Source organism: Streptomyces griseochromogenes, from assembly GCF_001542625.1.
Lineage (GTDB): Bacteria > Actinomycetota > Actinomycetes > Streptomycetales > Streptomycetaceae > Streptomyces > Streptomyces griseochromogenes.
Map to the genome: position 1 here is coordinate 10,049,223 of NZ_CP016279.1, position 54,735 is coordinate 10,103,957.

The 54,735-nt window shown below is 70.9% G+C and carries 55 protein-coding genes, 1 tRNA gene and 2 pseudogenes (2 of these 58 running past the window's edge); 32 read left to right on the plus strand and 26 right to left on the minus strand.

Features of this window, described 5'->3' with window-relative positions; translation table 11 throughout:
• The 6 genes from sepX to galU form a co-directional block, all read right to left on the minus strand.
• Positions 1-425, minus strand: the start of a protein-coding gene (gene sepX / locus AVL59_RS43750; RefSeq protein WP_208870547.1) for a divisome protein SepX/GlpR. It extends 889 nt beyond the left edge of the window; the window shows 425 of its 1,314 coding nt (coding positions 1-425); the start codon lies at positions 423-425; its stop codon lies beyond the left edge, outside the window.
• Positions 426-610: 185 nt separating this feature from the next.
• The gene (locus tag AVL59_RS43755) at positions 611-1,306 is read right to left on the minus strand and encodes a GNAT family N-acetyltransferase (RefSeq protein WP_208870548.1); all 696 of its coding nucleotides are present in this window, start codon (positions 1,304-1,306) and stop codon (positions 611-613) included.
• Positions 1,307-1,326: 20 nt separating this feature from the next.
• A complete protein-coding gene (locus tag AVL59_RS43760; RefSeq protein ID WP_067315486.1) occupies positions 1,327-1,827 on the minus strand; it encodes a MogA/MoaB family molybdenum cofactor biosynthesis protein in 501 nt (166 codons plus the stop codon).
• On the minus strand, positions 1,824-2,336 hold the full coding sequence (moaC, locus tag AVL59_RS43765) for a cyclic pyranopterin monophosphate synthase MoaC (protein ID WP_067315489.1): 513 nt from the start codon (positions 2,334-2,336) through the stop codon (positions 1,824-1,826). Before moaC ends, AVL59_RS43760 begins: the two co-directional genes overlap by 4 nt.
• A gap of 137 nt (positions 2,337-2,473) precedes the next feature.
• A complete protein-coding gene (gene glp, locus AVL59_RS43770) occupies positions 2,474-3,796 on the minus strand; it encodes a molybdotransferase-like divisome protein Glp (protein WP_067315492.1) in 1,323 nt (440 codons plus the stop codon).
• 5 nt (positions 3,797-3,801) lie between these two features.
• The gene (gene galU / locus AVL59_RS43775; RefSeq protein WP_067315494.1) at positions 3,802-4,704 is read right to left on the minus strand and encodes a UTP--glucose-1-phosphate uridylyltransferase GalU; all 903 of its coding nucleotides are present in this window, start codon (positions 4,702-4,704) and stop codon (positions 3,802-3,804) included.
• Positions 4,705-4,783: 79 nt separating this feature from the next.
• On the opposite strand from galU, the gene AVL59_RS43780 reads away from it, so the two are divergent.
• Entirely contained in the window at positions 4,784-5,419 is a 636-nt protein-coding gene (locus tag AVL59_RS43780) for a 5-formyltetrahydrofolate cyclo-ligase (RefSeq protein ID WP_079147275.1), read from the plus strand.
• A 78-nt stretch (positions 5,420-5,497) separates the two neighbouring features.
• On the opposite strand, the gene AVL59_RS43785 is transcribed toward AVL59_RS43780, so the two are convergent.
• A complete protein-coding gene (locus tag AVL59_RS43785) occupies positions 5,498-8,329 on the minus strand; it encodes a penicillin acylase family protein (RefSeq protein ID WP_067315497.1) in 2,832 nt (943 codons plus the stop codon).
• A gap of 190 nt (positions 8,330-8,519) precedes the next feature.
• Here AVL59_RS43785 and AVL59_RS43790 point away from each other — a divergent pair, with 190 nt between their 5' ends.
• The 6 genes from AVL59_RS43790 to mscL all read left to right on the plus strand — a co-directional run bounded on the left by AVL59_RS43790 (position 8,520) and on the right by mscL (position 14,449).
• Positions 8,520-10,103 carry a potassium/proton antiporter gene (locus AVL59_RS43790; protein ID WP_067315499.1) on the plus strand — a complete coding sequence of 528 codons (1,584 nt, stop codon included), beginning with the start codon at positions 8,520-8,522 and terminating at the stop codon, positions 10,101-10,103.
• A gap of 329 nt (positions 10,104-10,432) precedes the next feature.
• Positions 10,433-11,728, plus strand: a complete 1,296-nt coding sequence (locus AVL59_RS43795; protein WP_067315501.1) for an MFS transporter — start codon at positions 10,433-10,435, stop codon at positions 11,726-11,728.
• Between the two features lie 67 nt (positions 11,729-11,795).
• Complete coding sequence (locus AVL59_RS50100) at positions 11,796-12,116, plus strand: FmdB family zinc ribbon protein (protein ID WP_079147276.1); 321 nt, start codon at positions 11,796-11,798, stop codon at positions 12,114-12,116.
• A gap of 99 nt (positions 12,117-12,215) precedes the next feature.
• Positions 12,216-13,049: an S-methyl-5'-thioadenosine phosphorylase gene (locus AVL59_RS43805; protein ID WP_067315506.1), complete on the plus strand. Its 834-nt coding sequence runs from the start codon at positions 12,216-12,218 to the stop codon at positions 13,047-13,049.
• Positions 13,050-13,180: 131 nt separating this feature from the next.
• Entirely contained in the window at positions 13,181-13,813 is a 633-nt protein-coding gene (locus AVL59_RS43810; protein WP_079147277.1) for a CpaB family protein, read from the plus strand.
• A 177-nt stretch (positions 13,814-13,990) separates the two neighbouring features.
• Positions 13,991-14,449 (plus strand): large conductance mechanosensitive channel protein MscL, encoded by a 459-nt coding sequence (mscL, locus tag AVL59_RS43815; RefSeq protein ID WP_067315512.1) that lies wholly within the window; start codon positions 13,991-13,993, stop codon positions 14,447-14,449.
• 19 nt (positions 14,450-14,468) lie between these two features.
• On the opposite strand, the gene AVL59_RS43820 is transcribed toward mscL, so the two are convergent.
• Complete coding sequence (locus AVL59_RS43820) at positions 14,469-14,648, minus strand: hypothetical protein (protein ID WP_067315514.1); 180 nt, start codon at positions 14,646-14,648, stop codon at positions 14,469-14,471.
• A 122-nt stretch (positions 14,649-14,770) separates the two neighbouring features.
• Between AVL59_RS43820 and AVL59_RS43825 the strand changes: the two genes are divergently transcribed.
• The 4 genes from AVL59_RS43825 (at position 14,771) to AVL59_RS43840 (ending at position 19,375) form a co-directional block, all read left to right on the plus strand.
• Positions 14,771-16,009 carry a low temperature requirement protein A gene (locus AVL59_RS43825; protein WP_067315516.1) on the plus strand — a complete coding sequence of 413 codons (1,239 nt, stop codon included), beginning with the start codon at positions 14,771-14,773 and terminating at the stop codon, positions 16,007-16,009.
• A gap of 40 nt (positions 16,010-16,049) precedes the next feature.
• A complete protein-coding gene (locus AVL59_RS43830; protein WP_067318478.1) occupies positions 16,050-17,078 on the plus strand; it encodes a P1 family peptidase in 1,029 nt (342 codons plus the stop codon).
• 172 nt (positions 17,079-17,250) lie between these two features.
• Complete coding sequence (locus AVL59_RS43835) at positions 17,251-18,471, plus strand: L,D-transpeptidase (RefSeq protein WP_237281816.1); 1,221 nt, start codon at positions 17,251-17,253, stop codon at positions 18,469-18,471.
• 157 nt (positions 18,472-18,628) lie between these two features.
• On the plus strand, positions 18,629-19,375 hold the full coding sequence (locus AVL59_RS43840) for a DUF6227 family protein (RefSeq protein WP_067315520.1): 747 nt from the start codon (positions 18,629-18,631) through the stop codon (positions 19,373-19,375).
• A 34-nt stretch (positions 19,376-19,409) separates the two neighbouring features.
• Here the strand turns inward: AVL59_RS43840 and AVL59_RS43845 are convergent, their stop codons facing one another.
• The 5 genes from AVL59_RS43845 to AVL59_RS43865 all read right to left on the minus strand — a co-directional run bounded on the left by AVL59_RS43845 (position 19,410) and on the right by AVL59_RS43865 (position 25,525).
• Positions 19,410-19,661, minus strand: a complete 252-nt coding sequence (locus AVL59_RS43845; protein WP_067315523.1) for a hypothetical protein — start codon at positions 19,659-19,661, stop codon at positions 19,410-19,412.
• A gap of 112 nt (positions 19,662-19,773) precedes the next feature.
• On the minus strand, positions 19,774-21,879 hold the full coding sequence (locus AVL59_RS43850; RefSeq protein ID WP_067315525.1) for a PTS fructose transporter subunit IIABC: 2,106 nt from the start codon (positions 21,877-21,879) through the stop codon (positions 19,774-19,776).
• 253 nt (positions 21,880-22,132) lie between these two features.
• On the minus strand, positions 22,133-23,080 hold the full coding sequence (gene pfkB, locus AVL59_RS43855) for a 1-phosphofructokinase (RefSeq protein ID WP_067315531.1): 948 nt from the start codon (positions 23,078-23,080) through the stop codon (positions 22,133-22,135).
• The gene (locus tag AVL59_RS43860; protein ID WP_067315540.1) at positions 23,077-23,838 is read right to left on the minus strand and encodes a DeoR/GlpR family DNA-binding transcription regulator; all 762 of its coding nucleotides are present in this window, start codon (positions 23,836-23,838) and stop codon (positions 23,077-23,079) included. The genes pfkB and AVL59_RS43860 overlap by 4 nt, the downstream gene beginning before the upstream one ends.
• A 175-nt stretch (positions 23,839-24,013) precedes the next feature.
• A complete protein-coding gene (locus tag AVL59_RS43865) occupies positions 24,014-25,525 on the minus strand; it encodes an MFS transporter (RefSeq protein WP_067315543.1) in 1,512 nt (503 codons plus the stop codon).
• Positions 25,526-25,587: 62 nt separating this feature from the next.
• On the opposite strand from AVL59_RS43865, the gene AVL59_RS43870 reads away from it, so the two are divergent.
• Positions 25,588-26,559, plus strand: coding sequence for a helix-turn-helix transcriptional regulator (locus tag AVL59_RS43870; RefSeq protein WP_208870549.1), 972 nt, complete (start codon positions 25,588-25,590; stop codon positions 26,557-26,559).
• A 93-nt stretch (positions 26,560-26,652) separates the two neighbouring features.
• On the opposite strand, the gene AVL59_RS43875 is transcribed toward AVL59_RS43870, so the two are convergent.
• Both AVL59_RS43875 and AVL59_RS43880 read right to left on the minus strand, forming a co-directional pair.
• Positions 26,653-27,237 (minus strand): TetR/AcrR family transcriptional regulator, encoded by a 585-nt coding sequence (locus AVL59_RS43875; protein ID WP_067318480.1) that lies wholly within the window; start codon positions 27,235-27,237, stop codon positions 26,653-26,655.
• 610 nt (positions 27,238-27,847) lie between these two features.
• A complete protein-coding gene (locus AVL59_RS43880) occupies positions 27,848-28,846 on the minus strand; it encodes a sigma-70 family RNA polymerase sigma factor (protein ID WP_067315549.1) in 999 nt (332 codons plus the stop codon).
• Positions 28,847-29,037: 191 nt separating this feature from the next.
• Between AVL59_RS43880 and AVL59_RS43885 the strand changes: the two genes are divergently transcribed.
• The gene (locus AVL59_RS43885) at positions 29,038-29,556 is read left to right on the plus strand and encodes a GNAT family N-acetyltransferase (protein WP_067315551.1); all 519 of its coding nucleotides are present in this window, start codon (positions 29,038-29,040) and stop codon (positions 29,554-29,556) included.
• A 13-nt stretch (positions 29,557-29,569) separates the two neighbouring features.
• Here the strand turns inward: AVL59_RS43885 and AVL59_RS43890 are convergent, their stop codons facing one another.
• The gene (locus AVL59_RS43890) at positions 29,570-30,361 is read right to left on the minus strand and encodes a dioxygenase family protein (RefSeq protein WP_067315553.1); all 792 of its coding nucleotides are present in this window, start codon (positions 30,359-30,361) and stop codon (positions 29,570-29,572) included.
• Positions 30,362-30,464: 103 nt separating this feature from the next.
• Between AVL59_RS43890 and AVL59_RS43895 the strand changes: the two genes are divergently transcribed.
• Positions 30,465-30,974 (plus strand): MarR family winged helix-turn-helix transcriptional regulator, encoded by a 510-nt coding sequence (locus tag AVL59_RS43895; protein WP_067315556.1) that lies wholly within the window; start codon positions 30,465-30,467, stop codon positions 30,972-30,974.
• Between the two features lie 39 nt (positions 30,975-31,013).
• On the opposite strand, the gene AVL59_RS43900 is transcribed toward AVL59_RS43895, so the two are convergent.
• Together AVL59_RS43900 and AVL59_RS43905 are read right to left on the minus strand one after the other, a co-directional pair.
• Complete coding sequence (locus tag AVL59_RS43900) at positions 31,014-32,552, minus strand: MFS transporter (RefSeq protein ID WP_067318481.1); 1,539 nt, start codon at positions 32,550-32,552, stop codon at positions 31,014-31,016.
• Between the two features lie 192 nt (positions 32,553-32,744).
• Complete coding sequence (locus AVL59_RS43905) at positions 32,745-33,386, minus strand: TetR/AcrR family transcriptional regulator (RefSeq protein WP_067315559.1); 642 nt, start codon at positions 33,384-33,386, stop codon at positions 32,745-32,747.
• Between the two features lie 327 nt (positions 33,387-33,713).
• On the opposite strand from AVL59_RS43905, the gene AVL59_RS43910 reads away from it, so the two are divergent.
• From AVL59_RS43910 to AVL59_RS43920, 3 genes are all read left to right on the plus strand, one after another.
• A complete protein-coding gene (locus AVL59_RS43910) occupies positions 33,714-35,030 on the plus strand; it encodes a M6 family metalloprotease domain-containing protein (RefSeq protein ID WP_067315562.1) in 1,317 nt (438 codons plus the stop codon).
• A 139-nt stretch (positions 35,031-35,169) separates the two neighbouring features.
• The gene (locus tag AVL59_RS43915) at positions 35,170-36,795 is read left to right on the plus strand and encodes an IclR family transcriptional regulator domain-containing protein (RefSeq protein ID WP_067315565.1); all 1,626 of its coding nucleotides are present in this window, start codon (positions 35,170-35,172) and stop codon (positions 36,793-36,795) included.
• Between the two features lie 214 nt (positions 36,796-37,009).
• Positions 37,010-37,082 (plus strand) — tRNA-Arg (locus AVL59_RS43920).
• Positions 37,083-37,405: 323 nt separating this feature from the next.
• Here the strand turns inward: AVL59_RS43920 and AVL59_RS43925 are convergent.
• Both AVL59_RS43925 and AVL59_RS50105 read right to left on the minus strand, forming a co-directional pair.
• Entirely contained in the window at positions 37,406-37,936 is a 531-nt protein-coding gene (locus AVL59_RS43925; protein WP_067315568.1) for a hypothetical protein, read from the minus strand.
• A gap of 57 nt (positions 37,937-37,993) precedes the next feature.
• Positions 37,994-38,605 (minus strand): MmpS family transport accessory protein, encoded by a 612-nt coding sequence (locus AVL59_RS50105; RefSeq protein WP_079147279.1) that lies wholly within the window; start codon positions 38,603-38,605, stop codon positions 37,994-37,996.
• A 696-nt stretch (positions 38,606-39,301) separates the two neighbouring features.
• On the opposite strand from AVL59_RS50105, the pseudogene AVL59_RS55365 reads away from it, so the two are divergent.
• A pseudogene (locus AVL59_RS55365) lies at positions 39,302-39,527 on the plus strand (hypothetical protein); the annotation flags it as partial.
• Positions 39,528-39,620: 93 nt separating this feature from the next.
• Here the strand turns inward: AVL59_RS55365 and AVL59_RS43940 are convergent.
• Complete coding sequence (locus tag AVL59_RS43940) at positions 39,621-40,148, minus strand: hypothetical protein (protein ID WP_159400212.1); 528 nt, start codon at positions 40,146-40,148, stop codon at positions 39,621-39,623.
• A gap of 57 nt (positions 40,149-40,205) precedes the next feature.
• On the opposite strand from AVL59_RS43940, the gene AVL59_RS43945 reads away from it, so the two are divergent.
• The gene (locus tag AVL59_RS43945) at positions 40,206-40,928 is read left to right on the plus strand and encodes a hypothetical protein (protein ID WP_159400213.1); all 723 of its coding nucleotides are present in this window, start codon (positions 40,206-40,208) and stop codon (positions 40,926-40,928) included.
• Between the two features lie 115 nt (positions 40,929-41,043).
• Here AVL59_RS43945 and AVL59_RS43950 read toward each other — a convergent pair whose 3' ends face one another.
• Complete coding sequence (locus AVL59_RS43950; RefSeq protein WP_067315579.1) at positions 41,044-42,033, minus strand: helix-turn-helix transcriptional regulator; 990 nt, start codon at positions 42,031-42,033, stop codon at positions 41,044-41,046.
• Between the two features lie 93 nt (positions 42,034-42,126).
• On the opposite strand from AVL59_RS43950, the gene AVL59_RS43955 reads away from it, so the two are divergent.
• The 9 genes from AVL59_RS43955 (at position 42,127) to AVL59_RS43995 (ending at position 48,570) form a co-directional block, all read left to right on the plus strand.
• Positions 42,127-42,525 carry a VOC family protein gene (locus tag AVL59_RS43955; protein ID WP_067315580.1) on the plus strand — a complete coding sequence of 133 codons (399 nt, stop codon included), beginning with the start codon at positions 42,127-42,129 and terminating at the stop codon, positions 42,523-42,525.
• 292 nt (positions 42,526-42,817) lie between these two features.
• Positions 42,818-43,384 (plus strand): Uma2 family endonuclease, encoded by a 567-nt coding sequence (locus tag AVL59_RS43960; RefSeq protein ID WP_067315582.1) that lies wholly within the window; start codon positions 42,818-42,820, stop codon positions 43,382-43,384.
• Positions 43,385-43,703: 319 nt separating this feature from the next.
• A complete protein-coding gene (locus tag AVL59_RS50120) occupies positions 43,704-44,678 on the plus strand; it encodes an STAS domain-containing protein (RefSeq protein WP_079147280.1) in 975 nt (324 codons plus the stop codon).
• A gap of 230 nt (positions 44,679-44,908) precedes the next feature.
• Positions 44,909-45,421: a DUF5994 family protein gene (locus AVL59_RS43970; RefSeq protein ID WP_237281817.1), complete on the plus strand. Its 513-nt coding sequence runs from the start codon at positions 44,909-44,911 to the stop codon at positions 45,419-45,421.
• 135 nt (positions 45,422-45,556) lie between these two features.
• Positions 45,557-46,750: a PP2C family protein-serine/threonine phosphatase gene (locus tag AVL59_RS43975; RefSeq protein ID WP_067315585.1), complete on the plus strand. Its 1,194-nt coding sequence runs from the start codon at positions 45,557-45,559 to the stop codon at positions 46,748-46,750.
• Positions 46,751-46,955: 205 nt separating this feature from the next.
• Positions 46,956-47,309, plus strand: a complete 354-nt coding sequence (locus AVL59_RS43980; RefSeq protein ID WP_067315588.1) for a PadR family transcriptional regulator — start codon at positions 46,956-46,958, stop codon at positions 47,307-47,309.
• An 11-nt stretch (positions 47,310-47,320) separates the two neighbouring features.
• The gene (locus tag AVL59_RS43985; protein WP_067315591.1) at positions 47,321-47,887 is read left to right on the plus strand and encodes a DUF1700 domain-containing protein; all 567 of its coding nucleotides are present in this window, start codon (positions 47,321-47,323) and stop codon (positions 47,885-47,887) included.
• A 130-nt stretch (positions 47,888-48,017) separates the two neighbouring features.
• Positions 48,018-48,269 (plus strand): PLD nuclease N-terminal domain-containing protein, encoded by a 252-nt coding sequence (locus tag AVL59_RS43990; protein WP_067315594.1) that lies wholly within the window; start codon positions 48,018-48,020, stop codon positions 48,267-48,269.
• Positions 48,270-48,342: 73 nt separating this feature from the next.
• Complete coding sequence (locus AVL59_RS43995) at positions 48,343-48,570, plus strand: hypothetical protein (protein ID WP_067315597.1); 228 nt, start codon at positions 48,343-48,345, stop codon at positions 48,568-48,570.
• A gap of 463 nt (positions 48,571-49,033) precedes the next feature.
• On the opposite strand, the gene AVL59_RS44000 is transcribed toward AVL59_RS43995, so the two are convergent.
• Positions 49,034-49,465: a MerR family transcriptional regulator gene (locus AVL59_RS44000; protein WP_067315599.1), complete on the minus strand. Its 432-nt coding sequence runs from the start codon at positions 49,463-49,465 to the stop codon at positions 49,034-49,036.
• 98 nt (positions 49,466-49,563) lie between these two features.
• On the opposite strand from AVL59_RS44000, the gene AVL59_RS44005 reads away from it, so the two are divergent.
• The 3 genes and pseudogenes from AVL59_RS44005 to AVL59_RS55370 form a co-directional block, all read left to right on the plus strand.
• A complete protein-coding gene (locus AVL59_RS44005) occupies positions 49,564-50,352 on the plus strand; it encodes an amidohydrolase family protein (RefSeq protein WP_067315601.1) in 789 nt (262 codons plus the stop codon).
• Between the two features lie 45 nt (positions 50,353-50,397).
• The gene (locus AVL59_RS44010; protein WP_067315604.1) at positions 50,398-50,976 is read left to right on the plus strand and encodes a hypothetical protein; all 579 of its coding nucleotides are present in this window, start codon (positions 50,398-50,400) and stop codon (positions 50,974-50,976) included.
• Between the two features lie 9 nt (positions 50,977-50,985).
• Positions 50,986-51,141: pseudogene (locus tag AVL59_RS55370) on the plus strand (D-2-hydroxyacid dehydrogenase family protein); the annotation flags it as partial.
• Between the two features lie 32 nt (positions 51,142-51,173).
• Here the strand turns inward: AVL59_RS55370 and AVL59_RS52890 are convergent.
• Together AVL59_RS52890 and AVL59_RS55375 are read right to left on the minus strand one after the other, a co-directional pair.
• Positions 51,174-51,695, minus strand: a complete 522-nt coding sequence (locus AVL59_RS52890; protein ID WP_067315606.1) for an SMI1/KNR4 family protein — start codon at positions 51,693-51,695, stop codon at positions 51,174-51,176.
• A 39-nt stretch (positions 51,696-51,734) separates the two neighbouring features.
• A complete protein-coding gene (locus AVL59_RS55375; protein ID WP_067315609.1) occupies positions 51,735-52,964 on the minus strand; it encodes a M23 family metallopeptidase in 1,230 nt (409 codons plus the stop codon).
• Between the two features lie 236 nt (positions 52,965-53,200).
• On the opposite strand from AVL59_RS55375, the gene AVL59_RS44025 reads away from it, so the two are divergent.
• Entirely contained in the window at positions 53,201-54,127 is a 927-nt protein-coding gene (locus AVL59_RS44025) for a slipin family protein (RefSeq protein ID WP_079147282.1), read from the plus strand.
• Here AVL59_RS44025 and AVL59_RS44030 read toward each other — a convergent pair.
• Positions 54,072-54,735, minus strand: partial view of an MFS transporter gene (locus tag AVL59_RS44030; protein ID WP_067315612.1) — the 3' portion only. The gene runs 545 nt beyond the window's last position; the window shows 664 of its 1,209 coding nt (coding positions 546-1,209); its start codon lies beyond the right edge, outside the window; the stop codon is at positions 54,072-54,074. The two genes, AVL59_RS44025 and AVL59_RS44030, sit on opposite strands and share 56 nt — an antisense overlap.

Below are 54,735 nucleotides of genomic sequence, written 5' to 3' on the forward strand. Positions count from 1 at the left end.
GCCTGCGCGGGCGCGGTGCGCGCGGACACCCCGGTGGAGTGACGCGCGGGCGCGGAGGGGGACTTGGGCGCCGGAATGACGGCCTGGTCGCGGGCCGGCTCCGACTGGCGGGGCACCTCCGGTTCCGCCTTCGCGCGCACCTGACGGCGCGTCGGAGGCATGGCGAAGGCCCGGACGTCCACCGAGTCGGTGGCGGCGTCCGGATCACTGGCGTCCGGCTCCCCCTCCTGGGCGGAGCGCGCCCGCAGGTCCCTGGCGTACCGGCGCTCCATCCCCGCCCGTCCGGACAGCAGCCGGATGGCGGTGCTGAAGCGTTCCGTCGGACGGGCCTCGTTCAGCTCGTCCTGCCTACGGAGCCACATCGGCACCAAGTAGGCGGCCCAGGCCCCGACAATGACTGCGTAGATGAGGCCGCTGCTGCTCACGTCTCACACGGTAGAGGGGTTTGCGTGAGGCCATCCGCCAATTGGGCCGGTGTGTCGCACGATCTGGCTGATATTTCCAGCTTTTTTTGCGACCGATGCGATCAGCACACCGTCGAAGTCGCGAATTGAATGCCCCGAGACGGTCGTCGGCCGATCAATTTCGAACACATATTCAATTTCCGAGGCTAGGCGGGATTCCGCGGAAGGTTCTGCGGCCTCCGCGGCGCATCCGGCGCCCGCGGCGCACCGGACGGGTCCTCGGCGTCGGACCCGCGCGCAGTGCGCGCCGCCCTCTGGGAGCGTGCCCGCTGCCAGCGTCCGAGCAACCCGTCGGGCACTTCTTCCGCCGTGAGCGCGAAGACGAGGTGGTCGCGCCAGGCCCCGTCGATGTGCAGATAACGCGGGCGCAGCCCCTCCTCGCGGAATCCGAGTTTCTCCACGACCCGGCGGCTGGGCCGGTTCTCGGGGCGAATGCAGACCTCGATGCGGTGCAGCCCGACGGTGCGGAAACAGTGGTCCACCACGAGCGCGACGGCCGTCGGCATCACCCCGTGCCCGGCCACCGCCTCGTCCACCCAGTAGCCGATGTGCCCCGAGCACATCGATCCCCAGGTGATCCCGGCGACCGTCAACTGGCCGACGAGCCGCCCCTGGTACTCGATGACGAACGGCAGCATCCGGCCCGCGTGGGCCTCGGACCGCAGATGCCGGACCATCTGGCGGTAGGTCGGCCGGTGCGCGATCGGCCCGCTCGGTGTGGGCGGCGGAATGGTCGCCTCCCAGGGACGCAGCCAGTCCCGGTTACGCCGGTTCACCTCACGCCAGGCCCGTTGGTCGCGCAGCCTTATCGGCCGGAGGACGACGTCTTCGTCCACCAGCACGACGGGCCAGGAAGGGCTGTTCAGCTCGCACCCCCGCTGCTCGGTCTGGGGTGGTCCCCGCCGCGGATCTGGTCGACGGCGTGGACCAGCAGGGGCTCCAGCACGGCGAGGCCGTCCTTCACGCCGCCCGTGGAGCCCGGCAGATTGACGATCAGGGTCCGCCCCGCCACCCCGGCCAGGCCCCGGGAGAGCGCGGCGGTCGCGACCTTCGCCCTTCCGAACGCCCGGACGGCCTCGGCGATGCCCGGCACCTCGTAATCGATCACCGCGCGGGTCGCCTCGGGCGTGCGGTCGGTGGGCGAGACGCCGGTGCCGCCGGTGGTGACGATGACGTCGTACCCGGCGTCGACGCCCGCGCGCAGGGCCGCCTCCACGGGATCCCCGTCGGGGACGACCCGGGGGCCGTCGACCTCGAAACCGAAGCCCGTCAGGCCGTCGAAGATCAAGGGGCCGCCCTTGTCCTCGTAGACGCCCGCGGCGGCCCTGTTGGAGGCGGTGACCACCAGAGCGCGGTAGATCATGCCCGGCTCCAGTCGCCCGACTTGCCGCCCGTCTTCTCCTCGACCCGTACGTCCGTGATGACCGCTCCCTTGTCGACCGCCTTGACCATGTCGATCACGGTGAGCGCGGCGACCGTCACGGCGGTGAGGGCCTCCATCTCGACACCCGTGCGGTCCGTCGTCTTCACGGTGGCCCGGATCTCCACGGCGTCGTCCGCGACCGACAGATCCAGTTTCACACCGGACACCGACAACGGGTGACACAACGGGATCAGGTCCGGGGTGCGCTTGGCGCCCATGATGCCCGCGATGCGTGCGGTGGCCAGGGCGTCTCCCTTGGGCATCCCCTCACCGCGCAGCAGCTCGACCACGCGCGGCGAGACGAGGACACGGCCGCTGGCGCGAGCGGTGCGCGCGGTCACGTCCTTGTCGGACACGTCGACCATGCGGGCGGCGCCCGCCTCGTCGATGTGCGTCAGTCGGTCCTGCGCGGAGGGTCCGGGGGTCTGCCCCCGGAAAGGCTCAGTCATGCTGTGTGGCGCTCCCGGTCCGGGCCCGTCGCGGTGCGGTGCACGGGCCTGCTGTGCGCGACACGGTACCGCCATGTCGGCGCGCGCACCGGGGCAGCACCCCCTGGAGCCCCGGCGCGCGGGCACGCGCGCGTGCGTCAGCCGAGGAGCACGACCTCGACCTCCGTGCCGGGCTCGGCGGATGCCACGTCCTCGGGAAGCACGATCAGCGCGTCGGCGTGCGCGAGCGCCGCGATCAGATGGGAGCCGGAGCCGCCCACGGGGGTCACCTCGCCGTCGGCGTACACCCCGCGCAGGAACTGGCGGCGCCCCTTGGGCGAGCCGAGCGCCTCGTCCGCCCTCAGGATGGCGCGGACGCGGGGCCGGTGGACGTCCTCCAGGCCCATCAGGGTACGGATGGCGGGGCGGACGAACAGCTCGAAGGAGACGTACGACGACACGGGGTTGCCGGGCAGGGCCAGCAGGGGCGTGTGGTCGGGGCCGATGGAGCCGAAGCCCTGGGGCTTGCCGGGCTGCATGGCGAGCTTGCGGAAGTCGATGCCGCCGCCCGCCTCGTCCTCGTCGCCGGCGTACGACAGCGCCTCCTTGACGACGTCGTACGCCCCGACGCTCACGCCGCCGGTGGTCACCATCAGGTCGGCGCGGACGAGCTGGTCCTCGACGGTGGAGCGGAGGGTGTCGGCGTCGTCGGCGACGGCGCCCACCCGGTAGGCGATGGCGCCCGCGTCCCGCGCCGCGGCGGTGAGCGCGAAGCTGTTGGAGTCGTAGATCTGGCCGTGGCCCAGTTCCTCGCCGGGCTGGACGAGTTCGCTGCCCGTGGACAGGACGACCACGCGCGGGCGCGGGCGCACGCGTACCGTCCCGCGGCCGATCGCGGCGAGCAGCGCGATCTGCGGGGGGCCGAGGATCGTCCCCGCCTCCAGGGCACGGTCGCCGGCCTTCACGTCGCTGCCCTGGGCGCGCACGTGTGCGCGTGCCTCGGCGGGGCGGTGCACGCGTACGTTCCCCTCCGCGCCCTCGGGGGCCAGGCCGCGCGCCCGCATCCCGCTCACGGGTCCCTCGCCGAGTCCGCCGTCGGTCCACTCGACGGGGACGACGGCCTCGGCACCCGGCGGCAGCGGCGCGCCGGTCATGATGCGGGCCGCCTGGCCGGGTCCGACCCGGACCGGGTCGGCCGAGCCCGCCGCCACGTCCCCGACGACCTCCAGGACGGCCGGGAACTCCTCGCTGGCACCCGCGACGTCCGTGACCCGCACCGCGTACCCGTCCATGGAGCTGTTGTCGAACGGCGGCAGGGAGATCGGCACCGTGACGTCGTCGACCAGGACGCAGCCCTGGGCGTCGAGCAGCTGCAGCTCGATGGGTTCGAGGGGACGGACGGTGGTGAGGATGTCCTCCAGGTGCTCGTCCACCGACCACAGGCGGTCCGGGCCGGCGGGGCGGGTCGCGGCGCTGCTCAACGTTGCTACATCTCCTCGGCTACGTAACTGCGAAGCCAGGTCCGGAAGTCCGGGCCCAGGTCTTCACGTTCGCACGCGAGTCTGACAATGGCACGCAGATAGTCACCGCGGTCGCCGGTGTCATAGCGGCGGCCCTTGAAGACGACGCCGTGCACGGGGCCGCCGACCTTCTCGTCCTGGGCGAGCTGCTGGAGGGCGTCGGTGAGCTGGATCTCGCCGCCCCGGCCCGGCTCGGTCTTGCGCAGTATGTCGAAGATGTGCGGGTCGAGGACGTACCGGCCGATGACCGCGTAGTTCGACGGGGCGTCCGCCGGGTCCGGCTTCTCGACCAGACCGGTCACCTTGACCACGTCGCCGTCGGCGGTGGCCTCCACCGCCGCGCAGCCGTAGAGGTGGACCTGCTCGGGCGCGACCTCCATGAGCGCGATCACGCTGCCGCCGTGCCGCTCCTGGACCTCGATCATGCGCTGGAGCAGCGGGTCGCGGGGGTCGATCAGGTCGTCGCCGAGAAGGACGGCGAAGGGCTCGTGGCCGACGTGCGGGGCGGCGCACAGCACGGCGTGGCCGAGGCCCCTGGGGTCGCCCTGGCGCACATAGTGCATGGTGGCCAGGTCACTGGACTCCTGCACCTTCGCGAGCCGGCCGGCATCGCCCTTCTTCTGCAGGGCCGATTCGAGCTCGTAGTTGCGGTCGAAGTGATCCTCCAGGGGACGCTTGTTGCGTCCGGTGATCATGAGAACGTCGTCGAGACCCGCCGACACGGCCTCCTCGACCACGTACTGGATCGCGGGCTTGTCCACGACCGGCAGCATCTCCTTGGGAGTGGCCTTGGTGGCCGGCAGGAACCGGGTACCGAGGCCTGCTGCGGGAATGACAGCCTTGCTGATCCTGGGGTGCGACTGAGTCATGCCCGCAACCTTATCCGGTGCCTTCATGGGGATTCTGTGGCTCCGATTACTTGGCCCTCATATGAGCACATTGAGCAGGATGCGAGAACGACCTGTGGAACACGACGGACGCGCGGACGAGCGTGACAAGCGAAAGTTGCGGCGGGAGTTCCTCACGGTGAGGAGCAGGTTGCCGGAGGGTGTCGTACGGGAGGCGGGCGACGCGCTGGCCGAGCGCGCCCTCGAGCTGCCCGAACTGGCCCGTGCGGACGCGGTGGCGGCGTACGTCTCCGTCGGGAGCGAGCCCGGCACGCTTGCGCTGCTGGACGCACTGCGCGCGCGGGGCGTGCGCGTCCTGCTCCCCGCGCTCCTGCCCGACAACGACCTCGACTGGGGCGAGTACGCCGGCCCGGACTCCCTCGCACGAGTCCAACATGGCGGAAAAATGGCCCTGTTCGAGCCCTCCGGCGCACGCCTCGGCCCGGACGCCGTGACCGACGCGGATGTCGTCCTGCTGCCCGGGCTGGCGGTGGACACGCGGGGAATGCGCCTGGGGCGCGGCGGGGGGTCGTACGACCGCGTGCTCGCGCGTCTGGAGCGCGCGGGCGCGCACCCCGCGCTCGTGGTGCTCCTCTACGACGCGGAAGTCGTCGCACAGGTCCCGGCGGAGGCGCACGACCGTCCCGTGCACGCGGTGGTGACACCGTCGGGCGTGCGCCGCTTCACGAGCGCCTGAGCCGGACCGGGAGCCCAGGCTCCCGGTCCCCATGTGAAAGGGCCCTCCGCGCGCGCGGAGGGCCCTTTCAGGGGCGTGTCACGGCTTGAGGACGAGCGTGTCGCTCGTACTCGCGTCGACCGCCTTGCCCGAGAACGACCAGGGCAGCAGTTCGCCCTTGGCCCACTTGCCCGTCTGGTCGGTGTAGTGGGCGCTGTAGGCGTGCCCGGAGGCTCCGGACAGGTTGATCCACTTGGACTTGTCGAGGTCCTTGAGGTTGACCACCATCCGCATGGACGGCACCCAGACGACGTTGTAGCCGCCGGCCGCGTTCCAGCCGGTCGCGTTCACGGTGGCCTCGCCGCCGCTGAGCTTCCAGGGCCCGCGGTTGAGGATGTACTGGAGGAACTCGGGGCCCTCGGTGCCGAGGGTCTGGTTCTTCAGGAACAGGCGGTGCAGCCGGCCCCAGCTCCAGGTGTCGATGTCCTTGCCGAGCTTGGCGGTCAGCTCCCAGCGGGCGTCGATCATGGCGCGGGCGAAGAGCTGGTCCCGGTTGTTCGCCTCGGGGCGGGTGCCCGACTTCGGCGTCTTCCACCAGTCGTTGTCCGGCTTGTCCATGAGCGTGCGCACGACCTCGAACCAGCGGTCGCCGCCGTCCGGCTGCGCCTGGTCGGCGTCGCGCTTGCCGCACTCGCGCACCTTGGCGTCGTCGTCCACCGGACCGGTGTTGTCGATCTTGTCGACCCACACGCACTGGCCGTTGACGCGCAGCTCCTTGGGGAGCTTGTTGCCGAAGGCGAGCTTGAGGATGTTGCGCCACACGGCGTTGAAGTAGGCGGCCGCGGCCGAGTCGGCCTCCTGGGTGTAGTCCCAGCCCTCCAGGAGCTTCTGGGCGTCGCGGACGTTCTTGTCCTTGAGGTTGATCTTCAGCAGCTTGGGCACCAGGAGCTTGGCGATCTCGCTGCTGTTGTCCAGCTGCATCTGGCGCATGTCGTCCGGGGAGATCTTGCCGCCGTCCTTGGTCTTGGACTCGATCAGGTCGGCGATGCGCTGGCTGCGGGTGCCGTAGCCCCAGTCGGTGGTGAGCGTGTACGGGTACTTGGCCTTGTCGACCACGGCCTGGTTGGCGGTGACGATGTAGCCCCGGTCGGGGTTGTACTCGTAGGGCAGCTCGTTCTGCTTGATGAAGCCGGTCCACCGGTACTTCGCGTCCCAGCCCGGCACCGGGATGGAGCCGTCGGTGGCCGAGGAGCGGGTGGGGATCCTGCCCGGCAGGGTGTAGCCGATGTTGTTGTCGGTGTCGGCGTAGATCAGGTTCTGCGAGGGCACGTCGAACAGGGCCGCCGCGGAGCGGAAGTCGTTCCAGTTCGCCGCCCTGTCGATGGCGAACACGGCGTCCATGGAGGTGCCCGGGTCCAGCGCCGTCCACCGCAGGGCGATGCCGTAGCCGTCACCGCGGTCGGGCGCCGCGGTGTTCACGGCGGCCTTCTTGCCGACCTGGACGAGTTCGTCGTCGCGGTCGGACAGCAGCGGCATCCCGTCGGCGGTCTGGCGGACGACGATCGGCTTGGACTTGCCGCCGGCGACCTTGATGGTCTCCTCGCGGGTCTTGAAGGGCCGGACCTTGCCGTCGTACAGGTAGCCGTTGCCGCTGAGCTTCTCCAGGTACAGGTCGGTGACGTCGGCTCCGGAGTTGGTCATTCCCCAGGCGATGTTCCCGTTGTGGCCGATGACCACGCCGGGCATGCCGGCGAACGTGTAGCCGGTGACGTCGTACTGGCACTTGCTGGAGACGGAGCGGCAGTGCAGGCCCATCTGGTACCAGACGGACGGCAGCGACGCGGACAGGTGCGGGTCGTTGGCGAGCAGCGGCTTGCCGTTGATGGTGTACTTCCCGGCGACGACCCAGGAGTTGGAGCCGATGCCCTGGCCGTTCACGCCGACGGCGGTGGGCACGTCGTCCAGGACCTTGTAGAGACCCGCCAGCTGGCTCGTGAGGGCCGAACCGCCCGAGGACGAGGCGGAGGAGCCGGTCGTGCCCGCCGTACCGCTCGCGCCCCTCGTACCGCCCGCGCCAGTGGTACCGCCCGCGCCCGTCGTACCGCCCGTGCCCGTCGTGCCCTGAGAGGCACCCGTGGCGCCACCCTGCTTGAAGGCCTTGGCCACGGCGTCGTACTGGCCGTTCTGCACGATCGGCTTGTTGCGGCCGTAGGGGTACTCCGGGTACAGGTCCTGGATCTGCTGCGGGCCGAGGCGGCTGGTCATCAGCGCGCGGTCGATCTCGTCCTGCATGTTGCCGCGCAGGTCCCAGGCCATCGCCTTGAGCCACGACACCGAGTCGACCGGGGTCCACTTCTCGGGCTTGTAGTCGTTGGTGAAGCCCAGGGCCGCGTACTCCAGGGAGATCTCCTTGCCGTCCTTGCCCTGGAGGTAGGCGTTGACTCCCTTGGCGTACGCCTGGAGGTACTTCTTCGTGGAGGCCGAGAGCTTGGTGTCGTACTCCCGCTCGGCGATCTTGTCCCAGCCGAGGGTGCGCAGGAACTCGTCGTTCTCGACCTGGCCCTTGCCGAACATCTCCGACAGGCGCCCGGAGGTCATGTGCCGGCGCACGTCCATCTCGTAGAACCGGTCCTGCGCCTGGACGAAGCCCTGCGCCATGAACAGGTCCTCGTCGGAGGAGGCGTAGATCTGCGGGATGCCGTAGCCGTCCCGCTTCACGTCGACGGGCCCCGACAGCCCTTCGAGCGTGATCGAACCCGTGGTCTGCGGGAAGGAGGCGCGGACGGTGCTGATCGACCAGTACGCCCCGTAGGCAACGCCCCCGATGAGGGCCAGGACCAGCACCAGCACGATCAGCCGGGCTTTGCGGCCCTTCTTCCTGCCGGACTTGCCGGGCTTGTCACCCGTTGTGGCGGTGGTGTTCGGGGGCATCGCTGTCCTTGCTGTCCTAACGCGAGCGGCAGGTCGGGCTGTGACTTTGAATGAGCGCTGGAGCAACCATAGGCGCAGGGCCCCCGGCCCCTTGACGCGGAGTCGGGAACTGGCGCGCACGGGCGTTCGATCTTGCCTCGTCGAGCGTCAAGAAAGCGTCAAGAATTAGGTAAGGTAACGAAGTACTTGGATGCGGTGCGCCGCAGCCTCGGGTCTTGTGTACGTGAGTCCGCGCGTGCCGCGCGCGGACCAAGGAAGGGAACCGCCGCTGACTGTCCACCACCTCGACCAGCTTCTGCTCGTCTGCTCCCTGGTCCTGCTCGTCGCCGTCGCGGCCGTGCGGATCTCCTCGCGCAGCGGGCTCCCCAGCCTGCTCGTCTACCTGGGGATCGGCGTCCTCATGGGCCAGGACGGCATCGGGGACATCCACTTCGCCAATGCCGAGCTGACCCAGGTCATCGGATACGCGGCCCTGGTCGTGATCCTGGCCGAGGGCGGTCTGACCACGAAGTGGAAGGAGATCGAACCCGCCCTGCCGGCCGCCTCCGCGCTGGCGCTGGCCGGGGTCGCGATCAGTGTCGGGGTCACGGCGTCGGGCGCGCACTACCTGATCGGACTGGACTGGCGGCAGGCGCTCATCATCGGCGCGGTGGTCTCCTCGACGGACGCGGCGGCGGTCTTCTCGGTCCTGCGCAAAGTCCCCCTCCCCGCGCGCGTGACGGGCACGCTGGAGGCGGAGTCCGGTTTCAACGACGCCCCGGTGGTCATCCTGGTCGTGGCCTTCTCCCAGGCGGGCCCCCTCGAGCACTGGTACGTGCTGCTGGGCCAGATAGCCCTGGAACTGGCCATCGGTGCGGCCACCGGTCTCGCCGTGGGCTGGCTGGGCTCCTTCGGGCTCAGGCACGTGGCGCTGCCCGCCTCCGGCCTCTACCCGATCGCCGTGATGGCGATCGCGGTCACCGCGTACGCGGGCGGCGCGCTGGCCCACGGCAGCGGCTTCCTCGCGGTCTACCTCGCATCGATGGTGCTCGGCAACGCCAAGCTGCCGCACTGGCCCGCCACCCGCGGCTTCGCCGAGGGGCTCGGCTGGATCGCCCAGATCGGCATGTTCGTCCTGCTCGGCCTGCTGGTCACGCCACACGAGCTGGGCGACGACATCTGGCCCGCCCTCGTCATCGGGCTCGTGCTGACCATGGTGGCGCGTCCGGTGAGCGTGATGCTGAGCCTGGCGCCGTTCCGGGTGCCGTGGCAGGACCAGACCCTGATGTCCTGGGCCGGGCTGCGCGGCGCGGTGCCCATCATCCTGGCGACCATCCCGATGGTGAACGGGGTGGACACCACCCACCGCATCTTCAACATCGTCTTCGTGCTGGTCGTCGTCTACACCCTCGTCCAGGGGCCGACCCTGCCCTGGCTGGCGCGCACGCTGCGCCTCGGCGAGCAGGGCGAGGCGTCCGACCTCGGCATCGAGTCGGCGCCCCTGGAGCGGCTGCGCGGCCATCTGCTGTCCATCGCGATCCCCGAGGGCTCCCGGATGCACGGCGTCGAGGTGGGCGAGCTGCGGCTGCCGCCCGGTGCGGCCGTCACCCTCGTCGTCCGGGACGGAAAATCGTTTGTTCCGTCGCCCACGACGGTGCTGCGGCGCGGAGACGAACTTCTCGTCGTCGCCACCGACCCCGTGCGCGACGCGGCGGAACGGCGTCTGCGCGCGGTCGCCCACGGCGGCAAGCTGGCCGGCTGGCTCGGCACGGACGGGGCGGGCGCGGGGCACTGAGTGCGCAGCGCTCGGCCCGGGAGGCGTCCGATGCGGGTGCGCATTGCGCGAGCGCGCGTTAAGGGTGTGTTTCGCATCATTCACACCTTCGCCAATCCCAGGTGAACAGGCGTCATGGTGCTCATTTTCACAGGCTCACAAGGCTGTGCCCCCTGTAGTATCAAGGCACCCTGATCGAACCAACTCTGTCTGACGCAGAGCTGGCGTGACCGTATGGCGGCCGGATCGCCCTCCGCAGTGGCACCGGTATCTACCGCAGTTCAGCGCAAGAGGACAGCTCTCGGCGCCCCCGCACGGGCGCGCTACCAGGCGGTAGAAAGGCACGGGCCGTGGCATCCACGGTCACCTCCAAGCCGGCGGAGAACCCGTCGACGTCGTCCCGCCCGGGATACGGACAGCTGCTGCGCACCCGCGGCGCCTGGACCTTCCTGCTCCCCGGCTTCGCGGCGCGCCAGCCGTTCGCGATGCTCACCCTGTCGATCGTGCTGCTCGTGCAGCACACCACCGGCTCCTACGGCGCCGCGGGCGCCGTCGCGGCCGCCACCGGCGTGTCCATGGCGCTGTTCGCGCCCTACAGCGGCCGGCTCGCCGACCGCCACGGGCAGCGCACCGTCCTGATCCCGGGTGTCCTCGTGCACACGGTGTCGGGCCTGTCCCTGACGGCGCTCGCGCTGGCACACGCGCCCCTGTGGGCGCTGTTCGCGGCGGCCGTCCCGACCGGCGCCTCGGTGCCGCAGGTCGGCCCCATGGTCCGTGCGCGCTGGGGCGTGAAGCTCCAGGACACGCCCCTGATGACCACGGCGGCGGCGTTCGAGTCCGTGACGGACGAGCTGACCTTCGTCTTCGGGCCCCTGCTGGCGACCGCGCTGTGCACCGCCGTGGCCCCGTCCGCGGGTCTGGTGACGGAGGCCGCGCTGACGCTCGTCGGCGGTCTGCTGTTCGCCGCGCAGAAGAGCACGCAGCCGCCGGTGACCGGCGAGAGCGGGCACGCGCGCGTGCAGCACGCCTCCGCGCTGCGCGTCCCGGGTGTGCGGGTGCTGATCGTGACCTTCCTGGGCATCGGGTCGGTCTTCGGCGGCATGCAGGTGTCGCTGGCGGCGTTCACCGAGTCGATCGGCGAGCCCGGTCTGAACGGCGTCCTGTACGGCGTCTTCGCCGCGGGCAACATGCTCTCCGGCATCGTCTGCGGCGCCATCGCCTGGAAGATCGCCCCGCAGCGGCGCCTGATCATCGGCTACACGGGTCTCGCGATGGCCGCCTCCGCGCTGTGGACGGCGCACTCCGTGCTGCTGCTGGCCGCCCTCGGCCTGCTGGTCGGCATGTGCATCGCACCGGCCCTGATCACCGGCTACACGCTGGTCGAGGGCCTGGTCCCGGCCGGCGCCCGCACCGAGGCCTTCACCTGGCTGACCGGCGCCGTGGCGCTCGGCCAGGCGGCGGCCGTCACGGTCGCCGGACAGCTGGAGGACCGCCTGTGGGACGGCGCCGGATTCCTGGTGCCGATGGCCGGCACCGTGCTCGCGCTGGGCACCCTGGCGGCCCTGCGTTCCCGGCTGGTCACCCGGTCGCAGAACCGCACCGTCGCACGTGGCGTCGGTCACCGCGTGCCGTTGACGGTGGACTGATCCCCGGGAATACGTCACTATGGACCGTCGTTAGCACTCATTGAGTGAGAGTGCCAGGAGGAAGACAGTGCCCACCTACCAGTACCAGTGCACCGAGTGCGGCGAGGGCCTCGAGGCGGTGCAGAAGTTCACCGACGACGCCCTGACCGAGTGCCCCAACTGCGGTGGCCGCCTGAAGAAGGTGTTCTCCGCGGTCGGCATTGTCTTCAAGGGCTCCGGCTTCTACCGCAACGACTCCCGCGGCTCCACGTCGAGCAGCAGCCCGGCGTCGAAGTCGTCCACGTCGTCGTCCAGCTCCTCGTCGGCCGACTCGAAGTCGTCCTCGTCGACGTCATCGCCGTCGTCGTCTTCGTCTTCGTCGAGCTCCAGCAGCAGCTCCGCCGCCTGAGGTCTCGCTTCCGGGCCCTGCCGTCGTGCGACGGCAGGGCCTTCGGCGTACCGGGCACCGGCTCCCGCCGGGGTTCGGCGGCCAGCTAATGTGCTCGTCATGGCGAACGCAGAGATCGGCGTAATCGGCGGCTCGGGCTTCTACTCATTCCTCGACGACGTGACCGAGATCCAGGTGGACACGCCGTACGGGCAGCCCAGCGACTCCCTCTTCCTCGGCGAGATCGCCGGCCGACGGGTCGCCTTCCTGCCCCGGCACGGCCGCGGCCACCATCTGCCCCCGCACCGCATCAACTACCGCGCCAACCTGTGGGCCCTGCGCTCGGTCGGCGTCCGGCAGGTCCTCGGTCCGTGCGCGGTGGGCGGCCTGCGCCCCGAGTACGGCCCGGGCACCCTGCTCGTACCGGACCAGCTGGTGGACCGTACGAAGTCCAGGGCGCAGACCTACTTCGACGGGCTGCCGCTGCCCGACGGCACGGTGCCCAACGTGGTGCACGTGTCCGTGGCCGACCCGTACTGCCCCGCGGGACGTGCCGCCGCGCTGAAGGCGGCCCGCGGACGGGACTGGGAGCCGGTGGACGGCGGCACGCTGGTCGTGGTCGAGGGACCGCGCTTCTCGACCCGCGCCGAATCCCTGTGGCATCAGGCGCAGGGCTGGTCGGTGGTGGGGATGACCGGACATCCCGAGGCGGCGCTCGCCCGTGAACTCGAACTGTGCTACACGTCCCTGACCCTGGTCACCGACCTGGACGCAGGCGCCGAGACCGGCGAGGGCGTCTCGCACGACGAGGTGCTGCAGGTGTTCGCGGCCAATGTGGACCGGCTGCGGGGTGTGCTGTTCGACGCGGTGGCGGCGCTGCCGGAGCCCGGGGCGCGGGACTGCCTGTGCGTGAACGCGCTCGGCGGGATGGATCCGGGCTTCGTGCTGCCGTGACGGTGGAACTCCTCGTTCGGGTGAGCGAGTTCTCCACAACCCGTCAGTAGTGCACCGCCTCCGGCGGACTTCGGCGCAAGGCCTCATCGTGGCAGCGCAAGCCGATTCCCTCGTCGCAGGCGGTGACTCCCATGCCCTTGACCGCGTCGTCCCCGGCCCCATCCGCGCCCTCCGGCCGACCTGCCCCCTCCCCCTCCCCCTTCCCTCCCGCCCTCAGGCTCCCGCGTCCGCTGGGCACCGACGCGCCCGCGACCTGCGAGGTGCCTCACTTCGCTCCCGTACGAGTCCGCGGCGGACGGCACCGACTCGGCCGGCTCGTGCGGCACCGCGGGCGGACCGTCGCCGCCGGGCTGGCCGTGACGGCGGCGGCGCTCGTGACGGCGGGCCCATGGAGCGGGGAGGGCGCCCACGGGCATCCGGCGCGGGATCCGGTACGGGAGCACCGTGCCGTCACGATGGTGACCGCACCGGTGCGGATCGCCGACCCTGCCACCGTGCGGCTGCTGCGGCCCGGCGACCGCGTCGACATCGTCGCGGCCGAGCAGTCGGCGACGGGCGGCGAGGCGCGGGTGGTCGCGCGCGAGGCACGGGTCACGAAGGTGCCCGAGCCGCTGGACGGCACGGCCGACAGCGGGGCGCTGGTCGTCCTCTCGGTGCCGCGCTCCACCGCGGCACGTCTCGTGGGCGCGAGCACCACGGCACGGCTGGCGGTGACACTCACCTCCAGGCCGGCGGCAGCCACGACGAGGACGAGAGGGTCCTGAAGGAGAAGTGCGGCGGCGAGGACGAGGCCGCCATTCCGAGCACGGGGAAACCCCGCCCGGGACATATCCAGGCAAGCCCCTCGTTCAAGCCGCGGAACCGCGCACGGCCGCCACGCCCTGACGTAGGTTGCGGAGCGTTTCGTTCCACAGGCTGCGTACGCGAGGAGAGTCCCCGAGGTGAGCGCGAAGAAGGAACCGAGCATCTGGCAGGGCTTCAAGGCCTTCCTGCTGCGCGGAAACGTCGTCGATCTGGCGGTTGCGGTGGTCATCGGCGCCGCCTTCACCAACATCGTCAACTCGGTGGTGAAGGGCGTCATCAACCCGGTGGTCGGGGCGATCGGCAGCACGAACCTCGACCAGTACAACTCCTGCCTCATCCCGCAGTGCAAGGACGGGGAAGGCATCCGGATCATGTGGGGCTCGGTGCTCAGCGCGACGCTCAACTTCGTGATCACCGCGGCCGTCGTCTACTTCCTCATGGTCCTGCCGATGGCGAAGTTCCTGGCCCGCCAGGAGGCCCGGAGGAAGGCACGTGAGAGCACGCACGAGGTCCTCGAGGTGACCGAGCTGGAGGTGCTGAAGGAGATCCGCGACGCGCTGGTCGCACAGCGCGGCTCGGGCCACGACGAGCGGTGACGCCGCCTCGGCGGCCGGCTCAGAGGTGATGGGGCGGCTTCTCGTCGAGGAAGCGCTTCAGGTCGGCGGTGCTGTCGCCGCCGTCCCCGCGCTCGCCCCACCCGCGGTCGGTGTCGTCCGAGGACTGCTGGCTCAGCGGGTCGTCGAAGACCAGCGCGGCCTTCGGGTCGCGCGGCTCGGATGCGGGGGCGGTGCTCATGCCCCAAGGGTACGGCCCCGCCCGTGGGCCCCTCGGACGTCCCGGGCCGCCGGGATCCGGGCCCCCGCGCTTGAGAATTCCTTCACAAGATATTGCGGCGGTTTTCTGCTGTCCTGGGAGGCATGACGTCGAGTTCCGCTCCGGCGCCTGCTTCCCCGGGCGCACAGCACTCCCAGGGGCTCTTGCGGCGGCTCACCCCGCGCGGGCGCGACGAGGCCCACCGGGTCTCCTCCCCACTAGAGCTCTTCTTCGACCTGTGCTTCGTGGTGGCCATCGCGCAGGCGGGCGCACAGCTCGTGCACGCCGTGACCGAGGGCCATGCGGGCAGCGGGATCCTGAACTACGCGATGGTGTTCTTCGCCATCTGGTGGGCCTGGATGAACTTCACCTGGTTCGCCTCCGCGTACGACAACGACGACGTGCTCTACCGGGTCGTCACCCTCGTACAGATCGCCGGCGTGCTGGTGCTGGCCGCGGGCGTCTCCCGCGCGTTCGACCAGCACGACTACCTGCTGGTCTGGCTCGGCTATGTGATCATGCGGCTGGCGATCGTGGCGCAGTGGCTGAGGGCGGCGAGATCCGCCGAGGGCGCGGAGAGAACCATGGCGTTCAGATACGTCGGCGGCGTGCTGCTGTGCCAGGTCGGCTGGCTGGGGCTGGTCGTGCTGCCCGGGCCCGCCCGGCCGTGGGTGTTCCTGGTGATGGCGCTCGCGGAGCTGTGCGTGCCGCTGTACGCCGAGAAGGGCCACCACACGTCCTGGCACGCGCACCACATCGCCGAGCGCTACGGCCTGTTCACCATCATCGTGCTCGGGGAGACCGTCGCCGCGGCCACGATCGCGGTGAAGTCGGCGGTGGACGAGCACGACGCGCTGGGCCGGCTGCTGCCGATCGCGGCGGGCGGCCTGCTGCTCGTCTTCTCCGCGTGGTGGATCTACTTCGTGGTGCCCATCCACGGCCATCTGCGCTCCAACGAACAGGCGTTCCTGTGGGGGTACGGCCACTACCTGATCTTCGCCTCGGCCGCCGCGATCGGCGCCGGTCTCGAGGTGGCGGTGGAGCAGGCCGTCGGCAAGGCCCATGTCTCGACGCTGTCGGCGTCGGCGGCCGTGACCCTGCCGATGGCGCTGTACCTGCTGACCGTCTGGGCGCTGCACTCACGGCACTTCAAGGTCGGCATCACCCAGCAACTGGTGCTTCCGGTGGCGGCGCTGCTGGTGATCTGCTGCACCTTCCTGGGCGACTGGGCGGTGCTCACGGCAGGGCTCGTGTCGGCGGCCGCGGTGGCGACCGGGGTGACGCTCACCGCGCGCACGGCCTCGCACGAGCGGCGGGCGAGCACGGCGGAACCGGCCGCCTGACCTCCGCGAGCGCGTGCGGGCGTGGGCCAGACTGGCCGCCATGACAGCTGACGCACTGACGGACATCGCCGGACTGCGGGTGGGGCACGCCTCGCGCACCGGGGAGGGCTGGCTCACCGGCACCACGGTCGTGCTCGCGCCCGAGGGCGGCGCCGTCGCCGCCGTGGACGTACGCGGGGGCGGCCCCGGCACCAAGGAGACCGACGCCCTCGACCCGCGCAACGTGGTGCAGAAGGTCGACGCCGTGGTGCTGACCGGAGGCAGCGCGTACGGGCTCGACGCGGCATCCGGAGTCATGGCCTGGCTGGAGGAGCGGGGACGTGGGGTGCGGGTCGGGGCGGATCCGGCGCACGTCGTGCCGGTGGTCCCCGCCGCCTGCGTCTTCGACCTGGGCAGGGGCGGGGACTTCCGCGCCCGCCCGGACGCGGCGATGGGGCGCGCGGCGGTCGAGGCGGCCGCGGCGAGCACACCGGGCGGGCCGGTGCCCGAGGGCTGCGTGGGGGCCGGTACGGGCTCGGTGGCGGGGCGGCTCAAGGGCGGGGTGGGGACCGCGAGCACGGTCCTCGACTCGGGGATCACCGTGGCCGCGCTGGTGGTGGCGAATGCCGCGGGAGCGGTGACGGATCCCGAAACGGGCGTCCTGTACGGGGAGTTGTTCCAGGGGCGCGTCCAGTACCCGCGGGAGCGCGTGCACGAGGCCGCGCGGCGGCGCCTCGCCGAGGCGGCCGCGCGGAACGCGCCGCCGCCGCTCAACACGACGCTCGCGGTGGTCGCGACCGACGCGGACCTCACGAAGGCGCAGGCGCAGAAGATGGCGGGCACGGCGCACGACGGCATCGCGCGCGCCGTGCGGCCGGTGCATCTGATGCACGACGGCGACACGGTCTTCGCGCTGGCGACGGGCACGCGACCGCTCGACGGCGGGCACCCGTTGGCGCTGAACGACATCCTGGCGGCCGGCGCGGACCTGGTGACGCGCGCGATCGTACGTGCCGTGCGGGCCGCCGAGCCGGTCGAGGGGCCGGGCGGAGTGTGGCCGTCGTACGAGGAGCTGTACGGTCAACGATAGGCAAAAGGAGGGCAAAAAGGGCACGTCGGGGGGGGTGAGGGGGGATGGATTGTCGCGGTTCTGTCACGTGATGGCGTTCATCGGCGACGGAGGGAACCTCCTCCGGTGCCGGTGCCCTCTTTCCTCACGCAAGGGAACGGATCACGCACATCACAAGAACTTGGAGCAGCCCGTGACAACGCCGGACATTGCAGCGCGGCGCGTACTGGGGGCCTGTGCCGCCCTGATGGTCGGCGCCCTGACTCTGACCGCTTGCGGCGGCAGCGCCAACGCCAAGAACGAGGACGGCAAGGGCGGCAAGGACTCGCCCAAGACGTCGGCGGCGAAGGTCGAGATCTCGGCCAAGGACGGTTCGACCGGCGCGTCCATCAACGCGACCGGGGTGAAGGTCAGCGACGGCAAGCTGACCGACGTGAAGATGACCGTCGCGGGTTCGGGGCAGGCGGTGCCGGGGGCGATATCGGCGGACGGCGGCACCTGGAAGCCCAAGCAGCGGCTGGAGCGCGGAACCAAGTACCGGATAGACGCGACCGCGAAGGACGCGGACGGGCGCACGGCGGCCGCCAACTCCATCTTCACCACGGTCAGCTCGGCGAGCAGCTTCATCGGCACCTACACGCCGGACGACGGCTCGACGGTCGGCGTGGGCATGCCGGTGTCGTTCACCTTCGACAAGTCCATCACCGACAAGAAGGCCGTGCAGTCGCACATCACGGTCAACTCCAGCAGTGGGCAGCAGGTGGTCGGGCACTGGTTCGGCGACCAGCGCCTCGACTTCCGGCCGCAGGAGTACTGGAAGGCCGGCTCCAAGGTCACGATGAAGATCGACCTGGACGGGGTCCAGGGCGCGAGCGGCGTCTACGGCGTGCAGAAGAAGACGGTGTCCTTCACGATCGGGCGCTCGCAGGTCTCCACGGTCGACGTCAACACGCAGACGATGACGGTGGTGCGGGACGGCAAGACGCTCAAGTCGGTGCCGGTGTCCACGGGCAGCCCGGAGCACACCACGTACAACGGGCAGATGGTGATCTCGGAGAAGTTCACCCAGACCCGCATGAACAGCCGGACGGTCGGCCTGGGCGGGGAATACGACATCGCGGACGTGCCGCACGCGATGCGTCTGACGACCTCCGGCACGTTCATCCACGGCAACTACTGGTACAACAAGGGCAACCCGCCCTTCGGCCGCGAGGGCACCAGCCACGGGTGCGTCGGCATGGCGGACGTGCAGGGCGCGCAGGGGGCCACGACGGCCCAGTGGTTCTACGACAACACGCTCATCGGTGACGTCGTGACCGTGAAGCACTCCCCGGACAAGACGGTCGCCCCGGACAACGGGCTCAACGGCTGGAACATGTCGTGGAGCGCCTGGACCGCGGGAAGTGCCGCCTGACCGGCCGGTTTTGACGGAATGCGGGGCCGCGCGGGAACTTCTCGCGCGGCTCGGGCGTTTTCACGCCAGACGTTTTCTCGGTTCCCGGACATGATGTCCGACCGAGGGGCTACGGTATGCACCCACAAGGTGACGTGTAGCAATGCCGGGAGAAGCCTTGAGCGTTCCGTACGAGACGGCAGCGTACGAACCAGCCGAGTCGCCCGAGTCTCCGGAGGAGCACCTCGCGCGACTCCTCGGCCGTGCCCTGAACTCCTTCGAGCTGCCCGACGAGGTGTTGAGGCGGCTCGACTCGGCGCTGGCGCACGACAGTTCCCTGCACTCCGCCCACCACAGCGCGGGGCTGCACCGTGAGACGTACCGGCACACCTGGTTGCTCGCCGACGGCTCGGCGGTGACCCTGTGGGAGCTCGTCCACAACACCGCTCCGGGCGGCGACGCCCAGCACGAGGTGTATGTCGACGAGGAGGAGCTGCACACCACCACCGCCCGGCTCGCGCTGCCGCCGGACGCCCCGGACTTCGAGCTGCCGGCGCTGACGCAGTTGTCGGCGATTCCCGAGCCCCGGCACGTGTACGCCCCGGACGACTCGGCGGACCACGCCCGGCGGCTGCTGCGCCGTGCGGAGAACCCCGATCCGCCGAGCGCGGAGACGGCGGCGCTGCTGGCGACCGCGGCCGCCCATCAGATCACCCAGGCGTTCGGCCGGCCCGGGCCGGCCGCCCGGGCGGGACTGAGCTTCGCGCTGTACGAGCACGCCTTCCTGCTGCCGGACGGCCAGGAGATCTCTCTGTGGGAGGTCGAGCACACGGCGACGCCCGACGGGCGGCACATGTGCGAGGTGTACACGACGCCGGACGCGGCGCGCGACGCCATGGAGCGGCGCGCGGCCCGGCAGGGCTAGCCCCGCGGGACGCGGACCTCGGTGGTTTCTCCCGTCAGCGGTCGCCGAGTTGGCGCACCAGGCCCGCGAAGGCGTCCTGTTCCGCCGGGGTCAGCTCGACGACCTCCTGCGGGGGGCCGGCCTGGGGCTGGAACGGGAGGGCCGGGAGGGAGGCGGCGGTGAGCCGTTCGACGGCGTCGGCGCGGGCGCGACGCAGCAGGCGTGTCACCACGACGGCCCAAGCGACGCCCGTCACGGTGAGGACGACCGCGCCGATCAGCTGAAGAGTCGAGACGTGCTCAGGCATACCCCCCAGTACACACCACGGTCCGGGACTTTGGCCCCGGACCGTGACGTATCTCGCAGGTGCCGTGAACAACTCACAGTGCACCAAAGGGACAAGAGGCGGCGGCGCGCCCTCAGGCGGCGACCGACTGCTTCGTCTCCTTCGCCGCCGTGGCCGCGCTCGCGGCGGGGTCGGTGGCCGTGGCCTCCGGGGCCTGTTTGCGCATGCCCTTGAGGATGACCACCAGGGCCGTGGTGACGCACACGCCGGCCGCGATGGCGAGCAGGTAGAGGAACGGATTGCCGATCAGCGGGACCACGAAGATGCCGCCGTGCGGGGCGCGCAGAGTGGCACCGAAGGCCATCGACAGGGCACCGGTGACCGCGCCGCCCGCCATGGCGGACGGGATGACCCGCAGCGGGTCCGCCGCGGCGAACGGGATCGCGCCCTCGGAGATGAAAGAGGCGCCCAGCACCCAGGCGGCCTTGCCGTTCTCGCGCTCGGCCTGCGTGAAGAGCTTGCCGCGGACGGTCGTGGCGAGGGCCATCGCGAGCGGCGGGACCATGCCGGCCGCCATCACCGCGGCCATGATCTTCATCGCGGAGTCGCTGGGGCTGGAGACGGCGATACCCGCCGTGGCGAAGGTGTAGGCGACCTTGTTGACCGGACCGCCCAGGTCGAAGCACATCATCAGGCCGAGCAGGGCACCGAGCAGGACGGCGTTGGTGCCGGTGAGACCGTTCAGCCAGTCGGTCAGGCCCTTCTGCGCGGAGGCGATGGGCTTGCCGATCACGACGAACATCAGGAAGCCGACGATCGCCGAGGAGATCAGCGGGATCACCACCACGGGCATGATGCCGCGCAACGCCGCCGGGATGCTGATCTTCTGGATCCCCAGCACCACGCCACCGGCGATCAGGCCGGCCGCCAGGCCGCCGAGGAAGCCGGCGTTGATCGTCAGTGAGATCGCGCCGCCCACGAAGCCGGGGACGAGGCCCGGCCGGTCCGCCATGCCGTAGGCGATGTAGCCGGCCAGGACCGGGACGAGGAAGCCGAAGGACACCACGCCGATCTGGAAGAGCAACGCGCCCCAGCTGCCCGTCTGGGTCCACACGAAGTGGTCCATGACCGACGGCGCCTTGTCGACCTTCCAGCCGCCGATCGCGAAGCCGAGGGCGATGAGGAGGCCGCCCGCGGCGACGAACGGGACCATGTAGCTCACGCCGGACATGAGCCACTTGCGCAGCTTGGTGCCGTAGCCCTCGGTGGAATCGCCGGCCCGCTCGACCGGCGTTCCCGCGGCGGCGGCCGCGCTGACCTCACCGCGCTCGGCCTTGCCTCGCACCTCGGCGATCAGTTCGGCCGGGCGGTTGATGCCCGCCTTCACACCGACGTCGACCGTCGGCTTGCCCGCGAAGCGGTCCTTGTCGCGTACGGGGATGTCGTGCGCGAAGATCACGCCGTCCGCCGCCGCGATCACCGCCGGGTCGAGCCGGGCGAAGCCGGCCGAGCCCTGCGTCTCGACGAGGACCTCGGCGCCGACGTCGCGGCCCGCGTTCTCCAGCGACTCGGCCGCCATGTAGGTGTGGGCGATACCGGTCGGGCAGGAGGTGACGGCGACGATACGGAAGGGGCGTTCGACGGCACCGGTGGCGCCCGGCGCCGGGGCGGATCCGTCCTCGGCGGCCGCGCCCGGCGCCGGGGCCGTGCTGTCCGCTGCGGCGCCGGCGGAGGCCGCCACCGGCGTCGCAGCGGAGTCTTCGGGGGCGCCCGCGGGCGCCTGCGCACCGGCGGGCGGCTCCTCCCCGCGGATCAGCGCCGCCGCCGTCCCCGCGTCGCCCACCGACCGCAGCGCATCCGTGAACTCGGCGTTCATCAGCTGGCGGGCCAGGGAGGAGAGGATCGTGAGGTGGGCGTCGTCCGCACCGGCCGGGGCGGCGATCAGGAAGATCAGGTCGGCGGGGCCGTCCGCGGCGCCGAAGTCGATGCCCGCGGCGCTGCGGCCGAAGGCGAGCGTCGGCTCGGTGACATGGGCGCTGCGGCAGTGCGGGATGCCGATGCCGCCGTCGAGGCCGGTCGGCATCTGTGCCTCGCGGGCGGCCGCGTCGGCGAGGAAGCCGTCCAGGTCGGTCACCCGGCCCTGCGCCACCATGCGCTCGGCGAGGGCGCGCGCCGCCGCTTCCTTGGTGTCGGCGGACAGGTCGAGATCGACCAGGTCCGCGGTGATCATGTCGCTCATCGCGGGCTCCTATGCACGCGTATCGCCCGGGGAGTGGGGTGGGCGGAGGTGGGGACGGGGGTGCGGCGGGGGGAGGCGGCACGGTGGGCGGAGGCGGGGCCGGGGAAACCCCGCCTCCTGGGGTCGGCAGAACGGCTCAGGGCACCCTGCCGGCCCGATGTCGCGGCGAGTAAGGGGAGGCCTCGCCGCTGCGTGGCCGATGGCGGGAACGGGGCGGACGGCATCGGCGCGGTCGCAAGGGGGCGTCCGACGTTCATGACACCGGCTCCGTCAGTTCGCGGTCGGCCGGGACGTCCGCCGTGACGGTCACCGCCGCCGGGTCCAGGTCGGCGGGGGTCGGCATCACGCTGCCGGGGAGCCGGACGGCGGCGGCGCCATGGGCGACGGCGGAGGCGAGGGACTCCGGGCCGCTGCCGCCGGCGATCAGGAAGCCGGCGAGGGAGGAGTCGCCGGCGCCCACGTTGCTGCGTACGGCGTCCACGCGCGCGCTGCCGAACCAGGCGCCCGCGTCGTGCACGAGCAGCTGCCCGTCGGCGCCCAGGCTCGCGAGCACGGTGCGCGCGCCCATCGAACGCAGTTCCTCGGCCGCCTTCACCGCGTCGCCCACGGTCGCCAGGGGGCGCCCGACGGCTTCCGCGAGCTCCTCGGCGTTGGGCTTCACCACGTCGGGCCGCGCGCGCAGCGCCTCCAGGAGCGCACGCCCTGAGGTGTCCAGGGCGATGCGCGCACCCCCGGCGTGCGCCCGCGTGACGACGTCGGCGTACCAGGACGGTGCGAGCCCCCGGGGCAGGCTCCCGCAGCACGCGATCCAGTCCGCGTCGCGGGACTGCTCGCGGACGGTGTCCAGGAGCAGTTCCTGCTCGGCGGCCGACAGCTCCGGGCCCGGCGCGTTGATCTTCGTGAGCGTCCCGTCGGCCTCCGCGAGGGCGATGTTGGAGCGGGTGGCTCCGGCGACCGGGACCGGCGCGACCTCGATGCCCTGGGCGTCCAGCAGATCGGCGACGAGCGCTCCCGGCGCACCGCCCAGGGGCAGAACGGCGACCGTGCGCCGTCCGGCGGCCGCGACGGCGCGCGAGACGTTCACGCCCTTGCCACCGGGGTCCATCCGCTCGGTCTCGGCACGGATGACCTCGCCCCGCTTGAGGGCCTGGACCTCGTAGGTGCGGTCGAGGGAGGGGTTGGGGGTGACGGTGAGGATCATGCGCGCACCACTTCCGTGCCGCCGCGCTCGATGGCGGCGGCGTCTTCGGGGCTCAGCCCGCTGTCGGTGATCAGCAGATCCACGTCGCTCAGATCGCCGAAGCGGGCGAAGTGCTCCTGGCCGTGCTTGGAGGAGTCGGCGAGGAGGACCACGCGGCGGGCGGCGGCGATGGCCGCGCGCTTGACCGCGGCTTCGGCGAGGTCCGGGGTGGTCAGACCGTGCTCGGCGGAGAAGCCGTTGGCGGCGACGAACAGGACGTCGGCGCGGATCTCGCCGTACGCGCGCAGCGCCCAGGCGTCCACCGCGGCGCGGGTGCGGTGCCGTACGCGCCCGCCGACCAGGTGGAGCTGGATGCCCGGGTGGTCGGCGAGGCGGGCGGCGATCGGCAGGCTGTGCGTGACGACGGTGAGGGAGGCCTCCAGCGGGATGGCCGCGGCCATCCGCGCCACCGTCGTACCCGCGTCGAGGACCGTCGTGCCCTCGGTGGGCAGCTCGGCGAGGCCCGCCTTGGCGATGCGGTCCTTCTCGTCGGCGGCGGCGGACTCGCGCTCGGCGAGGTCCGGCTCGAAGTCGAGGCGCCCGACCGGGATGGCACCGCCGTGCACCCGGCGGACGAGCCCGGCGCGGTCGAGGGCCTTCAGGTCGCGGCGGATCGTCTCCGCGGTGACCTGGAGCTCCTCGGCCAGCGACAGCACGTCCACCCGGCCGCCGTCACGGGCGAGCCGGAGGATCTCCTGCTGCCGCTCCGGTGCGTACATGTCCGTTCGCCTCCGACTGATGCCCGAACGTGTGGTTTCACCGCGAGAGTACGCTCCGACTTTCGGAAAGTAAACAGGTTCGGACTTCAATCAGGCATGAACGGACTTCCGGTTCTGTCCGGACAGCAGCAGGGGCCCGGTACCTGGTCGGTACCGGGCCCCTCGTCACGCCTGGTCAAGGCACCAGCTCGGGTTCCTTCTCCGCCACCGGAGCGTCGGCAGCGCCCTCCACGTGCTGTGCCGGACGCTTCGGCAGGGCGGACATCAGCAGGAAGATCACGCCCATCACACCGGCCACCCACCACAGCGCGTGCTGGAAGCCGTTCACGAAGGCGGGGCCCACCTGGGCGCGGGTCAGCTTGTCGCCGATCACGCCGAAGAACACCACCGAGACCAGGCCGAGGCCGAGCGCGTTGCCCATCTGCTGCACGGTGTTGATCAGTCCGGACGCGGACCCGGCGTGCTCGCGCGGCACCTCCGAGAGGACCGCGTCCGTCAGCGGGGCGACGATCAGGCCCATGCCGACACCCATCACGACCAGCGGGAGCGCCATCTGCCAGGAGGCGATGCCGAGGCCGTAGTGGTGCGACTCCCAGATGTAGAGGAGAACGCCCGTCGCCATGATCAGCGCGCCGGCCTGGAGCACCCCCCGGCCGAACCGCGGCACCAGCTTCTGCACCGACATCCCGGCCGCCGTGGACACCGCGAGGGAGAACGGCACACCGGTCAGGCCGGCCCGGAGCGGGCTCCAGCCCAGGCCGATCTGCATGTACAGCGTCCAGACCAGGAAGAAGATGCCGAGCGCGACACCGAAGACGGTCTGTACGGCGATGCCCGCGGCGAAGCTCTTCACCCGGAACAGCGACAGCTCGATGAGGGGGGAGCCGTCCCGGGCCGCCTTGCGCCGCTCGTAGACCACCAGCGCCGCGAAGACACCGAACGCGCCGGCCATCGAGAGGTACCCCCACAGCGGCCAGCCCAGCTCGCGGCCCCGGGTGAGCGGGTAGAGCAGCATCAGCAGGCCCAGGGTCACCAGGGCGACGCCGACCAGGTCCAGCTTCACCGCCTTCGGGGCGCGGGACTCGGTGATGTAGCGGCGGCCGAGGAGGAAGGCGACGATGCCGACGGGCAGGTTGATCAGGAAGATCGGGCGCCAGTGAAGCCCGAACAGGTTCCACTCCGTCAGCAGGGCGCCGAGCAGCGGCCCGGAGACCGCGCCGAGGCCGACCACCGCGCCGAACAGACCGAAGACCTTGCCGCGCTCGTGGGCGGGGAAGGTGGCGTGCACGATCGACAGCACCTGCGGAACCATCATCGCCGCCATGCCGCCCTGAAGGATGCGGGAGGCGACCAGCATCTCCGGGTTCGCGGCGAAGCCGCACAGCGCGGAGGCCACGGTGAAGCCGGCGATGCCGATGAGGAACAGCCGCCGACGGCCGTGGATGTCGCCGAGGCGGCCGCCGGTGATCAGGCCGGCGGCGAAGGCCAGGGCGTATCCGGCGGTTATCCACTGGATCTGGCTGAGGGACGCGCCCGCGTCCTGCTTGATCGAGGGGATCGCGATGTTCACGATCGTGACGTCGACGAGGTCCATGAAGGCCGCGGTCATCACGATCGCGAGCGCGAACCATCGGCGCCGGTCGCCCGCTTCCTGCTGAGCGGTGAGGGTCTGTTCCGTGGAGGTCATGACTTCAAGGTAGGGGGCAACTAGGTCAGATCACGTCCTATTTCTGCGGCATCCTCGGATGTATGACGACGGACACGCCGGCTCGCCTCCTGCAGCTGCTCTCCCTCCTCCAGACTCCGCGCGAGTGGCCCGGCGGTGAGCTGGCCGACCGGCTCGGGGTGTCCCGGCGCACCGTGCGGCGGGACATCGACCGGCTGCGCGAACTGGGGTATCCCGTGCAGGCGAGCAAGGGTGCCGACGGCGGCTACCGGCTCGTCGCGGGCAAGGCCATGCCCCCGCTGGTACTGGACGACGAGGAGGCGGTGGCGATCGCGGTCGGGCTGCGGGCGGGGGCCGGGCACGCGGTGGAGGGGGTGGACGAGGCGTCGGTGCGGGCGCTGGCGAAGCTGGAGCAGGTGCTGCCGACGCGGCTGCGGCACCGGGTGGCGACACTTCAGGCCGCGACGACGCAGCTGACCCACGGGGACGGGGCGAGCATCGCGCCCGAGACGCTGACCGTGATGGCGTCGACGGTGGCCGGGCGGGAGCGGCTGCGGTTCGCCTACCGCGACAAGGAGGGCGGCGAGTCGCGGCGGCTGACCGAGCCGTACCGGCTCGTGTCGACGGGGCGGCGGTGGTACCTCGTCGCGTACGACCTCGGGCGGGAGGACTGGCGGACGTTCCGGGTGGACCGGGTGAGGGAGCCGTTCGCGACCGGGGTGCGGTTCGCTCCGCGGGAGCTGCCGGCGGGGAGCGCGGCGGAGTATCTGCGGCGGTCGATCCGTCGGCAGCAGCAGCAGACGTATGCGTTCGAGGTGTGGTTCGCCGGGCCGGTGGAGGCGGTCGCGTCGCGGGTGCCGGAGTGGATCGGGGTACCGGAGGCCGAGGGCGACGGGTGCGTGCTGCGAGGGAGCAGCGAGGATCCTGTGGAGTGGCTGGCGGTGCGGTTGGGGATGGTGGGGTGTGAGTTCGCGGTCCGGGGGCCGGCTGAACTGGTGGAATGTGTACGGGAGTTGGGGGCACGGCTGAGTCGGGCGGGGGCGGCGGGGGGCTAGGCGGGTCTCAGGTGTGCGGCCGAGCGAGCCGCGAGCGCCCTGAAGGGGCGCGGGGAACTGCTCGATCAGCCCCCACCAACCCGCGGCTGTGCACTACGGCTCCTGCCCCCACCCGAAGTCACCGACGGCGTCCAGGTTCCGCAGGGCCAGGGCCGCCGGGCCCGTGGGCCCCGTGGGCGGGGCCGTGGTCATCGCCCAGGACTCGACCGCCACACGGATCGCCGCGCCGGCCACCGCCGCCGCGAAGCGCAGACGCGGGGTCACCTCCTCCCCCGCCGGCACCAGTCGCTCCGCGAGGATGTCCGCGAGCGTGCTCTCCGAGGCCTGGCAGACCTCCGCCCAGACCTTCCGCAGCGCCGGGCTCGTGTCGGCGAGGCGGATCAGTGTGCGGACCCATTCCCAGGACGACGCCGAGACGCCGACGCCGGGGGTGAGGGTGTGATCGACCGCGTGCCGCAGGGCCTCGGGCAGGGTGAGGGCGGGCGGGGCCTCGCGCACCGCCTGGGTCCAGCACTCGGCACCCGCCGCGTAGAGCGGGGCCACCGCCTCCTCCTTGGAGGCGAAGTACCGGTAGAAGGTGCGCGGGGCGATGCCCGCCGCCTGGGCGATGTCCTCGGCGCGGGTGGCGCGCAGGCCCTGACGGACGAACAGGGCGGCCGCCGCGCGCGCGATCTCCATGCGGGTCTCGGCCTTGCGGCGCTCCGTGAGGGACGCCGGCGTGGAGGCCGAAAGTTGCTGGTGGGCGGTGGTGCCGGTGGTGCGGGGGGTGCTCACCTCGGCAGGCTATGCCGATGTGGCAGAATCTGCCATCCGGCGGGCCACCCCGGGGTTCAGGTACGGGGTGGCCCGCCACTCCAGCGTGTCCGCCGTCGTACGTGTCCGCCGTCGTAGCGGACGTCCTTCCCTCCGGCTGCCGCCTCTTCGGTCCCGCACACGAACACCCGAGATGGCCGAAGAAGGCCCGCGACAGCCCGAGCAGCGCGAAAGAAGCCGGGCTCCGGCGCCTGGGGGGGGTAGGCGCCGGAGCCCGGCTCTGGGAAGGTCCCGGCGCCGGGGGGGGGATTGCGTCGGGACGTGGTTCGGTGGTGGTCGTACCGCGTGGGTCGTGCCGCTTGCTCGTCGTGCCGAGTGGTGCGCGTGGGGGGGTGGGAGTGCGGTCCCCGGGGCTCAACTCCTGGGCTCGGAAGGGTTTTTCCCTCGGGCCCCGGAGTTGAAGCGACGGTAGCGCGCCATGTTTGCGCCGTCTTCGGGCACCGGGCGTACGCGGCCGAACCGGTCGTACGCCGCTTTACGCCGCCGCGTCGAAGCCGGTCTGGCGGGCCAGCTTCTTCAGTTCGAGCAGAGCGTGCTTCTCGATCTGGCGGATGCGCTCGCGGGTCAGGCCGTGCTCCTTGCCGACCTCGGTCAGGGTGCGCTCACGGCCGTCCTCGATGCCGTACCGCATCTTGATGATGGAGGCCGTGCGCTGGTCCAGGCGGCCGATCAGGTCGTCCAGCTCCTCGCTGCGCAGGAGGGTGAGCACCGACTGCTCGGGGGAGACCGCGGAGGTGTCCTCCAGGAGGTCGCCGAACTGCGTCTCGCCCTCGTCGTCCACCGCCATGTTGAGCGAGACCGGGTCGCGGGACCAGTCGAGCACATCGGTCACGCGCTCCGGCGTCGAGCCCAGCTCGGCGGCGATCTCCGCGGGCTCCGGCTCGCGGCCGTGCTCACGGTTGAACTCGCGCTGCACGCGCCGGATGCGGCCCAGTTCCTCCACCAGGTGGACGGGGAGCCGGATCGTGCGGGACTGGTCGGCGATGGAGCGGGTGATGGCCTGACGGATCCACCAGGTGGCGTAGGTCGAGAACTTGAAGCCCTTGCGGTAGTCGAACTTCTCGACGGCGCGCACCAGACCGGCGTTGCCCTCCTGGATCAGGTCGAGGAGGGGCAGGCCGCTGCGCGGGTAGCGCCGGGCCACCGCGACGACGAGGCGGAGGTTGGAGCGGATGAAGACATCCTTGGCCCGCTCGCCCTCGGCGACCAGGGACTCCAGCTCCTCACGGGTGGCGTCCGCCTCGGTCTCCTCGTATCCGTCGAGGACCTGCCGCGCGAACACACCCGCCTCGATGGTCTGGGACAGCTCGACCTCCTTTGCGGCGTCGAGCAGCGGCGTGCGCGCGATCTCGTCGAGGTACATGCCGACCAGGTCGCGGTCCGCGATCTCGCCGCCATGGGCGCGAACACTGCTTGCCGAGTCGGCCGTCTCGCCGGTGGCGGACTGACGACGGGCGACGGCACGGGTTGCCATGCGTGCTCCCTTGCGTGGTGGGCTGGCGGGTGGTCCTTCGAACGCCCGGCACTTCGGGGGCTGTCTCCGGGACTCTCCTGGAGTGCCCTGCGTCCGTGGGAAACAACGACTGGAATCAGGACAGAATTCCCAACCCGCTCCCCTATTTTTCTGATCATGCAGTACCCTGTTCCGCCACACAGGGAGGCCTGATGTCGTCCGGACGTACAGAGGTGCAGGTCAGGCCAGGAGTCGAAGGCGATCTCGACGCCCTCACAGCCCTCTACAACCACTACGTACGCGAGACGGCCATCACGTTCGATACGGCGGTCTTCACTGCGGAAGAACGCCGCCCTTGGCTGCTCTCCCACCCGGAAGACGGCCCATACCGCCTGATGGTTGCCACGGAGGCGGACTCACAGGAGATTCTGGGTTACGCCACATCCAGCCCTTACCGCCCGAAGCCCGCTTACACGACATCCGTGGAGACTTCGGTGTACGTCGCCCCGGACGCCGGCGGCCGCGGGGTCGGCACGCTGCTCTACGACGCCCTCTTCAAGGTCCTGGCCGACGAGGACGTGCACCGCGCCTACGCCGGCATCGCCCGGCCGAACCGGGCCTCCGAGCGGCTGCACGCCGGCTTCGGCTTCCGGTACGTCGGCATCTACCGGGAGGTCGGGCGCAAGTTCGGCCGCTACTGGGACGTGGCCTGGTACGAGAAGGAGCTGTGACCCCCGGAAGGGCTCAGCCGAACTGCACCGACCGCTTGGCCATCCCCATCCAGAACCCGTCGATCACCGACTTCCGCGCGTCCAGCTCGCCGCCCGCCTCGGCCGCGCCCATGGTGACGAAGAGCGGGGCGAAGTGTTCGGTGCGCGGATGGGCGTAGCGGCCGGCCGGGGCCTTGTCGAGGAAGTCCAGAAGGGCGTCCCAGTCACCGGCCTCCAGCGCGCGCCGGCCCCAGTCGTCGAACTCGGACGACCAGCTCGGCACGCCGCCGCCCGCGTACCGCAGCGCGGCCAGGTTGTGCGTGAAGAAGCCGGAGCCGACGATCAGCACGCCCTCGTCGCGCAGGGGGGCGAGCCTGCGGCCGATGTCCATCAGACGCCGGGGATCGAGGGTGGGCAGGGAGATCTGCAGGACGGGAAGGTCGGCGGCCGGGAACATCTCGACCAGGGGGACGTAGGCGCCGTGGTCGAGACCGCGGTCGGGGATGTCCTGGACGGGGGTCCCGGGGGCGCGCAGCAGCTTGCGGACGGACTCGGCGAGTTCGGGGGCGCCGGGGGCGGCGTACCGGACCTGGTAGTAGTGCTCCGGGAAGCCCCAGAAGTCGTAGACGAGGGGGACGGTCCGCGTGGCGCCGAGGGCGAGGGGGGCCTCCTCCCAGTGGGCGGAGACCATCAGGATCGCCTTGGGGCGCGGCAGGCCGGCGGACCAGGCGGCGAGCTGGCCGGGCCAGATCGGGTCGTCGGCGAGCGGCGGGGCGCCATGACTGAGATAGAGGGCGGGCATGCGCTCCTGGACGGCGGCGGACATGACGGCGGCTCCCAACACGGATGCTTTAACTCTCAAGCTCTACGCCCACACCCTACTCCCGACTTGTTCAAGTTTCAAGGAGATGCCCCGTACAGTGGAATCCATGAACACGGCAACCGACTCCGCCGACGGGCACCGCTGGCTCACCGACGAGGAGCAGCGCGTCTGGCGCGCCTATATGCACGCCACCACCCTGCTGGAGGACCACCTCGACCGGCAGCTGCAGCGCGACGCGGGCATGCCGCACATCTACTACGGGCTGCTCGTCGGTCTCGCCGAGGCGCCGCGCCGCCGGCTGCGGATGACGGAGCTGGCGATGAAGTCGAAGATCACCCGCTCCCGGCTGTCGCACGCGATCGCGCGCCTGGAGAAGAACGGCTGGGTCCGCCGCGAGGACTGCCCCTCCGACAAGCGCGGCCAGTTCGCGGTGCTCACCGACGAGGGCCACGAGGTGCTGCGGCGCACCGCGCCCGGCCATGTGACCGCCGTACGGCAGGCGCTGTTCGAGCGGCTGACCCCGGAACAGCAGAAGACCCTCGGCGAGATCATGGAGATCGTCGCCGAGGGCCTTCAGCCCAACGAAGCGGGTGCCGACCTGCCCTGGCTGCGCTAGGGCAGGTTCCTCATCCGAACTGCTCTGCGGCCCGCCGCCTCAGTGGGCCACCACCGGCACCGGCACCTCGTCCTCCACGCCCTCGCCGGAGGCGGTGGCGGTGATGTCGGGGCGGCCGGCGTTGACGAAGGTCACGACGATCACCGCGGCGAGCACCAGCATGCCGACGGCGAACCAGATGGCGTTGGTGTAGCCGTGCACCATGCCCTGCATCTGGACCAGCTGCTGCTGCGGCTTGGTGGCGGCCGCGCCGATGTGGTCCTTGACGTACGCGGTCGTCGCGGAGGAGGCGATCGTGTTCAGCAGGGCGGTGCCGATCGCGCCGCCCACCTGCTGGGAGGTGTTGACCATCGCGGAGGCGACACCGGCGTCCCGGGGCTCGACGCCCAGGGTGGCCAGGGACATGGCCGGCATGAACGCCGTACCCATGCCGAGGCCGAGCAGCAGCATCGACGGGAAGACGGTCGTGGCGTACGACGACCCGATCTCCAGCTGCGTCAGCAGGAACATGCCGGACGCGGCGACCAGGAAGCCGGGACCCATCAGCAGCCGGGCCGGGACCCGGGTCATCAGACGGGTACCGATCTGGGTCGAGCCGAACATCATGCCGAAGATCATCGGCAGGAAGGCGAAGCCGGTCTTGATCGGCGAGAAGCCCTTGATGACCTGCAGGTAGTAGGTCAGGAAGAGGAACGTGCCGAACATCGCGATGATCGCGATGCCGAGGGAGAGGTAGATGCCGCCGCGGTTGCGGTCGGTGACCACACGCAGGGGCAGCAGTGGCGCCTTGACGCGGGCCTCGGTGACGACGAACGCGACCAGCAGCACGGCCGAGGCGACGAACAGCGAGACGGTCAGCGTGTCGCCCCAGCCGTCGGACTCGGCGCGGGTGAAGCCGTAGACGAGCGCGACCAGGCCGAGGGTGGACAGCAGGACGCCGGGGATGTCGAGCGGGTTGCGGTTGCGGCCGCCCTCCGGCTCACGGATGACGAAGTAGGCACCGAGCGCGGCGACCACGGCGAACGGGATGTTCACGAAGAACGTCCAGCGCCAGTCCAGGTACTCGGTCAGCACGCCGCCGAGGATGAAGCCGACGGCACCACCGCCGCCGGCGATCGCGCCGTAGATGCCGAAGGCCTTGGCGCGCTCCTTGGCGTCCGTGAACATCACGGCGAGCAGGGAGAGCGCGGCCGGGGCGAGCATGGCGCCGAAGACGCCCTGCAGGGCGCGGGCGCCGAACATCATCGCGCCCGTGGTCGCCGCGCCGCCGAGCGCGGAGGCGGCGGCGAAACCGGTCAGGCCTATGACGAAGGCCCGCTTGCGGCCCCACAGGTCGGCGATCCGGCCGCCGAACAGGAGCAGACCGCCGAAGGCGAGGGCGTAGGCCGTGACGACCCACTGCCGGTTGCCGTCGGAGATGCCGAGGTCCGTCTGTGCGGAGGGCAGGGCGATGTTCACGATGGTGGCGTCGAGGACGACCATCAGCTGGGCGAGCGCGATGAAGATGAGCGCTTTCCAGCGGTTGGCGTCACCGCTCGGTGCGGTGGCGCCGCGAGCCTTGAGGGCTGTTTCGGACATGGAGGTACCCACTTCGGAACTTCGTGACGGAAAAAAGCAGAAAAGAGGGGCAGAGATAGGCAGCGGAGAAGGTCGTACGTGTCGTTGGACCGCCGTGCCGCGCAGAACTAATCGGTCACGGTCACGATCACGGTGTAGGTCTCGGTGTCGGTCTCGGTCCGGCGGAGATCGCGGACGCGGCAGGCGAAGCGATCAGGTCTGACGCAGCTCCTTCATGGTGACGGCCGTACCGGGCAGGACGGAGCGGGCCGGAGCCCGCAGCCCGTCCAGGAAGAGCTGCAGATGGCGGTGGACGAAGCGGTCGCTGAACAGGCAGTCCGTGCCCGCCGGGGGCCGGCTGAGCTGGGCCACGACGAGCAGCAGGTCACCGACTCCCACATCGGCGCGGAGCTGCCCTGCCGCCTTGGCGCGGCCCATGATCTCTTCGACGAGGTGCTCGATCCGTTCCCGAGCCGCTTCCAGGTCGGGGTGGTTCTGGTCGAAAGTGCTGGAGACCATCGGGCACAGCGCGCTGATCCGCTCGTCGGCGGCGGCGTGCACGAAGCGCTCCAAGGCGGCGAACGCGTCGCCGGTCTCCGCGAGGGCCTGCTCGGCCGCCTCGGCCGTACGGCCCATCACGGAGCAGACGACCTCGCGGACGAGGGCGTCACGGTCGGGGAAGTTGCGGTACACCGTGGCGTTGCCGACGCCGGCCCGGCGGGCGATCTCGTCGAGCGGCACGTCGGGGCCGTGTTCGACGAACATCTCGCGGGCGGCGGTGACGATCCGCTCCCGGTTGCGCAGGGCGTCGGCACGGGGCCGGGCCACCTTGCCCACGGGGGTCGCGGTCTGCACGGCGTACTCCTTCGGTCGGTCGGGTCGTGTCGGTCGATGCGGGCGATCCGGGGAAGGAGTCCCCGTTTCGCTCGGACACAGGTCTAAACGGGGAAAGGTTCCCCGGTTATTTCCCGCCCCCGGAAAGAATCTCTGTGACCTGGAACACATGCACCTGAAGCGGACCTTCCGGGTCCGCAAACCGGGTCCGACGGGTGTTTCACACCTGCCCGCGCGGGATTCCCACGATCGGTCTCCTCCAGCGCGCGCCCCTGGCCACGCCGACACAGGGTGATCGCAAGGGTGCAGCCGGAGACCGGCGGCTGCCGTGGAGCGGAAGGTCCGTGCATGCAGCCGCCGAAGCCCCGCCGCCGCATACGTCCGCGGCGTACCCGCCCCCGCCGTATATGCCCACGCCCCATACGCACGCGCCGCGCGGCCGCGCTCGCCACGGTGACCGCACTGACCCTCACGGTCAGCACCTCGGCCGGCACCGGGCGTCTGGCGACGCCCACCACCGCGGGACCCACAGGCCTGGCCCGCACCCTCTCACCCTGCATGATCCACGGCGGCTCGGACGTACAGATGACGGAAGGCGTCCCCACCCCGGCCGGCTACTCCCACTCCACCGGCACGGTCCACGCCCTGACCCTGATGGTCGACTTCTCCGACGCGCCCGGACAGGGCAGCGCGCTCGACCGCTTCCACGAGTTCTTCCCGCAGACCCAGGAATGGTTCCGCAGGGCGTCGTACGGCCGTCTCGACTACCGCCCCGAGACCCCCGTCACCACCTGGCTGCGCATGCCGAAACCGTTCAAGGCCTACGGCATAGAGCGCGGCGCGCCCTTCGACCCCGGCTACCGGCAGCTGGTGCAGGACATCGTGGCCGTCGCCGATCCCGACGTGGACTTCCACGCGTACGACCTGCTGAACGTGCTGATCACCCCGAACGCCGGCCCCTCGGCCCTGGACACGGTGCTGTCCGTGACCTTCGCCGGCAACGGCGACGCCCCGGTCGCCGACGGTGTCCCCGTCGCCAACGCGTCCTTCGTCTACTCCCGCCAGGACGACGGTTCCGGCTCCTACGCCCGCACCGGCTACCGGGTGCTGCCGCACGAGAACGGCCACACCTTCGGGCTGCCCGACCTGTACACCCAGGAGGGCGGGAGCGCGGTCGGGCACTGGGACATCATGAGCGAGGACTGGGGGGCCGACAACGACCTGCTCGGCTGGCACAAATGGAAGCTGGGCTGGCTGGACGGCACACAGGTCGGCTGCGCGCCGGCCCGGGGCGTCGCCGAGTTCACGCTGACGCCGCTGTACAAGGCGGGCGGCGGGAAGCTGGTGGTGGTGCCGATCGACGGGCGGACCTCCTACGCGCTGGAGCTGCGTTCACAGGGCGGCAACGACGAGGCGGTGTGCAAGGCGGGCATCCTCATCTACAAGGTCGACACCACGGTGGACACCGGACGCGGCCCGGTCACGGTCTACGACGCCCACCGGGGCAGCGGCGGCTGCACCCGCAGCCCCAACGTCCACACCGAACTCTCCGACGCCCCCTTCTCCCCCGGCGAGAGCTTCAAGGACCCTCGCCACGGGATCACGGTCGAGGTGGTGGGCGCGGGCCCCGGAGGGGAGTACAAGATCCGGGTCACGCGGCGCTAGCGAGGCGGGAGCCGGGCCGGGGGTGCCGCCGGGTGGAAGGGGCGAGGAAAGGCCGGGTGTCACCGGGCGGGAGGGGCGGAGGAAGGCCCGGGCGGGCGGGATTACCGTAGGCGTTCCCGAATGCCCTACCGGAGAGCCGATGCCCGCGAACACCGCACAGCACGACGTGGCCGGGGGGCCGCCGGCCGAGGCGGTCGCGCCGCTGATCCGCGGGATCGCCGTGCTGCGACGGCTGACCGAGGCGGGCGGAACACTGAGCCCGAGCGCACTGGAGCGGGCCACCGGTCTCGCCCGCTCCACCGTCGACCGGATCACCGCCACCCTCGCCCGCATGGGACATGTCCGGCTCGACGGCCGGGACGTCGTCCTCACCCCCCGCGTCATGGAGCTCGGCAACGCCTACCTGGCCGCCCTGCGCCTGCCCGCGCTGCTGGACGCGCGCGCCGACGCGCTCGCCGACGAACTGGACGAGTCGGTGTCGCTCGCGGTCGCCGACCTGGACGGCATCCGCTTCATCCACCAGGCCACCCGCCGCCGCGCGATGTCCGTGAGCTTCCGCATCGGCGACCTGCTCCCGGCCGAACGCACCGCGCCCGGACCGCTGTTCGCGGCCGAGTGGACCGAGGCCGACTGGCAGCGGTGGCGGTCCCGACGGGCTTCGGACCCCGAGGACACCGCCTTCCCCGCCGTACCGCCCCGTCCTCCGTCCGCCGCAGACGACTTCGACCAGCGCACCGCACAGGCCCGCCGGAACGGCTGGGCCCTGGACGACCAGCTGATCGAACCGGGCCTGGTCGCGGTGTCCGTACCGGTACGGGAACCGGGCACCGGCCGCACGGCCTGTGTGGCCAGCGTGGTCAGCCACACCAGCAGACACACGGCGTCCGGCCTGCGTACCGCCCTCCTCCCCCGGCTGCGTACGGCGGTGGCGGCGATGGAGGCCGACCTGCGCGAGGCGGCGACGCCGCGGCCCGGCCCGCCGCTCTCGGGCCTGGCGACCTGGACCACGGCGTCCAAGCACGAGCTGGGCCGGGAGTTCGTCGAGTCCCTGGCCCGGGGCCTGACCGTGCTGACCGCGTTCGGCGAGGGCCGCTCGGCGCTGACCCTGGCCGAGGTGGCCCGGGCCACCGGCCTGGCCCGCGCGACGGCCCGCCGGGCGCTGATCACGTACGAGTACCTGGGCCTGGTGACCACGGTCGCCGACCACCGCACCTTCACCCTCACCCCCCGCGTCCTGGACCTCGGCTTCCCTCCCCTGTCCCGCACCACGCTGCCCCGCCTTGCCGAGCCCCACCTGCGGGCCCTCGCCGACCAGTTGCACGAGCCGACGGCACTGGCGGTCCTGGCACCCGGCACGGGGAGGGCCGCGGACGCGGAGATCCAGTACACGGCCGGGGCCAGCACAAGCCGCGTCCTGACCGTCGAGATCGCGGTGGGCGCACGGCTTCCCGCGTCCTCGACGTCCCTGGGCCGCGTCCTCCTCGCGGACGCGGCCCGGCCCCTGTCCCCCGCCCTCGCCGAGGTCCGCGCACAGGGCTACGCCCTGGTCGACCAGGAGCTGGAGTCGGGGCTGCGATCGCTCGCCGTACCGGTACGGGACCGTGCGGGCCGGGTGATCGCCGCCCTGAACGTGGCCACCCACCCGGCCCGCCGCACCCTGGAGGAGTGCGTCCACGACCTGCTCCCCACCCTGCACACCACCGCCGACCGCATCCAGACGGACCTGCACACGGCGTCCCGCTTCACCCGGGTCCCACCGGCCTGAACCGGCGATGCATGACGCTCGGCGGTACCTGACGGTCTCCGCGCCCCCGCCCGAGCTGCTGCTCAAGAGCGAGGGAAGCCCGGCGGCCGATCACGCTCGGCGGCTCATGAGGAGCATCCGCGAGATCACGGCAGAACTGCCCACGATCCCGCGGGCATCAAGCCTCAGCCCCACCACACCGCCCTGATCCGGTACCCTGTGGACCGAGTGCCAGGCCTTCGTAGCTCAGGGGATAGAGCACCGCTCTCCTAAAGCGGGTGTCGCAGGTTCGAATCCTGCCGGGGGCACAGTAGTGAGCAGGACTAAGGCCCCGGAAATCCCAGGTCAGGGAGGGTCCGGGGCCTTTTTCCTTGGGTCACTTCCCCTCTCTCACTACATCTTCGTTTACGGGTGGATGCACTCTCACCACGAGTGCCGACCTACTGAGCATCGCCTGAACGGTCAGAGGAAACCGCAGATCACTTCAGACGCGAACAACCCCCGCACGCTGCCAGGGGCGCTGCTGGTCAATTCGGGGCCTTGCGCGACGTCGGCCGGAGAGGGCCGGGGTTGACCAACGGCATCGAGCGCCCCGGGAAGCAACGCCGCTACACACCTGGCCTTCGACGCCTCATCCTCCCTGGGCTGTGACGTCGGTGATCTCGGCGGACACATTCGTGCCCGCCGAAGCAGTGCTGATCACGGACGGCGTGTAGTTCAGGCTCGTCCGGTCCGACAGCTCGGCTGTCTCGATGACCGGGCCGGACTCGTCGCCGTGGATCTCGTAAGTGATCTCGTAGACGGCGTCCGGGTCGATGCCCTCGCTGTCCCCCAGGTAGGTGAAGTCCGGCTCGACCGTCACATTGCAGCCGGCCGTCCCGAAACACTGCCGTTTCGTGGTTCTCAGCTCGATGGTGAAGCTGTCGGCGGTCACCTCGCCGTACAACGGCGTGGGGGTCGGTGTCTCCGTGGCGCCGCCCTTCGGCCTGGCGGCCGCGGCCGGCTTACTGCCGTAGCTGGAGTGCATGACGACCATTCCGGTGCCGATGACCGCCGCGATGACGGCGGCGGCTGAAGCCGTGATGATCAGGTTGGTGCGGGACTTCTTCGCCGGTGGTGTCGGGTTGCACGGCGGCATCGGTGGCGGGCTGGCGCCAGTCATGGTTCCCTCAGGGCAGTTGTTCGGTTCGTGGATGGGTGGCCGGGAATCCGGGCCCTCTTACTGCCAGCCGCCGGTGAAGTCGCTGCTGAGCTGGGCATCGCAGATGTTGTAGCCGCCCGACGCGTGCCCGGACTTCGTTTGTCCGTCCACGGTCACGCTGCAGTTGATGTCCCCCGAACCCTGCAGCTGGGCATTCAGCGTGTAGTACATCGCCCCCTTCTTGAGGGGCAGGGTGGCCTCGAACTTGCCGTTCTTGAAAACGCCCTTGCGGGTGTCGCTGTCGGAGCCGTAGTTGATGTCGAGACCGCCGAGCGCTCCGGCCGGGGCGGTCCCCCAGACTTTGAAGACGACGGTCTTCGGGGCGCTGGCCTTCTTGCTGTCGTCCTTGGCACCGGCGGCCGTCTTGTTGCCGGTCGTGGACTTCGAGGCGCTGCTGCTGGAGTCGTTCGAGCCGCTGCCGCTGACGGCCGCGGCGGCGATGCCGAGGACGACGGCCACGCCGACGAGGCCGAGACAGCCGAGACCGATGACCTTCCCTGCGCCGGGTCCCTTTTTCGGCTGCTGCGGCTGAAACGGCGGCTGCCCGTACGGCTGCTGGCCGTGGGGGGCCTGGCCGTAGGGCTGCTGCGGGCCGGCCCATCCGGGATGCTGCGGCTGCTGGTTACTCACGGGTCCCCCCAAGGTGTCCGCTGTCGAAAGCAAAATGTGTGACATGTGAATATGTCGTGCGGTTGCCGCTTACCTGTTGGATTCACCCCATCGTGGTAAACGGGCCAGGCGTGCACGGCCGGCTGCCCCGCAACGAAGGCCCTGACTGCGCGGATTGCTGCGGAGGGATGAGATGCGGGTGAGGGCGAGGGGTGGCCGGTGAGCCAGGCGTCGAGTCGCGCCCGGTTGATGGCAGCGCCGGTGAGGTGGTGCTGCGGACGGGTCTTGACGAGGCTGCGGTAGCGGGATCTGCCCGGACGCGTGGACTGCTGGGGAGATGGCGCCCTCGACGCCGGCGCGGTGTCCGTTGCGGCGGCGCCAGTGACCAGTGGCCGGCGTGACGATCACGGAGGGCCTTCTTACGTCAGATGGGAACGCAATGGGAACAAGCCGTCGGGCGGCCGTCTCTCCGCGCTCATCGCTGGGCGCCTCGGGGCCAGAAGGCGGCTCCTGCTGCTTCCCGGCTCGCGGCACCAGGGCGACCGGAGCTTCGGTCTCAGCCTTCTCGAACTGAGGCAACACCGAGGTGTAGGTGTCGGCCGTCAGGGAGTAGCTGCCGTGGCCGAGGAGAGCCGCTCTTGGGCATGTCTTCCCAGGCGTCGCAGGAGGAGGCGACGAGTTGTTCGCTGATGTGGACGGTGCCGATGGTCAGGTCGGCTGCGCCCCGCCGACGTGGAGGTGCTGATGGACCGGCTGCGCGGGCTGGTCGACGCCGGCCACACGGTCGTGGCGGTCGAGCACGACATGGCGGTGGTCGCCGGCGGCGAGTGGGTGATCGACCTGGGCCCCGGCGGCGGTGACCGGGGCGGCCGGTCCGCCGTTGCGGGTGGCTCGGGCGGCGGACAGCGCCACGGCGCCGTACCTGGCGCGGGTCATGCCCTGAGCCGACGGCGCGCCGGTCCGGGCCGCTCGGTGCCGGGCGGGCGGAGGCCCGCCGCGGCGAGCGTACCGCGCCCGACCCGGAGTTGACGTGTCGTCAGTCAGTTCCGCTGAGCAACCCCAGGAACGCCGCGATGGCGCCAGGTGCGCCGGCGCCGTAGGCGACCACCATGGACTGACCGATCGCCACGTCCGTCGCGTCGGCCCATCCGGCCCAACTCAGCCTGGCGCCCAACCCCGGGAACGCACGGAACGGGCTGTAAGCCAGCCAACTTCCCCACGCATTCGCGAGGATTTCGCCATTACGGCTCAGCTGCGCCCTGCGCAACCCGGTGGGCCTCAGCTCGTAGGCGCGATCCCCCACCAAGGCTGTACGGGTCTGGGCCTTGCGGCTCGGGTTCCAGCCGTTGCGGTCGGCCTTCTCGCAGGGGATCGCCTGCTTGTTGATGGCCATGGCGCCGATGTCGCGGTCGGGCAGGACCGTGACGATCGGCATCTGCGGAGACTGCACCGCCACGATGACCCCGGGCCAGTTGCTGTAGCTGATGCGTATCGGCCCCAAGGGGCTGTCCACCGTGCGGTGGTTCGACAGATGGACCTTGCGGCGCCTGGAGAAGAAGGACACCGCGCAAGGCTAGGGCCTGTGCCGGCGGCGGGAACGCCCGGCTCTTCGGCTGCGGCCGTGGCGATAACCTTGTCGGTCATGGGCATGATCCGCAGGCTGCTGGGTGTGACGGGCGAGGACATCGAGCGTCTACGACAGCGGCGCCTTGCCGAGCAAGCCGACGGCGTCACGGCGTTCCTCGCACCGGGCGAAACCCTCGTCGGCACCGCCCAGGCCCGCCTGGTCGCCACCCCCGTACCCCCGGACCGCCTGATCCCACGCCTGCCGCCAATCGCCCCCACGCCCGCCGAGCGGGACGGGGAGTCGCGCCTCGCGCGCGCCGCCGGATGGGCGTACCTGGCCATGAATCCCTTCCAGACGGCCGGAGAGGTCCTCGCGGACTCACTCTCCGACGCGCTGTGGTACGTGCCCGACAAGATCACCGACTACATGGCCGTCGACCGGCGCGCCGACTGGTCGACCATGGCCGCGCGGCTGGTCCTACTGACCCTCGCGATCCGACAACTGGACGCCTACAGCGGTGACTTCGTCATGGCCGCGACCGACCACAGGGTCCTGGTCCTCGGCTACGCGTACGGCGATCGCGCCCCGCTGTATCCGCTGGTCCAGTACTCCCCCGGTGAGATCGCGTCCGTGCTGACCGTCCCCACAGCGCGCAGCGCGAAGGGGAAGGAGGAGCCACACGTCGCTCTGACCTTCCGTGACGGGTCATCGGTCACCGCGGCACCCGACGCCATCAGCGGCACGCGCTTCGCCGAACTGCTGCGTGCCGTGGGCTGAGCGGGCCCGGGACACGCGGGCCTCGTCGCCCGGCAGCGACAGCGACAGCGACAGCGACAGCGACACAGCATGCGCCTACGACACCAGCACGGCGCATGACATTGGTTCCTCGCGGTCAGGCTCGGCGGGCGTAGGACGCGAGGCGATCGGCGAGCGCGATGACGAGGTCGCGCAGTTCGGCGGGGCGCTCGATGACGAACGGCCGGTCGAGTGAGGCGAGTACCGGAGGCAACCAATCGAGCCGCTCCGCCCGCAGCTCGACGCGCAGCCAGCGCTCGGTCGCCCGGTCCTCGCCCGTCACGGGCGCGTACTCTTCCAGGCTCGCGACGCCGGCGGGAAGGTGGGCGCGGATCTGCTCAACCGTCCCGTGGATCCGCAAGGTCACCTCATGCCGGTACTCGGCCCTGGCGAACCCCGACAATACGCGCTGTGCCGGACCGGGACCCACGGGCGCTTCGAATGAGCCGGGCAGGGTCCTCGCGTCCGCGATGCGATCGAGCCGGAAGGTTCGGTCCTCGCCGATCCGGGCGTCCTTGCCCGTGACGTACCACCGGCCCGCATGGGCGACGATCCCGTACGCGTGCAGCGTGCGTTCGCTGCGCCGTCCGTCGCGGTCGGTGTAGCGGATCGAGACCGGTCGGCGGTGGCGCACCGCATCGGCGATGGTGAGCAGGAGCTCGGCATCCGGGGTGTCGAAATCATCGAGCTGATCCGTGAAGGCGAGAGCTTCCAGGAGTGTGTCGAGCCGACGGGCGATGCGCTTGGGCAGCACCCGCCGGATCTTCGCCGATGCCGTCTCGCTCGCCGTGCGCTCCGTCGTCGTCAACCCTGCTCGGCGGCCGGCGACCAGGCCGAGCAGCACGGCCAGCGCCTCGTCGTCGCTGAGCATGAGCGGAGGCAAGCGGTACCCGGGGGCGAGCCGGTACCCGCCGTAGCGGCCGCGCACCGACTCCACGGGCACGTCCAGGTCGATCAGCTGCTCCACATACCGCCGCACGGTGCGCCCTTCGACGCCGAGCCGGTCGGCGAGTTCGGCCACCGTCCGGGTGCCGCCCGACTGCAGCAGCTCCAGGAGTGTCAGCACGCGGCCGGTGGGTCGAGGCATGTTCGCAGCCTAGCTCGAATACAGGACCGATTCTGTCCACTATTTCTCCTAGCCTGCGACGTGCACGCCTCCAGCACAGCCAAGGAGATCCCCATGGACTTCGTCTCGATCCGCATCATCACCAGCGACGTAGCGCGCCTCGTCGAGTTCTACGAGCGAGCCACCGAGGTGCCGGCGACGTGGGCCACCGAGGACTTCGCCGAACTCAAGACCGCGGGCGCCACCCTCGCGATCGCCGGCACCCGCACCGTCCCGCTGTTCGCCCCGGGCTCTGCCCGCCCGGCAGACAACCACAGCGTGATCACCGAGTTCCTCGTCGACGACGTGGACCGCGTTCACCAGAACCTGACCGGCTTCGTCACCGACTTCGTCACCGAGCCCACCACGATGCCCTGGGGCAACCGGTCGCTGCTGTTCCGCGACCCCGACGGCAACCTCGTCAACTTCTTCACGCCCGTCACCCCAGCGGCCATCGAAAAGTTCGCACGCTGACGCCACGCACAGCCGCCCAGGCGGGAGCCCTGAGATCCCCCGGCGATCAGCAGGGTGCCGGGCCGGGTCCGGAGCGGAAAGGTGAACGCCCGTACCGTCCCTCGACGAAGGCGCGGCTGCCGACCCGGACGTTCCGCAGGCCGACGCCGGTTTCTAGCTTGTCGTGGGCTCGCTGGTCGGATGCCGGCCGACGGGGAGGGGCGTGAGCGAGATCAGCATGCCGGACGGACGGCAGACAGTACGCTGAATCCAGCGGGATCGGGCCCGCAGCACAGTGTCTGGGAGGTGCTTCATGACGGCCGAGATGATGGCCCCGGCATGGATGCATGAACAGATCACGGCGGAGGAGTACGAGTCCTGGTCCGAGGAGCAGTGCGCCGGTATCGAGATCGTGGACGGGATGGTCGTCGTGAGTCCGAGTGCCTCCAAGCGGCACAACCGGCTGGCCCGGATCCTGGCGAACGTCCTGGACGCCGCCTCGGGCCCGGAGTGGAACGCCGACACGGACTTCGACGTCCGGCTTCAGGACGTCCCTCTCACCAATCGCCGCCCGGACGTCGTCGTGTACCGCGCAGACACGATCGACATCACCCCCACCCGCCCTGAGCACGTGCTACTGGTCGCGGAGGTGGTGTCTCCAGGCTCGGAGACCACCGACCGGATCGTGAAGGTCGACCAGTACGCCAAGGCAGGCATCGGCTTCTACTGGAGGATCGAGCAGGCCGCGACAGGCGTTCCTCTCGTGTACACCTACGTTCTCGATCCCGCGACGAAGACCTACCGGGACGGAGACGTGTTCGCCGGCGTCCTCAAGGCAGCGGCCCCCTTCCCGCTGGAGATCGACCTCGGCCAGATCTGACCCACACGTAAATCAGCCCGGCCGCAGGATTACGTCTGCCTACCTTGATCATCGGCCACGACGGCCTCGGCGCTGCCGCAGCCGCCCCCGGTTGTGGGCGGCGTACGGTTGAAGTACCGAGGGCTTCACGCATTCCGGCCGCCACGCCGGGTCGTCCTCGGCGAGAGACGAATCCGGGCCGCCCCAGCCCTCAGTGGTCGGCGCGGAGACGGGTCGGCATCATGTCCGCCGCGGTCGAAGCAACTCCGCGCAAGCTCTGCGTCGCTGCGCCGGCACCGCATACCCGTACCGGCCCGGGCCCCTGCCGAGGGGAGGCGTGATGGTCCTTTCCCGGCTGGACATCCATCGGCGGAACCGAGGGGAGCGGACGCTCGTCACGCTTGCCGGTGACATCGGACCGGCCACGACACCGCTGCTGCGGGCCGCATTGGAGCAGTGTCTGCTGGACGGCGTCACTGTCATCGACATCGACCTGACCACGGTCGGCTCCTGCGACGCCAGAGGCTTGGACGTCTTCCTGTCGGCGTCACGGCGCGCCGGCCGGGTACACGCCTCCCTGCTGCTGCACCACCCGTGCGCGCAGATCACCCAGCTCCTCGCAGTCACCGGATCTGCTTCGCTGCTTCTTGCGGCCCCCGGGGGTCCCGTGCCGGCCGCCGTGCTCGGCGACCTCAGGAGTACCGGGACGCGGGCGCCCGAGGAGCCCGCTCGTCGGCCGGGTCAGCCGGTCCTCAAGGACGGCATCCGCCTTCGCCGGCTGACCCGTTGGCAGGCCGAGGGTATGCGCGAGGACATCGCCGACCTGGCCGCGGAATCCGTCGCGGGTACCTCCGGCGAGGCGTGCCACAACCGTGGAGACGTCCTGCGCTGCCTGGCGGTCAGTGCCCACCACCCCGGCTTCGCGCTGCTGCTCGCCGAGACGACGGTGCTGGTCGGTTGCGCCTTCGGTTTTCCGGTGGGCCCTGACAGTTCCGGGCGCCGGGGGTTCGACGGAACGCTCCAGGAGAGCATCCAACGGCTCACTTCCCACGCCCGGTTCGTGGTCCTCACCCAGGTCGTGGCCCATCCGCACGCTCAGCACCGCGACATCGCCCGTCGTCTGCAGCAGCGTCTGCTCACAGTCCTGCACGCCTCCCTCGGAGTCGCCCTGCTGCATCCTGCCGACCGGGCGGGACAAGCCGCGTTCTCGAACTGGGGCTGGCAGAACATGGGAGAGGTCGTCGGGCTGCCCGGTCCTGTCGCCCCCTGCGTGTTGATCCTGCTTGTGGAAGGGCTGTCCCCGGAAGGCCGATGATCAAGCAGACGGGCGATGGGCCGGCGGCCGTACCGGCCGGTGGGGTCACTCCACCCGTCGTCTGCCGTACGGACATATCTGCGGGCGGTGGCCGCGCGCCGCGCCGTCCCCCCACAGCCGGGAGTAATCTGACACATACCGAGAGCTTTCGGGCGCACGACCACGGCGGCGCCGTTCCCGGCGAGTGGCAGACACGGGCAGCCGGAAGCCGCCCGGGACGGGATCGCACGATGAACGCCATCACCAAGCCCGCCGAAGGTACGACCCCGGGTGACGCACACACCTACCGGATGCCCTTGCCCCGGCTGAACCTCACGCCGGACGTCAGCCACGGCCCGCTGGACGGAGCGTGGTGGCCGCGCTGCGACGCACTGGAACTGGAGCTGCCCGCGCTGGTCGGCTCCTTGGATCCGAGCGTCGGCACCGTCACCCACGTCACCGTGGGGACCGCCGCCTGGCCCGATGCCCCGCAGAAGGTGATGGCGCCAGGGCATGTGATCGAGGTGGTCCTGACCGACCTCACCGCCGAGGCGCATGCCATCACCGTGGACTGTGGCACCGTGGGACGCTGGGAACTGCTGGTGATCCCACCGGACGAGCCGGCCGGAGCGGCTATGCGGCTGCTGTCCGCCGCCGCCGACCCCGGGAACCCGCTGTCGGCTCCGCGCCTGCTGGCACTCGTCGAGAACGGCCTCGACGGACAAGACACATGGGAGTCAGAAGGAGGCCCAGGGCTCAGGTGAGAGGCCCGATGCGGTCGGGCCCACGTGACCGGCCGTACCAGGCGTCGAAGACCCTGGATGGAGCGATGACACTGGCTGCCCCTTCGTCGTCCCGGCCCGCCACCCCGATCGGCGCGGATCATGGCGGGTGAGGAGATGACGGCCGGACGGCGCGCGGACCGCTCCGAGAGCTTCGGGGAAGCTCTGCTGGGCGAGGTCCTCGATCGCGCGCAGGAACTGCCGCCCCATCTCATCGGTCCCGTGGTCGCCGACGTAATGGAGCGACTCGGGGGCCGCCGACCACAGGTGCTGCTGCAGGACTACGGACAGCTTCTGCTGGTACCCCTGCCCGGTGACGGCCTCACGGACGGCGAACCACAGATGATCGACGACTCCGAGGCGGGCCGCTGCTTTCTCGACGCCCACCCCGTCGAGCTGCCCGAAGACGACGGCGTGCGCATCCACCTGCCGCTGCTGGACGGCGGCGACCAGGTCGGGGTCATGGCAGTGACGTTCGACAGCATCGATGACCACGACCGCCGCATCCTGCGCAGGATCGCCGGCCTGGTGGCCGACCTACTGATGACCAAGCACGCCTACTCCGACCTTTTCTTCGGTGTCCGACGCGGTGAACCCATGAGCGTCGCCGCGGAGATCCAGTGGTCCCTGCTGCCGCCGCTGGCGATGATCATGCCTCGGGTCGCCGTGGCCGGGATCCTGGAACCCGCCTATGACGTGGCAGGTGACAGCTTCGACTACGCCCTCAACGGAGACGTCCTCCACGTGGCCATGATCGACGCGATGGGGCACGGACTGGACGCGGCCACGATGGCCACCGTGGCCATCGGTGCCTACCGCCACGCCCGCCGCGCCGGCACCGGACTGCCGGAGATCTACGCCTTCATGGACCGCGCGGTGGCGGAGCAGTTCGGCCCCGAGCACTTCGTCACCGCGCAGATGCTGCAGCTGGACACCACGACCGGACATCTTCAGTGGGTCAACGCCGGACACCCGTCACCGATGCTCGTCCGTGATCATCGCGTCGCGCTCCGGCTGACCGGTCCGACGACCCTCCCTGTCGGCTTCGGCGGTCTGGAGCCGCAGCTGAGCGAGATGAAGCTGGAGCAGGGGGACCGCCTCCTCTGCTTCACCGACGGACTGATCGAGGAGCACGAGACCGGGGAGGAGGAGTTCGGGGAGGACCAGCTGATCGACTGGGTGAACCAGTTGGACAGAACCGGCCGCGGGATCCGGGCGGTCGCGCGCTCCCTGTCCCACACGCTCAAGCGGGCGCGGGGCGGACACACCACGGACGACGCGACTCTGCTCCTGGTGGAGTGGCGCGGCTGACCTCACCGCCTTCGTGCGGTACGGCTCCGCCGGCCACGGCTCGCTCGTCAGTCCGGCGGCACCTGTGCGCTTCCGGTGCCGATGAGAATCCGTTCCGCCTGGGTGACGTCGTCGGCCCGGACGGCCTGAGCCATCGCGGCGTGCGCGGCCTCCGGTGCCGTGTCCGCCTTTGGACGTCCGGAGATAACCAGGTACTGTGCAATGCATGGAACCTGACATTGCAGGTAAGGCCACCGCGAGCAAGGCGGAGAGCCAGCTCCGCAAGGGAGTGCTGGAGTACTGCGTGCTCGCGATCCTGCGGGAGGGACCGCGCTACGGCGTGGAGCTGCTCGAAACCCTCGGGTCGGTGAACGGCATGGTCACAAGCCAGGGGACCATCTACCCCTTGCTGTCACGGCTGCGCCGTGACGGGCTGGTGGAGACCCGCTGGCAGGAGTCCCCCAGCGGGCCGCCCCGGCGCTACTACGAGCTGACGCCGTCGGGGCATGCGGCGCTGAAGGAGTTCACCGCCATCTGGCCGCACTTCCGCGACGCGGTCGACCACTTCATCACCGACTGACAGGAACCACCATGACGATCATCGACCACCCCCTGGTGAAGAAGTACCTGGCCGCCGTGGCGCGGGAGGCGGCCGGGCTCGGCCCGGAACGCCGCAACGAGCTGCTGGCCGACCTGGAGGAGCACATCGCCGTGGCTCTCGCGGAGGAGTCCGCCTCCGGTGACGACGAGATCCGCACCGTGCTCGCCCGCCTCGGTGACCCGCGCACGATCGCGGCCACCGCACTCGGCGAGGAGCTCCCCGCTCCGCACGCGAGCCGAGGACGCACCCTCGCTCTGCTGGGGCTGCTGGCGGTGACCGGCCCTCTGACGGTCTTCGGACCCGTGCTGGGTGTCCCGGCCCTGATCGGCGCGATCTGGTGGCTGTGGGTCGCGCCGCTGTGGCGGACCCGGGACAAGGCGATCGCGACGGCGGCCGCCCTCGTGCCGCCGCTGTTCGCGGCGTCGCAGTGGGTGATCCCCGCGGGCGCGGTGAACCTCGGCGTCGGAGCGTTGTTCGTCCCGTTCGCCCTGGCCGTCGTGGCACTCCCGGTCGCCGCCGGTGTCCATCTGCTGCGGGCGGCGAGGCGCCCGGCGTGAGCGGGGCTTACCTGCCACCGATCACCTCCACCCACACACCTGGTGCGCCACTCGCCCTCACCACCGGTCACCACACGTCCAGCCCGGCCGACCAACTCTGAGAATCCCCCCGCAGCAAGAGGAGAGAACGATGCAGTCACAGCTCGCACCCCAGGTAGCCCTGGCCCAGGGAGACATCATGATCACCGGCGCAGGAGCTGCTGTGACCCTCAGCGCTCTCGCATTGTTCTTCGGCGCTCTGCTCAGCATCGTCAGGTCCGACCTCACCGGCGGGAAGAGGCTGGGCTGGCTCGCTTTCGCCTTGATAGCCCCTTACCTCGGGAGCCTGCTCTGGTTCCTCATCGGTCGCCGTAACGCCCAGCGCCGGCCAAGTGTCGCCTGATTCCAGGAGCGCACCACGCAGTCTGTGTGCGGGACGGTTCGCCGCTGCGGCGGCTCATAGGAAAGGTGGAGGCATGGCCAAGCCTGTTCGCGCGGCTCTCGGGGGCGTGTGGATCAAGTGCAACTTCTGTCAGGGTGACCTGTTCAGGGACCGTGAGGTGAAGCTCAACAGCTCCGGCATGGAGTTCATGAGCTTGGGATGGGCGAACGAGTCGGCAACCGGCCTGATCTGCTGGAACTGCGGCTATGTGCATCTGTTCGTCAACAGGGACCTCGAACTGTACAAACAGAAGAAGGGCTAGTGTCCGTACCAGGCATGGCAGGGCTTCGGGGCGGCAGTCCTGACCGCCTCGCGAAGGGAAGCGGCGGAAGGCGACGGCTCACCGTGGCCGCGGAGCGGCAGGGCCGCCAAGAGGGCATCCCAGCGCTTCAGTTCCCCCGTCGACGGCGCCGTGCCAGGTGGCCGATGCCCCGTATGGCGTGCGCGTCCTGCCGCTGAAGGCGCTGGGATGCCCTGCACCCACTGTCACCCGTGGGGGCCGGTCAGGTCGTTAGCAGAGCGTGCACTCTTCCTGTGCATCGAGCGCACACGCCGCCCGGCCCCCGCTCGGCGGGACGCCGTAGGCATTCCGGAAGGGAGTCGGTCAGGCCGGCTCGGCAGCGCTGCAGGCGGCGCCGGATCGCTCCGCTCCGCCGCGTTCACGCCGATGGACACACAACGATGACGCAGGCGCTGGGATGAATTTCGAGCACCCGCGGCACACCCTACGAAGTCGGCACCCTCGGCTGGCCGAGGTCCGTGGATGAGCGCCCCTCCGGCAGCCCCATGCGCGTCTGCTCGGGAATTGCCGCGCGGTGCGTCGCGGCGATCGTTCGGCGCAGCAGGTCGCGGGCCGTGGCCAGGTCGGTCGCACGGCGGTCCAGGGTGTCCAACTGGGCGCGCAGATGGTCCAGGACGCCGGGGCAAGGGCGCAGGGTGGTGCCGTCGACGGAGCAGGGAAGGACTTGGCGGATGACTCGCGTGGGCAGGCCTGCGGCGAGCAGCGCGCGTATGTGCCGAACGGTCTCGACCGCCTCCTCGGCGTAGTCGCGGTAGCCGTTGGCGCGCCGCTGGGACCGGATCAGCTCGGCGCGCTCGTAGTACCGCAGAAGGCGTTCGCTGACTCCGGTGCGTCGTGACAGCTCCCCGATCAGCACGGCCTCTCCTTCGGCTTGACCTTCCAACGGTGTCAGGGCGCAACGCTGGACCGGCCGGTCGCATTCCCGGCCGACCGCTTTCGTGTGGGGAGAGAAAGATGATCATCGATGCGCACAGCCATGTCCACGATCCGGTCGAGGATCACCTCGCGCTGCTGGACGACGCCGGGGTGGACCGAGCGGTGCTCTTCGGAACGCGGCCGCATCCGGAACGGGCCACCGATCTCGAGTCGCTGCGCCGCGAGATGGCCGTGCTGGACGAGGCGATCGGAGGCCGGGCGGGCGGAGTCGACGGGTACCGGGCCGCGTGGCGGGAGCTGGACGAGGCGCTCGGCGCCCATCCGGATCGTTTCATCGGTTTCAGGAGCGTGCCGCTGGATCTGGCGCCGCACCAGGTCGCCGAGGTGGTCGACCGGGACGTGGTCGGGTGTGGTCTGCGGGGGATCGGGGAACTGACGCCGCCACCTGGGCGGGCAGACCTCGTCGAACCCGTGATGCGGGCGGCGTCCGACCACGGCGGACTGCCCGTGGTCGTCCACGGGTTCGCGCCGACCACGGCCGAAGACCTGCGGACCCTGGCGCGGCTGGCGGGCGCGTATCCGTCCGTGCCTCTGGTCATCAGCCAGCTCGGGGGCCTGCACTGGATGGACGCGATCGAGCTGGTCCGGGACACGCCCAGCATGTTCCTGGAGCTGTCCACGGCCAACGTGATCTTCGCCGTCCGGCTGGCCGTCAAGGAGATACCGGACCGTACCCTGTTCGGCTCGGACGCCCCCTACGGCGATCCGGCACTCGCGCGCGCCACGGTCGAGCGGGTCACCGGCCCCGGTGAGGTCCGCGACCAGGTGCTGGGAGGAACCGCGGCGCGGCTTCTCGGGCTCGCCTGACCGACCGCTGCCGACAAACGAAGGCGGAAGTGGTGAGATCGGCCCATGACCGCGATCAGTCCCGAGAACCCGCTGACCCCGCAAGGCGCCGAGGCGTTGCTCGCCATGCTCCCCGCCCTGGTCGAGGTCGAGCCGGGCATGAGCGAGCGCGAACTCGATCTCGCCGAGGAGCGCTGGGGTTTCCGCTTCGCTCCGGAGCACCGCACGCTCCTGGGCGCCGGCCTGCCGACCGGCCGCAGCTGGCCCGATTGGCGGGACGGCGATCCGGAGGACCTGGCCGAGCGGCTGGCCTGGCCGGTGGACGGTGTGCTGTTCGACGTGGAGCACAACGGTCTCTGGCTCACGGACTGGGATGCGCGGCCGGCCGGCACGCAGGACGCCCTGGAGGTGGCTCGCACGCACCTGGCCGGGGTCCCGGTGATGGTGCCGATCCACTCCCACCGGTATCTGCTGGCAGATCCGGACCGCACGGGTACGCCGGTGCTGTCGATGTACCAGACGGACATCATTTACTACGGCACCGATCTGGTCGACTACTTCCACCACGAGTTCGGCCGGCCCGTGCCGACGCCCGAGGGCCATCGGTACGCCACGATCCCGTTCTGGTCCTCCTTCCTGGAGTGAGCGGTCGCCGAACCGCTGCCCGCCCACCACCCGATGCGCACCGCGCCGCGCCTGCTGGCCACCCCGCACCTGGGCTACGTGCCGCGCGCCGACTACGAGCGCTACTACGGTCAGGCCGTCGAGGACATCCAGGCCTACCTCGACGGCTCCCCGGTCCGGGTCCTCCGCCGACCGTCCCGAGAGCGGGCGTGCGGAACTCAGCGCCGTTGCCCGCTCGGGCAGTTCGCGTCGTGGGTGCGGAAGTGGTCGTACGGTCCCTCGACGACCCAGCCTTCCAGCCAGCCGGTGAGCCACTGGGAGAGTGACAGCGTCGTGGGGACCAGTACGCAGCATTCGTCGGGATCCCAGTCCCAGATGCGGCCGTCCTCGGTGGCGAGGTCGATCAGGGTCCACATGCAGCAGCCGCGGTCCATGAGCGGAACCACGCTCGGCGGCGCGGGCGGGAAGCCGGGATCACCGAGGGAGGACACGAAGTTACGGTGAGCCTCGACGAGGTCGCGCTCGTCGCTGTACCAGCGTCCGGTGTCCGTCAGCGAGACACACGGCCAGATACCGAAGCCGCCGTTCGCGACCTCCAGATACAGGCGCCGCAGCAGCCGCGGCATCGGAGAGCCGATCGCCCGCTCGGCCCCGACGACGTCCGCGGGTGCGGCGGGAGGAGGCAGGTCACGGTCGGCCACGGCGGCGCGAACCGCCTCTATCAGCTCGTCCTCGGTCATCCCTCGCCCACCTCCGCGGCCGTCCGCCCGTCCGCCGGGCTACGGGACCATATTGTGCCCGGGCAAGCCCTTGATCCTGCGCCCCCGGTACAGCCGCCCCTTGACGTCGCTGAACCGCAGATCCAGCCCCGTCCCGTCCCGCTCGGCGTGCAGATGCAGGTGCGGCTCCGTCGAGTTGCCGCTGTTGCCCACCTCGCCGAGGAGCCGGCCCGCCTCGACGACGTCGCCCGGCTTCACGGTGACCGAGCCGGGGCGCAGGTGGGCCAGCTTGATGATCTCGTGGCCCGTGTCGAGGAAGACGTGGTTGCCGTAGACCGGTTGGTAGCGGAGCTCACCGGGCCGCTGGTCGGGGAGGGTGTTGACCGCCGAGATCACGCGGCCGTCGCAAGGGGCGTGGACGGGACGGCCGTAGGCGGCGTAGGCGGTCAGGTCGTCGCCGGGGCGGGTGCGGGTGCCGTAGGGGCCGAGGGCGCACAGGTCCACGGCGCCGCGCTGTTCCTGGGCGCCGACGTGGTGGTTGATGAGGCGGCCGCCGCCCTGGACGACGTACCAGGTGCCCTCCAGGGGAAAGCGGAGGGGCTGGGACACCGGGCTGCTCCAGTGGTGGAGGCGGGCCATGGCCACCACGCACACGCCTGCGGCGAGCAGCACCAGGGCGACGCCCAGGGCCGGGGTGAAGTGCCCGGACGGCAGGGACGGCAGACGGCAGGCCGAGAAGAGGGAGACGAGGGCGACCGCCCGGACGGAGCGGTAGCGGACCCGGGGTTGTTGCCTGGGGGCGCCGTAGCCCTCGACGAAGACGAAGAAGGCGGCGAGGGCGGCCATGCCCGCGCACCACGAAGCCCGGTCGTCTGCCGTCCAGATGGTGAGGGCGTTCCAGAGGACGATCAGGAGGAGGTACACCAGCCAGGGGACGGAATCCGGGAGGTTTCCGCGGCGGGCCGGGGGCTTGTAGAGGACTCCTTCGAGCAGCAGGCCGGTGATCTCCTCGCCGTCGCCGGACTGCTGGGCCCAGGCACGGACCTTGCCCCGCGGGCCGCCCACGATCAGGCCGTCGGGACTGTCCGTGACGGTCACCGGGGTCCCGGTGCGGGCGAGTGTGGCCTGGACGATCTGCTCCATCCGGTCCGCGCCGACCGCTTCCGCGACGCCCGGCGCGAGACGGGCCCGGACGGCCGGATCCTCCGAGAGGAAGCGGGTCAGGATTCCGGCCTCCGGAGGCGCGGACGGGGGCGCGACCGCCCCGGGCGTCGGATTCGGATCCTTCATGTGTCCCCCATGGTTCCGGCTCGTGCGGCGGTCGGCCGCCCGCGAGGTGCGCCGCGCGGCCGACTGGAAGACGATCAGAGAAAGAGCGGGGTTCTTCGCGCAGGGCCGGCGGTGATCGTTCCGTGCCGGTTTCTTTACGCATCCCTGACGTCACGCCCGCATCCGACGGCCCCTGCGATGATGTCCTCCCCGTTGTCCGGGAACCGGATGAAAGTCGCGCCGGAGAATGGAGTGCCATGGAAGGCACTGTCGTCGCAGCGGTGATCGTGGCCGTGCTGACCCTGCTCGTGCTGAAGAGCGGGATGCGGGTCGTCAACCAGGTGGAGCGCGGGGTCGTGTTCCGGTGGGGGAAGGCGCTGCCGGGCCACCGACAGCCGGGGATCACCTTCCTCATCCCGTTCGCCGACCGTATGCGCAAGGTGAACGTGCAGGTCGTGACCATGCCGGTGCCCACGCAGGAGGGCATCACCAAGGACAACGTGTCGGTGAAGGTGGACGCCGTCGTCTACTTCCGGGTGACCGACCCGGTGCGGGCCGCCATCGAGGTGCAGGACTACCACTTCGCCGTCGGACAGGTCGCCCAGTCCTCCCTGCGCTCCATCATCGGCAAGAGCGATCTGGACGATCTGCTGAGCGACCGGGAGCGGCTGCACGAGGGGCTGGCCCTGATGATCGACAGCCCGGCCGCGGGATGGGGCATCCACATCGACCGCGTCGAGATCAAGGACGTCCAGCTGCCCGAGTCGCTGAAGCGGTCCATGTCGCGGCAGGCCGAGGCCGAGCGGGAGCGGCGGGCCCGGGTCATCACCGCGGACGGTGAGTTCCAGGCGGCCCAGCAGCTCGCCAACGCCTCGAGGATCATGTCGGACACCCCCGAGGCGATGCAGCTGCGTCTCCTCCAGACCGTCGTCGAGGTCGCGGCGGAGAAGAACTCCACGCTCGTGATGCCCTTCCCCGTCGAACTGCTGCGGTACTTCGACCGCGCGGCCGCGAACCTCGGCGCCCAGAACGCCGGTGCGCCGAACGGCGAAGCACAGCTCACCGGCGGGCAGCAGCCCGCCGTGGAGGGCTCCGGCGCGCAGGGCGCCCTGAACCTCGCCGCCGACCTCATCGCGAAGAGCGTTCCGGAACAGCAGCCGCAGGAGAACGACGGCCGGCCGTAACGAGCGAGCCGGTCACCGCCAGCGAGACCACCGCCATCCCGGCCATCGCCCTGGCCGGGGTGACGAGTTGGGCCAGCGAGCCCGCCAGCGCCGCGCTCACGCCCTGCAGCGCCAGCATGCCCGCCGAGTGCAATCCCAGGGCGTGGCCGGCCAGTTCGTCCGGCGTCAGGCTCATCAGCCGCTCCTGCTGGACCAGGCTCGCCCCGAACCCGACGGAGGCCACCGTCACGCACACCGCGGCCACGGGCACCGGCGGGTGCGCGCCGAGCAGCAGGTACGGCACCGCCAGGAGAAGGAGCAGCGGCGTCGCGAGCCGGGGCCGCACGGCGGCCGGGATCAGCCGTCCGACCGTCACGTCCCCGGCGAACATGCCGAGCGCCGCACAGGCGAACAGGGTGCCGGCCGCGTCGGGGGCGTACGACACGTAGAGCGACTCGCAGCCGACGACGAGCCCGTTGGGCAGCCACAGGCCCAGATAGGTGAGGCGGCGCGGGCGGGCGGACCACAGCAGCGCGTTGGTGCGCCAGGTCGCCGCCGGGGAGGGGCGGCCGGTGGCGCGGGGCGGGCGGCGGCCGAGGCCGAGGCGCAGGACGAGCGCGGCCGTCAGA

Excerpts from the sequence above, each read along its gene's own strand:
- AVL59_RS43760 (WP_067315486.1), bottom strand. The coding sequence starts at position 1,827 with ATGATCTACCGCGCTCTGGTGGTCACCGCCTCCAACAGGGCCGCCGCG.
- moaC (WP_067315489.1), bottom strand. The coding sequence starts at position 2,336 with ATGACTGAGCCTTTCCGGGGGCAGACCCCCGGACCCTCCGCGCAGGAC.
- galU (WP_067315494.1), bottom strand. The coding sequence starts at position 4,704 with ATGACTCAGTCGCACCCCAGGATCAGCAAGGCTGTCATTCCCGCAGCA.
- AVL59_RS43780 (WP_079147275.1), top strand. The coding sequence starts at position 4,784 with ATGCGAGAACGACCTGTGGAACACGACGGACGCGCGGACGAGCGTGAC.
- AVL59_RS43785 (WP_067315497.1), bottom strand. The coding sequence starts at position 8,329 with ATGCCCCCGAACACCACCGCCACAACGGGTGACAAGCCCGGCAAGTCC.
- AVL59_RS43790 (WP_067315499.1), top strand. The coding sequence starts at position 8,520 with ATGCGGTGCGCCGCAGCCTCGGGTCTTGTGTACGTGAGTCCGCGCGTG.
- AVL59_RS43805 (WP_067315506.1), top strand. The coding sequence starts at position 12,216 with ATGGCGAACGCAGAGATCGGCGTAATCGGCGGCTCGGGCTTCTACTCA.
- AVL59_RS43810 (WP_079147277.1), top strand. The coding sequence starts at position 13,181 with ATGCCCTTGACCGCGTCGTCCCCGGCCCCATCCGCGCCCTCCGGCCGA.
- AVL59_RS43820 (WP_067315514.1), bottom strand. The coding sequence starts at position 14,648 with ATGAGCACCGCCCCCGCATCCGAGCCGCGCGACCCGAAGGCCGCGCTG.
- AVL59_RS43825 (WP_067315516.1), top strand. The coding sequence starts at position 14,771 with ATGACGTCGAGTTCCGCTCCGGCGCCTGCTTCCCCGGGCGCACAGCAC.
- AVL59_RS43830 (WP_067318478.1), top strand. The coding sequence starts at position 16,050 with ATGACAGCTGACGCACTGACGGACATCGCCGGACTGCGGGTGGGGCAC.
- AVL59_RS43845 (WP_067315523.1), bottom strand. The coding sequence starts at position 19,661 with ATGCCTGAGCACGTCTCGACTCTTCAGCTGATCGGCGCGGTCGTCCTC.
- AVL59_RS43850 (WP_067315525.1), bottom strand. The coding sequence starts at position 21,879 with ATGAGCGACATGATCACCGCGGACCTGGTCGATCTCGACCTGTCCGCC.
- pfkB (WP_067315531.1), bottom strand. The coding sequence starts at position 23,080 with ATGATCCTCACCGTCACCCCCAACCCCTCCCTCGACCGCACCTACGAG.
- AVL59_RS43860 (WP_067315540.1), bottom strand. The coding sequence starts at position 23,838 with ATGTACGCACCGGAGCGGCAGCAGGAGATCCTCCGGCTCGCCCGTGAC.
- AVL59_RS43865 (WP_067315543.1), bottom strand. The coding sequence starts at position 25,525 with ATGACCTCCACGGAACAGACCCTCACCGCTCAGCAGGAAGCGGGCGAC.
- AVL59_RS43870 (WP_208870549.1), top strand. The coding sequence starts at position 25,588 with ATGACGACGGACACGCCGGCTCGCCTCCTGCAGCTGCTCTCCCTCCTC.
- AVL59_RS43875 (WP_067318480.1), bottom strand. The coding sequence starts at position 27,237 with ATGGAGATCGCGCGCGCGGCGGCCGCCCTGTTCGTCCGTCAGGGCCTG.
- AVL59_RS43880 (WP_067315549.1), bottom strand. The coding sequence starts at position 28,846 with ATGGCAACCCGTGCCGTCGCCCGTCGTCAGTCCGCCACCGGCGAGACG.
- AVL59_RS43885 (WP_067315551.1), top strand. The coding sequence starts at position 29,038 with ATGTCGTCCGGACGTACAGAGGTGCAGGTCAGGCCAGGAGTCGAAGGC.
- AVL59_RS43890 (WP_067315553.1), bottom strand. The coding sequence starts at position 30,361 with ATGTCCGCCGCCGTCCAGGAGCGCATGCCCGCCCTCTATCTCAGTCAT.
- AVL59_RS43895 (WP_067315556.1), top strand. The coding sequence starts at position 30,465 with ATGAACACGGCAACCGACTCCGCCGACGGGCACCGCTGGCTCACCGAC.
- AVL59_RS43900 (WP_067318481.1), bottom strand. The coding sequence starts at position 32,552 with ATGTCCGAAACAGCCCTCAAGGCTCGCGGCGCCACCGCACCGAGCGGT.
- AVL59_RS43910 (WP_067315562.1), top strand. The coding sequence starts at position 33,714 with ATGCAGCCGCCGAAGCCCCGCCGCCGCATACGTCCGCGGCGTACCCGC.
- AVL59_RS43915 (WP_067315565.1), top strand. The coding sequence starts at position 35,170 with ATGCCCGCGAACACCGCACAGCACGACGTGGCCGGGGGGCCGCCGGCC.
- AVL59_RS43925 (WP_067315568.1), bottom strand. The coding sequence starts at position 37,936 with ATGACTGGCGCCAGCCCGCCACCGATGCCGCCGTGCAACCCGACACCA.
- AVL59_RS43950 (WP_067315579.1), bottom strand. The coding sequence starts at position 42,033 with ATGCCTCGACCCACCGGCCGCGTGCTGACACTCCTGGAGCTGCTGCAG.
- AVL59_RS43955 (WP_067315580.1), top strand. The coding sequence starts at position 42,127 with ATGGACTTCGTCTCGATCCGCATCATCACCAGCGACGTAGCGCGCCTC.
- AVL59_RS43960 (WP_067315582.1), top strand. The coding sequence starts at position 42,818 with ATGACGGCCGAGATGATGGCCCCGGCATGGATGCATGAACAGATCACG.
- AVL59_RS50120 (WP_079147280.1), top strand. The coding sequence starts at position 43,704 with ATGGTCCTTTCCCGGCTGGACATCCATCGGCGGAACCGAGGGGAGCGG.
- AVL59_RS43970 (WP_237281817.1), top strand. The coding sequence starts at position 44,909 with ATGAACGCCATCACCAAGCCCGCCGAAGGTACGACCCCGGGTGACGCA.
- AVL59_RS43975 (WP_067315585.1), top strand. The coding sequence starts at position 45,557 with ATGACGGCCGGACGGCGCGCGGACCGCTCCGAGAGCTTCGGGGAAGCT.
- AVL59_RS43980 (WP_067315588.1), top strand. The coding sequence starts at position 46,956 with ATGGAACCTGACATTGCAGGTAAGGCCACCGCGAGCAAGGCGGAGAGC.
- AVL59_RS43985 (WP_067315591.1), top strand. The coding sequence starts at position 47,321 with ATGACGATCATCGACCACCCCCTGGTGAAGAAGTACCTGGCCGCCGTG.
- AVL59_RS43990 (WP_067315594.1), top strand. The coding sequence starts at position 48,018 with ATGCAGTCACAGCTCGCACCCCAGGTAGCCCTGGCCCAGGGAGACATC.
- AVL59_RS43995 (WP_067315597.1), top strand. The coding sequence starts at position 48,343 with ATGGCCAAGCCTGTTCGCGCGGCTCTCGGGGGCGTGTGGATCAAGTGC.
- AVL59_RS44005 (WP_067315601.1), top strand. The coding sequence starts at position 49,564 with ATGATCATCGATGCGCACAGCCATGTCCACGATCCGGTCGAGGATCAC.
- AVL59_RS44010 (WP_067315604.1), top strand. The coding sequence starts at position 50,398 with ATGACCGCGATCAGTCCCGAGAACCCGCTGACCCCGCAAGGCGCCGAG.
- AVL59_RS52890 (WP_067315606.1), bottom strand. The coding sequence starts at position 51,695 with ATGACCGAGGACGAGCTGATAGAGGCGGTTCGCGCCGCCGTGGCCGAC.
- AVL59_RS55375 (WP_067315609.1), bottom strand. The coding sequence starts at position 52,964 with ATGAAGGATCCGAATCCGACGCCCGGGGCGGTCGCGCCCCCGTCCGCG.
- AVL59_RS44025 (WP_079147282.1), top strand. The coding sequence starts at position 53,201 with ATGGAAGGCACTGTCGTCGCAGCGGTGATCGTGGCCGTGCTGACCCTG.